This window comes from Plantibacter sp. Leaf314 (assembly GCF_001423185.1).
GTDB lineage: Bacteria > Actinomycetota > Actinomycetes > Actinomycetales > Microbacteriaceae > Plantibacter.
Window position 1 is genome coordinate 2143956 of record NZ_LMOB01000001.1, and the last position, 57671, is coordinate 2201626.

Below are 57671 nucleotides of genomic sequence, written 5' to 3' on the forward strand. Positions count from 1 at the left end.
GGCAGCTCATCCAGTTCATGATCGCCCCGAACGCGGTGTTCAACCCGTTCAAGTACTCCGACCCGAAGGTCGACGAGTACATCAAGCAGATCCAGTACGGCGACGAGGCGACGCAGGGCACGGTCGCGAAGGAGCTCAACGCGTACATCGTCGAGCAGGCCTGGTTCGCACCCTTCTACCGGGTGCAGGGCAGCTTCGCCACCGACGCGAACACGACGGTGAAGATGATCCCGACGAACGCGTACCCGTCGATCTACGACATCCAGCCGAAGTAGTCCGCTGGCTCTGAGCCTGTCGAGGGGTGCCCTTCGACAGGCTCAGGGACCGGGACCTGGTCAGGGACCGGGACCCCGGCCGCACCTCGGCCCCACCATCTCCTCGCTCACCCACTTCCTGGAGTGACCCATGCTCGGATTCATCCTCAGACGCCTGGTTTCCGGTGTCGTCCTCATCTTCGTGATCTCCGTGATCGCGTACTCCCTCCTCTACCTCGGCGGCGGTGACATCGCCCGCCGCATCCTCGGCCAGAGCGCGACCGCCGAGACCGTCGCGAAGAAGTCCGCGGAGCTCGGCCTCGACCGCCCGCTCCCCGTGCAGTACGTCGACTGGCTCACCTCGGCCTTCCAGGGCGACCTCGGACGGTCCTGGTTCACCGGTCAGCTCGTCTCCACCGGTGTCTCCGGTCGCCTCGCGGTGACGCTCTCCATCGTCCTCGGCGCGACCATCATCGCCGCGATCGTCTCGGTCATCCTCGGCGTCCTCGCCGCCCGACGCGGTGGATGGATCGACAACGTCGTCCAGTTCATCTCCGTCATCGGGTTCGCGATCCCCAGCTTCCTCATCGCCCTCGTGCTCGTCATCACCTTCGCGATCAACCTGCGCCTGTTCAAGGCGACCGGGTACATCCCGATCACCACCTCCTTCTCGGGATGGGTGGCCTCCGTGACGCTGCCGATCATCGCGCTCGCCATCGGCGCCATCGCCACCGTGTCGCAGCAGGTGCGCGGCTCGGTCGTCGACGCGATGTCGAAGGACTACGTGCGCACCCTCCGCAGCCGCGGCCTCGGCACCAACCGCGTGATCTACAAGCACGTGCTCCGGAACGCCGGCGGCCCGGCCCTCGCCGTCCTCGCCGTGCAGTTCATCGGCCTCCTCGGCGGCGCCGTCATCATCGAGCAGATCTTCGCCCTCCCCGGCATCGGTCAGCTCGCCGTGCAGGCGACGACCTCCGGCGACATCCCCATCGTGATGGGCGTCGTCATCGCGACGGCGATCATCGTCGTCGTCGTCAACCTGCTCATCGACCTCGCGCAGGCTGCGCTCAACCCGAAGGTGCGACTGTCATGACCGCCATCGAAACCCCGCTGACCGTCCCGACCCCGCAGGTCCGCGTCAACCTCCTGCGCCGGCTCCTCAAGCGCCCGATCGGCGCCGCGTCGCTCGTGTTCCTCGCGATCGTCGGCGTGATCGCGATCTTCGGGCCGCTCATCGCCCCGCAGGACCCGAACCTCGCCTCGCTGCAGCTCGTGCTCGCACCGCCGAGCGCAGACCACCTCCTCGGAGCGGACAGCGCCGGACGCGACGTGCTCTCCCGGCTGCTCGCGGCCACCCAGATCAGCGTCGCCGCGGCGCTCCTCGCCCTCGTCGTCGCGATCGTCATCGGTGTCGTCGCCGGCCTGATCGCCGGGTACTACCAGGGCTGGTTCGACTCGGTGTCGTCCTGGTTCACCGGCCTCATCATGGCGCTGCCCGGCATCGTCGTCCTCCTCGCCGCCCGCGCCGTCCTCGGCCCGTCGGTGTGGATCTCGATGGCGATCTTCGGCATCCTGCTCTCGCCCTCGTACTTCCGGCTCGTGTACGCGGCGGTCACGGCGGTGCGGTCCGAGCTGTACGTCGACGCCGCCCGGGTCTCCGGCCTCAGCGACCCGCGCATCATCGGCAAGCACATCCTGTCGGTCGTACGCGCACCGATCATCATCCAGTCGGCGATCATCGCCGGCATCGCGATCGCCATCCAGTCCGGTCTCGAGTTCCTCGGGCTCGGCGACCTGTCGGTCCCCACCTGGGGTTCGATGCTGAACGACGGGTTCACGAACATCTACAAGGCACCGATCCTCATGGTGTGGCCGTCGCTCGCGATCGCCCTCACCTGCATCGCGCTCACCCTGCTCGCCAACGCGATGCGCGACGAGCTGGAGCGCACCGTGAGCGTCCGTCGCCGCCGGCGCAAGATCGTGACGACCTCGAAGACCGGCTCGAACACGATCGTCACCCAGTCGATCAGCACGTCGGGGATCTCGGAGGACGAGATCGTCGGGGTGCCGCCCATCCGTCACGACGACGACGCCCGCGCCGCCGTCCGTGCCGAGGAGCTCGTCCTCAGCGTCCGCGACCTCCGCGTCGGCTACGACCAGGAGGGCGGCCGGATCACCGAGGTCGTCCACGGCGTCGACCTCGACATCCGACGCGGCGAGGTCCACGGCCTCATCGGCGAGTCCGGCTCGGGCAAGACCCAGACCGCGTGGGGTGTCCTCGGACTCCTGCCCCGCGGCGGCCGGGTCACCGACGGCACGATCCGCTACGAGGGCACGCGCCTCGACACCCTCGGCGAGCGCGAATACACGGCCATCCGCGGCAAGCGCATCGGCTACATCCCGCAGGAGCCGATGTCGAACCTCGACCCGGCGTTCACGATCGGCAGCCAGCTGGTCGAACCGCTCCGGGTCGCCCTCGGCCTGAGCAAGAAGGACGCGACGGACAAGGCCCTCGCCCTCCTCGAGCGGGTCGGCATCCCCAACCCGAAGCGCACCTTCGCCGCGTACCCGCACGAAGTGTCCGGCGGTATGGCCCAGCGCGTCCTCATCGCGGGCGCCGTGTCGACCGACCCGGACATCATCATCGCCGACGAGCCCACTACGGCGCTCGACGTGACGGTGCAGGCCGAGGTGCTCGACCTGCTGCGCGACCTGCAGGCGGAGCGGCACATGGCGATGCTCCTCGTGACGCACAACTTCGGGGTCGTCGCCGACCTCTGCGACCGGGTCTCGGTCATGCAGAACGGCCTCATCGTGGAGACCGGGCCCGTGCGCTCGATCTTCAACGACGCCCAGCACCCGTACACCCAGTCGCTGCTCGGCGCGATCCTCGACGAGGGTCCCGCCCGACCGGCGCTCGCGACGAACCTGACAGGAGAGACCCGATGACGACGTCACTGCTCGAGGTGAAGGACCTCGAAGTCGAATACCCGGGCAAGGGGCTCCGCGCCCAGTCCTTCAAAGCCCTGAAGGGGGTCTCGATCGACATCCGGCCCGGTGAGACCGTCGGCCTCGTCGGCGAGTCCGGCTCGGGCAAGACCACCCTGGGTCGTGCCGTGCTGGGCCTCGCCCCGGTGACGGGTGGCAGCATCCGCTACCGCGACCGCGAGATCGGTCACCTGAAGCGCAAGGAGCGCCGGGCGTTGAGCTCGGAGATCCAGGTGGTGTTCCAGGACCCGTACTCCTCGCTGAACCCTTCGCTGACGATCGAGCAGATCCTCACCGAGCCGCTCACCGTGCGTGGGGTCTCCGGAGCGGACGCCCGCAAGCGCGTCGGCACGCTGCTCGACCAGGTGCAGCTGCCGACCGGCGCCGCGTCGCGCCTGCCGCGGGAGTTCTCCGGTGGGCAGCGGCAGCGCATCGCGATCGCCCGTGCGCTGGCGCTCGACCCGAAGCTCATCGTCTGCGACGAGCCGGTGTCGGCACTCGACCTGTCGACGCAGGCCCGCGTGCTCGACCTGTTCATCGACATCCAGGAGCAGACGGGCGTCGCCTACCTCTTCATCTCGCACGACCTCGCGGTCGTCCGGCACATCAGCCACCGGGTGGCCGTCATGTACCACGGCGAGATCGTGGAGTCCGGCGACGGCGACCAGGTGACCGCGCGTCCCGCCCACCCGTACACGCAGCGCCTGTTCATGGCCGCGCCGATTCCGGACCCCGACCGTCAGGAGGACCGCCGCGTCGAGCGTCGCCGCCTCATCGACGAGCAACGGGCCGCCGAGTCCGCCGCCTGATCCGTCCGGATCACCACGACCGCCCGGTCGGCCGGGGCCAGGAACCTGGCCGGCCGGGCGCACCACCGGTCCCTGAGACCCACCATCCGGTCCCTGAGACCCACATCCGGTCCCTGAGACCCACATCCGGTCCCTGAGACCCACATCCGGTCCCTGAGCTTGTCGAAGGGCCACCCCAGAACGGACCCACATCGCATGACCATCACCACTCCCCGGCACGCCGCCGCCACGAAGCCCGTCGACACCGCGGCGATCGACGCCCTCGTCGCCCGCCTCGACCTCGAGGAGAAGGTCGCGCTCGTCTCCGGTGCCGACTTCTGGACGACGGTGCCGCTCGAGAAGATCGGCCTGCGCGCCATGGTCCTGTCCGACGGGCCCGCCGGCGTCCGTGGGCCGGTCTGGGACGAGCGCTCGCCCTCGATCAACCTCCCGTCGGCCACCGCACTCGCGTCGTCCTGGGATCCGTCGTTCGCCTACCGCTACGGTGCGGTCGCTGCGGCAGAGGCCCGCCGAAAGGGCGTCGACGTCGTCCTCGGCCCGACCATCAACCTCCACCGCTCGCCCCTCGGCGGCCGCCACTTCGAGGCCTTCAGCGAGGACCCGGAGCTCACCGGCTCGCTCGCCGCCGCCTACGTCAGCGGGCTGCAGGACAACGGGGTCGCCGCGACCCCCAAGCACTACGTCGCGAACGACTCCGAGACCGACCGGTTCACGGTCGACGTGCGGGCGAGCGAGCGGGCCCTCCGCGAGCTCTACCTCGCGCCGTTCGAACGCACCGTCACCGAGGCCGGCACCTGGGCGATCATGAGCGCCTACAACTCCGTCGACGGCGTCACGATGAGCGAGAACGAGCTGCTCGAGACGCCGCTCAACTCGGAGTGGGGGTTCGACGGCGTCGTCGTCAGCGACTGGACCGGTGTGCGCAGCCTCGGGTCCGCGCCCGCCTCGCAGGACCTCGCCATGCCCGGCCCAGCCCCCGCCTGGAGCGACGCCCTCGTCGCCGCCGTACGGGACGGTCGGGTCGAGGAGGCCGCCGTCGATCGCAAGGTCGCCCGACTCCTGGCGCTGGCGGTGCGCGTCGGCGCGCTCGGCGAGGAGGCGCTCGCCCCGGCCCCGGTCGACGGCGTCGCCTTCTCCCGCGAGGCCGAGATCGAGGGCGTGGTGCTGCTCACCAACGACGGGACCCTGCCGCTCGAGGCAGCCTCCCTCAGCCGGGTCGCCGTCATCGGGCACAACGCCCGCGACTCCCGAACCCAGGGTGGCGGCAGCGCGACGGTGCTCCCCGAGCACACGGTCAGCCCGCTCGAGGGCCTCACGCTCGCCCTCCCCGACGCGACGATCGACTACGCCGTCGGGGCCATCGTGCAGGAGGGCGTCGCCGAACTGCCGCTCGACCGCCTCACCAACCCGCGCACCGGTCAGCCCGGACTGCTCGCCTCCTTCGTCGACGCGGACGGCTCCGAGCTCTTCGCCGAGGATCGCCGCTCCACCGCGCTCGTCTGGTTCGGCGGCGACGCCCCGATCGGCACGGCGGCGCAGCTCGTCCTCACGACCACGTACACGCCGGAGGCCTCCGAACAGCTCAAGCTCGGCTTCGCCACGGGCCTCCACGGCCGCCTCTTCGTCGACGGCGTCCTCCTCGTCGACGAGCAGCCCGTCATCGTGGGCAACGATCTCGGTGCTGCACTCCTCGCTCCGCCGTCGGCGACCGGTGCCTTCTCCGCGCAGGCCGAGGTGCCGGTCGAGATCCGGGCCGAGTTCGACCTCACCCCGAGTGAGAACGGCCTCGGGGCGATCAGCGTGACCGTCGGTCGCGCCCCCGACGACTCCGACCCCGACGCCCTCATCGCACAGGCCGTCGAGGCGGCCCGGACCGCGGACGTCGCGGTGGTCGTCGTCGGCACCAACGCGAAGGTCGAGTCCGAGGGCTGGGACCGCAGCGACCTCTCCCTGCCTGGCCGCCAGGACGAGCTCGTCCGCGCGGTCGCCGCGGTGAACCCGCGCACGGTCGTGGTCGTGAACTCCGGTGCCCCCGTCCTGCTCCCCTGGAGTGACGACGTCGCCGCCGTCGTCCTCGGGTGGTTCGGCGGCCAGGAGATGGGCAACGCCCTCGCCGACGTCCTCCTCGGTGTCGCGGAACCGGGAGGGCGCCTGAGCACGACCTGGGCCGCGTCGCTCGACGACGTCCCCGTGCTCGACGTCACGCCGGTGGACGGTGTGCTCCGCTACGAGGAGGGCATCCACATCGGATACCGGGCGTGGCTGCGTTCTGGCGCACAGCCCGCGTTCTGGTTCGGTCACGGCCTCGGGTACACGAGCTGGACCATCGACGAAGGCACCGTCTCCGGCGCGGTCGACGCCGGGACCGCCCGCCTCGCCGGCACCGCGACGAACACCGGCGAGCGCGCCGGCAAGCACGTCGTCCAGGTGTACGCGGAGCGCGCCGACTCCGCGGTCGACCGCCCCGTGCGCTGGCTGGTCGGATCCGCCGTGGTCCGCGCGGAGGCCGGCGAGACCGTCTCCTGGGAGGTCCCGTTGCCCGCGCGGGTGTTCGCCCACTGGGCCGACGGCTGGCAGGTCGAAGCCGGGGACGTCACGCTCCGTATCGGCTCCTCGGTGGTCGACCTCGTCCACGAGACGGTCGTCCCGATCGCCACGGGGACCGTCCGATGACGGCCGCGACGACCGGCGCGCGGATCGGGCGGCTGCGGGCGGAGGCCCGCGACGACAGCCCGGCGGTCGCGACGCCGACCCCGCGGCTGAGCTGGACGGTCGAGACGCCGGGCACCGACTGGGTGCAGGCCTGGGCCGAGCTGCGGGACGACACCGGCGCGACCGCCCGGTTGGAGGGTCGCGATTCGGTCCTCGTCGCCTGGCCGTTCGAGGCGCTGTCGCCGGACACGACCCGCACCCTCGAGGTCCGGGCCGGTTCGACGAGCGGGGAGGAGACCCCGTGGAGCGCACCGCTCACCGTCGAGGCCGCGTTCCTCGCGGACGGCGCCTGGGCCGCCGGCTTCATCGGGCTGGCCGCACCGGAACGGGCCGCGCAGCCGATGCGCGTCCGTCGGTCCTTCACCGTCGACCGACCCGTCCGTCGTGCCCGCCTGTACTGGACCGCACTCGGCGCGGCCGAGCCGCAGCTGAACGGCACCCTCGTCTCGGCCGACGTCCTCTCCCCCGGCTGGACCGCCTACGGTGACCGGCTCGTGCACGAGACGGTCGACGTCACCGCGCTCATCGAGCCGGGCGAGAACGTCGTCGCAGCGACCGTCGCGGGCGCCTGGTACACCGAACGGTACGGCTTCTTCCAGTTCGCGAAGCGCATCTACGGGGAGCAGCCGCTCGTCGCCGCCCAGCTGCAGCTCGACTACGCCGACGGCACCTCCGCGACCATCGTCACCGACGACAGCTGGTCCGCCGCGGACGGCGCCGACCTCGTCGACAGTGGGATCTACGCCGGTGAGGCGATCGACACGACGCTCGCCGAGCCCGGCTGGGCCACCACGGGCTTCGACGCGTCCGGGTGGTCCGCCGCCCTGGTCGACGACGCAGCGCACCCCGTGCCGGAGGCCCGCATCGCCGCGCCCGTCCGTCGCATCGAGGAACGCGCGGTGGCCGAGGTGCTCACGGCGCCGTCCGGTGCGACCATCCTCGACTTCGGCCAGAACCTCGTCGGCCGACTCCGCATCACCGTCTCGGGCCCCCGCGGGACGGTCCTGACCCTCCGGCATGCCGAGGTCCTCGACGAGGGCGAGCTCGCCCTCCGACCACTCCGCAACGCCGCGGCCACCGACCACGTCACCCTCCCGGGCGACGGCGAGCAGACCATCGAACCCCGCTTCACCTTCCACGGCTTCCGATACGCGCAGATCGACGGCTGGCCGGGCGACGTCGACCCGTCGGCGGTCACCGCGGTCGTCCTCCACAGCGACCTCACGCGCACCGGCTGGTTCTCCTCGTCGCACGAGCTGCTCGACCGCCTGCACGAGAACGTCGTCTGGGGCATGCGCGGGAACTTCCTCAGCATCCCCACCGACTGCCCGCAGCGCGACGAGCGACTGGGCTGGACGGGCGACCTCCAGGTCTTCGCGCCCACCGCGAGCTTCCTCTACGACAGCTCCGCCTTCCTCGACTCCTGGCTGCGCGACCTCGCGCTCGAGCAGGGGCACGCGGACGGCGTCGTCCCGATGGTCGTGCCGGCGGCGCTCTCCGGGTTCGCCGGCGGCGGTCCGACCGCCGCGTGGGGAGACGCCGCGACCGTCGTCCCGTGGGTGCTCCACGAGCGCTACGGCGACCTCGGCGTGCTCCGCGAGCAGTACGCGTCCATGCGGTCGTGGGTCGAGGCCGTGCTCCGCGTCAGCACCGACGGGCTGTGGTCGAACACGTTCCAGCTCGGTGACTGGCTCGATCCGAGCGCGCCGCCGGACCAGCCCGCGAAGGCCCGGGTCGACTCCGACATCGTCGCGAGCGCGTACCACGCCAGGTCGCTGCGGATCCTGTCCGACACCGCCGCCCTCCTCGGCGAGACGGCGGACGCCGAGCACTACGGCGCCCTGGCCGACCGGAGCCGTGCCGCGTTCGCCGCCGAGTACGTGACGCCGGCCGGCCGGATGATGTCCGACGCGCCGACCGCCTACGCCCTCGCCCTCCGGTTCGACCTCGTGGACGATCCCGGGGTGCGGCGGCGGCTCGCGGACCGACTCGCCGACCTCGTGCGCGCCGACGGCTACCGCATCGGCACGGGGTTCGTCGGGACGCCGCTCATCACCGACGCGCTCACCGACGGCGGTCACCTCCGCGCCGCCGGCCGCCTCATGCTGCAGACCGAGAACCCGTCGTGGCTGTCGCCCGTCACGAAGGGTGCGACCACGGTCTGGGAACGCTGGGACAGCCTGCTGGAGGACGGCTCGGTGAACCCCGGCGAGATGACCTCCTTCAACCACTACGCCCTGGGTGCCGTCGCCGACTGGCTGCACCGCACGGTCGCGGGACTCGCTCCCGCAGCGCCCGGCTACCGGGAGCTGCGCATCGCCCCACAGCCGATCGACGGGCTCGACCACGCCGAAGCTCGACACCTCACCCCGTACGGACCGGCGTCCGTCGCCTGGCGCCGCGAGGGCTCGTCACTCGTGGTCACGGCGGAGGTCCCGCCGAACACGACGGCCACGGTCGCGCTGCCCGGTGCACCGGTGGAGACGGTGGGATCGGGTCGGTACGAGTGGACGGTGCCGGTGGTCGAGACGACCGCTCTCGACGACACCGTCGAACTCGACCTCGAGTCGCCGCTCTCGGAGATCATCGACCGCCCGGCCGCCTACGACGCCCTCCTGGCGGCCGTGGCCCGGCACGATCAGGCCAAGGCCGACGAGATCCGTCGAGGGACGCAGTGGAGCCGCGGTCGGACCGTCCGGCAGCTCCTCATGTTCACGCCCCCGACCATGCTCGACGACGTCGCGGCCGCCCTGGCCGCCGTGTCAGCCGCGGGGGTTGCGCGATAAACGCCACTCGGCTGTTTCACGTGCAACACTCGCACCGCCAGCACCACCCGCATCGACAGCACCACCGTTCGCCCACCGCCGACCCGTTCGGCTGATCACTGGAGATCCATGTTCGACCGCAGCTCAGCTTTCGGAGACGTCCTCACCAGCCCGGCCGGCCGAGCCGTCCTGGAGGTGTTCCTGCCCGGGATCGCGGCGTCGCCGATGGCGAAGCAGTTCACGAGCATCCGCCTCGGCCAGCTCTCCGCGATCGTCCCCGAGCTCGCCGACGACGAGGCGAAGGAACGCCTGTGGGCGGCGTTGGCCGAGGTCGACGACGGCCCGGAGGCCCGCGCGCCCTACGGTCAGGCGATCGAGCCGGACACCGGCTACGAGGGCGAGGAGGTCGGACGCGGCTCGGCGGCCGTGACCGTGCCGGGCACCGTCCCGCAGTACGGCGTCGTCGAGGTCCGTTTCGACGGTCCATCGCACGGCAACCCCTTCGTCGACGTCGAGCTCGGCGCGACGTTCACGAACGGCGCGCGTGAGCTCACCGTCGGCGGCTTCTACGACGGCGACGGCCGGTACCTCGTGCGGCTCCTCGCCGAGGAGCCGGGCGAGTGGACGTTCACCACGACCTCGACCGCACGATCGCTCGACGGGATCACCGGGACGGTGACGGTCGGCGCCGCCGAGCCGGGTCACCACGGTCCGGTCCGGGTGGACGGGTTCCACTTCGCGCACGCCGACGGCACCCGGCACCGCCCGCTTGGCACGACCGCGTACGCCTGGACGCACCAGACGGTGGAGCTCCAGGAGGCGACGCTCGCCGCCCTGGCCGCCGCGCCGTTCACGAAGATCCGCATGTGCGTGTTCCCGAAGTCGTACCTCTACAACGCGAACGAACCCACGTCGTTCCCCTTCGTCGGTTCCCTGGCCGAGGGCTTCGACGTCGAGCGGTTCGACCCGGCGTACTGGGCCAACCTGGAGCACCGCATCGCCCAGCTCGGGGCGCTCGGCATCGAAGCGGACCTCATCCTCTTCCACGCCTACGACCGGTGGGGCTTCGCCGATCTCGGCCCGGCCGTCGACGAGCGGTACCTCCGCTACGCGGTGCGCCGACTCGCCGCCTTCGCGAACGTGTGGTGGTCGATGGCCAACGAGTACGACCTGCTCTGGGCGAAGACGACCGACGACTGGGAGCGCCTGGCCGCGGTGGTCGGCGACGAGGACCCGCACGGGCACCTCAACTCGATCCACAATTGCCAGGGCTTCTACGACTACACGAAGCCGTGGATCACGCACTGCAGCGTGCAGCGGGTGGACGTGTACCGCACCGCCGAGAACACCGACCTCTGGCGGCAGCAGTGGGGCAAGCCGATCGTCATCGACGAGTGCGCGTACGAGGGCGACATCGACCAGGGCTGGGGCAACATCACCGGCGAGGAGATGGTGCGGCGGTTCTGGGAGGGCGCGATCCGCGGCGGCTACGTCGGCCACGGGGAGACGTACCTCAACGAGCGCGAGGAGCTGTTCTGGTCGAAGGGCGGACCGCTCATCGGCTCGAGCCCGGATCGCATCGCCTTCCTCGAGCGCATCTCGGCCGAGTCCCCGACGGGCGTGCTCGACCCGCTCCCCGGCGACTGGGACGTGCCGTGGGGCGGGGTCGCCGGGCGCTACGTCATCGGGTACTTCGGGTTCAACCGTCCGCGGTTCCGGAACGTGTTCCTTCCGGATGGCGAGTTCCACGTCGACGTGCTCGACACCTGGAACATGACCGTGGAGACGCTGCCCGGCACGTTCTCGGGGACCGTCCGTGTCGACCTCCCCGGCCGGCAGTTCATGGCGGTGCGCCTCCGCCGCGTGGAGTGACCTCCGGTCGCTGAGCCGCCCCACCCGGTCGCTGAGCCGCCCTCCCCGCTCGCTGAGCCGCCCCATCCGGTCGCTGAGCCTGTCGAAGTGCCCCCGTTGACAGGTTTGTTCGGACCACTTACAGTTGTCGGGCATTCGCGCAACCTGCGTTGCGGTATGCGCAACCGCTCGACGACTGGAGTGCGACCCATGGACGACGGAACCGGCACCATCCTGCTGCGCAGCGTCCTCCGAGGAACGGCGCTCACGGCGCTGCTGCCGAGCTGGGTGACCGGTGGCGGGGGCGACGCGGTCCTCGACCGCCTGCGTGACGACGCCGTGATCGCCGAGCTCGAGCGGTCCTTCGCCGAACCGCCCGTCGCCGAGCGCATCGACTGGTCGACCGTCCGGATCGCCCAGGTCTCGCACCCCGATCTGCATGAGCTCGTCGGTCGCAGCATCGCCGACCTCGCCGCCGAAGCCGGACAGTCACCGCTCACGGTCGTCTCGGATACGCTGATCGCCGACCGCCTCACCACGCTCGTCGACACCCGCGCCTGAGCACGTCCACCCGAGGAGACCATCGATGCTTCCCCTGCCAACGACCGTCCAGCAGCACGAGGGCGCGTTCACGCTCCGCGACACGACGGGCCTCGGCGGCGACCGTCGCTTCACGGCGGCGAGCCGCTGGTTGCGCGAGGTCCTGCAGGCCTCGACCGGCTACGACCTCGACGCCCGCATCGACCTCCGGACCGACAGCATCGCGTTCATCCACGAGGACGGCCTGCCCGCCGGCGGCTACCGCCTGACCGTGAGCGAGGAGGGCGTGCGCATCGTCGCGTCCGACGCGTCCGGCGCCTTCTCCGGAGCGGTGACCCTCACCCAGCTCCTGCCGCCCGCCGTCAACCGCCGGGCGCTCGTGCCGGGTGTCGACTGGACGGTCCCGGCCACGACGATCGACGACGCACCCCGCTTCGGTTGGCGCGGGGTCATGCTCGACGTCGCCCGACACTTCCTCCCGAAGGCCGACGTCCTCCGCTTCATCGACCTCGCGGCACGGCACAAACTCAACGTCCTCCACTTCCACCTCACCGACGACCAGGGGTGGCGCATCCAGATCGACGCCTTCCCGAAGCTCACCGAGGTGGGCGGCTGGCGCACGGAGAGCCAGCACGGCGCCGCACGACACGCACCGGGTGACGGCCGGCCCCACGGTGGCTTCTACACGAAGGACGATCTCCGCGAGATCGTCGCCTACGCCGCAGCCCGCTCGATCACCGTCGTCCCCGAGGTCGACCTGCCGGGCCACGCGCGAGCCATCATCGCCGCCTACCCGGAACTCGCCGTCCCCGACGTCGCGCAGGATCCCGACGAGCCGTCGGTGTGGACGCGCTGGGGCATCAACGAGGCGATCCTCGACATGGGCGAGCCGACCATCGACTTCTTCCGCACGGTGTTCGACGAGGTGATGGAACTGTTCCCCTCCACCTTCATCGGCGTCGGCGGCGACGAGGCGAAGAAGACCCGCTGGGCCGCGAGCCCGCGCACGCAGGCGCTCATGACCGAGCGCGGGCTCGCCTCCGTCGAGGAACTGCAGGCGTGGTTCATCCGTCAGCTCGAGACGCACCTGTCCGCCGCCGGCCGGCGGCTCTACGGCTGGGACGAGATCCTCGAGGGCGGCGGGCTGCCGAAGGACGCGACCGTCGCCTCGTGGCGCGGCGAGTTCGGTGCGGTCGTGGCCGCGCGCCAGGGCTACGACGTCATCGCGTGCCCGGACGACCGCGTCTACCTCGACTACCGGGAGTCCGACGACCCGCGCGAGCCCATCCCGGTCGGCCCGCCGCTCACCGTCGCCGAGGTCTACACCTTCGAACCCGTGCCCGCGGAGCTGACGGAGGCGGAGGGCGCGCACGTCATCGGCGTGCAGGCGAACATCTGGACCGAGCACATGGACTCGGCCCGGGTCATCGACTACCAGGCGTATCCGCGCCTCTGCGCCCTCGCCGAGGTGGCGTGGGTCGGTCGGGAACGCGACCTCGCGGGCTTCGAGGAACGTCTCGGGCAGCACCTGGCCCGGCTCGACGCGCTCGGCGTCGAGTACCGGCGGGCCACGGGTCCGCTGCCGTGGCAGGAACGTCCGGACGCCGAGGGCCGGCCCTCCACGCGCGAGCAGCGTGCCGCCCTCGTCGAGGAGCTCACGAAGGACATCCGCGCCTAGCGCGCCGGTCCCCGAGCCTGTCGAAGGGCCCCGGTCCCTGAGCCTGTCGAAGGGCCTCGGTCCCTGAGCCTGTCGAAGGGCCTCGGTCCCTGAGCCTGTCGAAGGGCCCCGGTCCCTGAGCCTGTCGAAGGGCGCCCGCACGCCCACTGTCCACCCAGCGCAACCCCCAGGTGTCGCGGAGGGTCGGCTGGAACACTGGCGACATGACCACCATCACGCTGACCAAGGGCGTCACCGCCTACCGTGCCGACCCGCCGAAGGGCGTCGAACTCCGCGGCGGGCTCGTCCTCATCCACGAGATCTGGGGGCTCGTCCCGCACATCATCGACGTCGCCGACCGCTTCGCCGCGGAGGGCTACATCGTCGTCGCGCCCGACATCCTGAGCGGCGCCGGCGTCACCCCGGAGATCGGCACGGAGCTGCAGGAGCTCGTCTTCAGTGGCGACGAGGCGACCCGCACGGCCGCGCAGCCGCGGTTCCGCGAGGCGCTGTCGGTGTCGAAGTCGCCGGAGTACGCCGAGGAGGCGCTCGGGTACCTCGGCAAGGCCGTCGACGTCCTGTTCGACGAGGACGGTGTCGACGGACGCGTCGCCGTGGTCGGGTTCTGCTTCGGTGGCGGGTACAGCTTCGCGCTCGCGGCCGCCGACCGCCGCATCCGTGCCGCCGTCCCGTTCTACGGGTACCCGCCGGAGCCCGAGGCCGTCACGTCGATCGCCTGCCCTGTGCTCGCGTTCTACGGCGACCAGGACGAGGACCTCATGAAGAGCCTCCCCGACCTCACGACCACGATGGAGGACGCCCGCGTGGAGTTCACGGCGACGGTCTACCCGGAGGCCGGACACGCGTTCTTCAACGACACGAACACGATCACCTACCGCGAGGACGCGGCCGCCGACGCCTGGGTGAAGACCCTCGCGTTCCTCGACACCTCGCTCGGCAACGCCTGACCCGGGCGATCCGCTTCCGTTCGCCCATTCTTGGGCGAAGCAACGCCCGCTCGCCCAAACATGGGCGAGCGGGCGTTCGTGTGGAGCGGTGGAGGCCTACGCGCCCTTGAGGCGCGTGGCGAGGTAGGCGTACAGCTCGTCGATCGCGACGCGCTCCTGCTGCATGCTGTCGCGGTCGCGGACCGTCACCGCGTTGTCCTCGAGGGAGTCGAAGTCGACCGTGACGCAGAACGGGGTGCCGATCTCGTCCTGACGGCGGTAGCGGCGACCGATGGCCCCCGAGTCGTCGAAGTCGATGTTCCAGGAGCCGCGCAGCTCGTCGCCGATCTGGCGGGCGAGCGGCGAGAGCGCCTCGTTGCGGGACAGAGGCAGCACGGCGACCTTCACGGGCGCGAGGCGCGGGTCGAGGTGCAGCACGGTGCGCTTCTCGATCTTGCCCTTGGCGTTCGGCGGCAGCTCCTGCTCCTCGTAGGCGTCGACGAGGAAGGCCATGAGCGCACGGGTCAGGCCGAACGACGGCTCGATGACGTACGGAATGTACCGCTCGTTCTTCGCCTGGTCGAAGTAGCTGAGGTCCTTGCCGGAGCTCTCGGCGTGCACCTTGAGGTCGTAGTCGGTGCGGTTCGCGACGCCCATGAGCTCGCCCCACTCGCTGCCGGCGAAGCCGAACTTGTACTCGATGTCGACGGTGCGCTTCGAGTAGTGTGCGAGCTTCTCCTGCGGGTGCTCGAACCAACGGATGTTGTCGGGCGTCATGCCGAGGTCGATGAACCACGCCCAGCAGAGGTCCATCCACGTCTGCTGCCACTCGTCGTCCGTGCCGGGCTCGACGAAGAACTCGATCTCCATCTGCTCGAACTCACGCGTCCGGAAGATGAAGTTGCCGGGGGTGATCTCGTTGCGGAACGCCTTGCCGATCTGGCCGATGCCGAACGGCGGCTTCTTGCGCGCCGTCTGCAGCACGTTCGAGAAGTTGGTGAAGATGCCCTGCGCGGTCTCCGGGCGCAGGTAGTGCAGGCCCGACTCGTCGTCGACGACACCGAGGAACGTCTTCAGCAGGCCGGACATCTGACGGATCTCGGTCCACTGGCCGATCTTCGACGGGTGCTCCGGGTCCGGGATGTCGGCGAGGCCGTTCTCCGGCGGGTGGCCGTGCTCGGCCTCGTACGCCTCGAAGAGGTGGTCGGCCCGGTAGCGCTTGTGGGTGATGAGCGACTCGGTCAGCGGGTCGCTGAAGACCTTGACGTGGCCGGACGCCTCCCAGACGGCGGTGGGGAGGATGACGGCGGAGTCGAGACCGACCATGTCGCCGCGGCCGCGCACGAAGGCGTTCCACCACTGCTTCTTGATGTTCTCCTTGAGCTCCACGCCGAGGGGCCCGTAGTCCCACGCCGACCGGGTTCCGCCGTAGATGTCGCCGGAGGGGAAGACGAACCCTCGGTGCTGCGCCAGGGTGACGACGGAATCGAGTCGGGACTGCTCTGCCATGTGGGCCTCTCCATGCCGCGGATCGCGGCGGTGTCTGCGGTGCTGACGCCTGGCTGGCGCCCGCTCCCGGAACCCTCCAATCCTACGGGCGCGTCGCTGAGCACCACCAAACCGAGGCACGGGCGGCGGGCACACCCCGTGGCCCATCGGCGCGCGCCTCCGCCGTGAAGCCGCCCGGCGGACTCGCCAAGTCCGCTCCCCGCAGGCCATGATCGTGAGGAGTGGCACGCCGGACAGCACGGCGGAAGGGACATCATGAGCTCGAGCGAGACACCGGGGACGGGCACACCTCCCACAGCGACGGGCACGACATCGACGGAGTCGCGGCGATCACGCACCGCAGCACGGCTCGCGGGCTTCCAGACGTCGGCCGTCCGGTTCGTCCGCGGGACACCCGTGAGCTTCGGGCTCGCGGCGATCATCCTCGTCCTCGCGGTCCTGACCGGTACGGCGACCGGCCCCGCTTCCACGGCGGTCCAGGAGCAGTGGGCCGCCGGGTTCGCGACGACCGTCGAGGCCGGGCACTGGTGGACGCCGCTCAGCGCCCTCGTGATCGCCTGGGACCCGTTCCAACTCGTGTTCGCGGTCCTCGGCGCCGTCGGACTGCTCGGGGTCGCCGAACGCCTCATGGGTTCGCGGCGCACCCTCTGGACCTTCCTCGTCCTCGGGGTCGCCGGCACCCTCGTGGGTATCGGCCTGCAGGCGATCGGGGCCGCGATCGGCGAGCTCTGGGCGATCACCGTCGAGCTGGATCTGACCCTCGACCCCTTCGTCGGCATCGTCGGCGCCCTCCTCGCGGCGAGCGCCTTCGCCCTCCCCCTCTGGCGGCGGCGCATCCGGGTGATCACGATCGGGTTCATCCTCATGTTCGTGCTCTACAACGGCGACACGACCGACGTGTACCGACTGATCGCCGCCATGCTCGGGCTCGTGCTCGGGCGGGTGCTCGCGCGGGCCCTGGGCCGGCAGCGCACCCGCTGGAACCGCAGCTCGCACCAGGAGACGAGGACCCTGCTGGCGGCGACGATCTCGGTGTCGGCGATCGGGCCGCTCATCTCGATCATCTCCCCCAACGCGATCGGCCTGCTCTCCTATCTCGGGAACGTGTTCAGCGACACCGTCCCGGACTACGACGAGGTCATGGGCCGGTGCGCCGCGAGCTTCACCGACGAGTGCAACCGTGAGATCGCGATCGCCAGCCAGGCCGGGACGGGGTCCCTCGTCCTGACCTTCGTGCCGCTCGTGCTCCTCGTCGTCGCGGCGATCGGCCTGCGCAACGGCCGGCGGTTCGCGCTCATCCTGACGATCGTCGTGAAGTTCGCCCTCGCCGTCATCGGCGCGTTCGCGTTCGTGTACGCGCTCCGCTTCGACCAGAACGGGACGGACCTGTGGGAGATCCTGCTCTGGGGTGCCGCCGCGCTCGTCGTCCCGTTGGCGCTCGCCCTCCTGCTCATCGCCCAGCGCCGGCACTTCCAGGTGCGGGCGCCCCGTGACGCCCGTCGCGAGTTCGTGTTCACCGTCTTCTTCGCGTTCGTCGTGCTACTCATCGGCGAGCTGCTCATCGGGTGGATCAACCGCGCCACGTTCCTCCCGGAGCCGGCCGGCCTCGCCACCCTCCTGTCCGACGTGCCGCGCCGGTTCCTGCCCGGGGTGTTCCTCGGCTCGCTCGGAAGCCCCACCTTCCCCACGGACGGGCTCACCGTGTTCGCATTCGAGTGGGTCGGCCCCATCTTCTGGGCCGTGTTCCTGCTCGCCATGCTCCGGCTGTTCGCTGCGACCGGGCCGACGACGCACCAGGGTGACGGCGCCCGCATCCGGCAGCTCCTCAAGCAGGGCGGCGGCGGCACCATGGGGTTCATGGCGACCTGGCCGGGCAACGACTACTGGTTCGCCGAGGACGGCCGCAGCGCCGTCGCCTACCGGGTGATCAACGGGATCGCGATCACGATGTCCGATCCGATCGCACCGGGTTCCGACGGCCGCTCCACGATCCGCGGGTTCGCCGAGTTCTGCGACGCGAACAGCTGGATCCCGGTGTTCTACAGCGTGCACGAGCAGTACCTGCCGGTGTTCGCGGAGCTCGACTGGCAGGTCATGTCGGTCGGCGAGGAGACCCTCATGCACCCGCCGACCTTCGAACTCACGGGCAAGCCGTGGCAGAAGGTGCGGCAGGCGCTCAACCGCGGCATCAAGGAGGGGCTGACGACGCTCTGGACCACCTGGGACGAGCTGCCGTTGGCGATGGTCAACGAGATCACGTCGATCTCCGAGCAGTGGGTGGCGGAGAAGGAGCTCCCGGAGATGGGCTTCACGCTCGGTGCGATGGAGGAGCTGAAGGACCCGGAGGTCGCCCTCATGCTCGCGATCGGGCCCGACGGACGGCTGCAGGCGATCACGAGCTGGTTGCCGTCGTACCGCGACGGCCGCGTGGTCGGGTGGACGATCGACTTCATGCGCCGCGCCGACGGCAGTTTGAACGGGGTCATGGAGTTCCTCATCGCCTCGGCCGCGCTGCACATGCGCGAGACCGGGGTCGAGGTACTGTCGCTCTCCGGCGCACCGCTGGCCACGAAACCGCTCCGGCCGGGTGAGACGCCACCGCCGGCGACCGCGATGACGCGCCTGATGGACTTCCTCGCGAAGACCCTCGAGCCCGCTTACGGGTTCTCCTCGCTGTTCCGGTTCAAGGCGAAGTTCAACCCGACGTACGAGACCATCTACATGACCTACTCGGACCCGCTCGCGCTCCCGATCATCGGCACGGCCGTCGGCAAGGCCTACCTCCCCGACGTCTCCCCGAAGGAGGCCATCGCGCTCGTCCGCACCCTCAGCCGCTGAGCCGAGCTTGCCCCGCCACCGGCGGTGGGGCGAGTGACTCGCCCTCGAGGAAGGGACCCTTCACGAGTTCGTGACGGAGCTCGCCGAGCGTGCCGTCGAGGCGGCCGACGAGCGTCTCCACCCCCATGCGTCCGAGTTCCGTGGCGGGGAGCAGGGTGACGGCGAGCGCCGGATCGGCCGCCTCCGACACCTCGCGCGTCGAGCCGATGAGGACGACGGACAGCTCATCCGGGATCGAGACGCCGAGCTTGCCCAGTTCGCTCACGAGCCCGAGGGCCGCCCGGTCGTTGAGGACGAGGATCGCCGTGACCTCGGGAGCCTCGGCCACGAGGGTCGCCGCGAGCGCGCGACCGCCGGCGGGGTCCGGGGCGCACCGGAGGGTCCGGCCGCGGAGGCCGCGCTCGTCGCAGACGGCGTGGAACGTCTCCTGCACGCGCACGACCGGCCCGTAACCGTCGAGCCCCTCGCGTTCCACCTCCTCGACGAGGACGAACTCCCGATGCCCGAGCTCTTGGAGCCGGTCGATCGACTGCTCCACCATGCCCTCGAAGTCGACGTCGACGTAGTCGAGCCCGGAGGGGTCGCGGGTGCGGCCGATGAGCGTCAGCGGGGTCCGCGCCGCCAGCAATCGGTCGACCCGGTGGTCGTAGAGGCGCACCTCCATGAGGATCACGCCGTCGATGAGGCCGTCGGAGGTGAGTCCACGGAGGGCCTCGGGGTCGCTCGGTTCCGGCCAGAGGACCACGGTGTACCCGAGCTCGGAGGCCGCCTCGGCGGCACCGGTGAAGAAGCGGGCCGCGGTGTCCGACAGGCGGTGCTGCAGGACGGGGAAGAGCAGCGCGATCATGCGGGTACGGCGGCTCGCGAGCGCCCTGGCGACCGCGTTCCGTCGGAAGTCCAGCTCGACCATGGCCGACTCGACCCGGAGGCGGGTGGCCGGGGACACGGGCTTCGAGTCGTTGACGACGAACGAGACGGTGGCGACGGAGACTCCGGCGAGCCGCGCGACGTCACGCATCGTTGCCATGGGTCCCCGCTCACGTGCTCTGGTGTCCGGCAAGTCTCTCACGGATCACGATTCGGTAAACCGGTTAAATTCATCCTTGACGGCGGGCGGAGACGCAGGCATGCTGGTTCCCGAAGCGCGCAGTAAACCGGTTAACTTCCGGCCGTGCGCGATCCGACCTCGACCGGCGAAGGAGCCGCGAAGATGCCTGCAGCCACCACCGTCGACGACCGTCCGGCGCAGCCGCTCCGCGTCGCGATCGTCGGATACAGCTTCATGGGATCGATCCACGCCCAGGCCTGGACCACCGCCCCGCGGTTCTTCGACCTCGGCCCCGGCGTCGAACTCGTCGCCGTCAGCGGTCGGGACGCCGGAGCCGCCCATGCCTTCGCCGACCGATTCGGCATCGCCGACGTCGAGACCGACTGGCGCACCCTTCTCACCCGGGGCGACGTCGACGTCATCGACATCTGCACGCCGGGCCACCTCCACGCCGAGATCGCGATCGCCGCGCTCGACGCCGGCATCCACGTCCTCTGCGAGAAGCCGCTCGCCAACACACTCGAGGAGGCGGAGCGGATGGTCGCGGCCGCCGAACGCGCCGCGACCCAGGGCGTGCAGGCGATGGTCGGCTTCAGCTACCGCCGCACCCCGGCACTCGCCTACGCGCAGCGCCTCGTCGCCGACGGCCGGCTCGGCACCATCCGCCATATCCGCGCGCAGTACCTGCAGGACTGGATCGTCGACCCCGACTTCCCCCTCGTCTGGCGGTTGGACGCCGAGCAGGCCGGCTCCGGAGCGCTCGGCGACCTGGGTGCCCACATCATCGACCTCGTGGGCTTCGTGACGGGGCAGGAGCTCACCGGGGTCAGCGCGCTCAGCTCGACCTTCGTCACCGAACGTCCGCTCCCCGACGCGTCGAGCGGCCTCAGCGCCACCGCGACCGCCGCCACCCCGCGCACCGGCACGGTCACTGTCGACGACGCGGTCGTGTTCATCGGCCGGACGGACGGCGGGGCGCTCGCGACGTTCGAAGCCACCCGCTTCGCCACCGGCCGGAAGAACGCGATGCGCCTCGAGGTGGACGGCTCCGACGGCTCGATCACGTTCGACTTCGAGCGCATGAACGAACTCGAGTTCCACGACCACACCCTCCCGGCGGAGGAGGCCGGCTTCCGGCGCATCCTCGTCACCGAGCCCGGCCACCCCTACGCGGGCGCCTGGTGGCCGGCCGGGCACGGCCTCGGCTACGAGCACACCTTCGTCCACGAGGTCGCCGACCTCGCCCGCGACCTCGCCGCCGGCCGGCGACCCGAGCCGGGCTTCGCCGACGGCCTCCGCGTGCAGCGCATCCTCACCGCCGTCGCCGAGAGCGCCGCGGCGAACGCCGGCTGGGTCACGCTCGACCACTGACCACCACCGACCGATCCGACGACCATCCACCGCACCACGATCAGCACCGCACCACGATCACCACTCACCAGGCAAAGGAGCCATGACATGCGATCCACGACCACCCGCGACACGAAGCAGCGCCTCATCCGGCGGCCGCACGTGCTCGGTTCGCTCGCGATCCTCGCGATCACCCCGTTCGCCCTCACCGCGTGCAGCGGCGGCGGTGGCGCTGCGGCCGGCGGCGACGCCGACACCCTGACGATCCTCGACTACTACAACAACGAGCCCGACAAGACCCTCGTCGGCGAAGCCCTCGACCGCTGCGCCACGGAGCTCGACGTGAAGATCAAGCGCGAGAACGTCCCCGGCAAGGACCTCATCCAGAAGGTCCTGCAGCAGTCGTCGTCCAAGACGCTGCCGGACGTGCTCATGCTCGACAACCCGGACGTGCAGGAGATCGCGGCGACCGGCGGTCTCTCGCCGCTCAGCGACTACGACGTCGACACCTCCGGCTTCGCGAAGGGCATCCTCGACGCCGCGAGCTACGAGGGCGAGGTCTACGGCCTCGCACCGACGGTCAACACCCTTGGCCTCTTCTACAACGAGGACCTCCTCGCCGCGAAGGGCATCACCCCGCCCACCACGTGGGACGAGCTGAAGACGGCGGCGGCCGCACTCACCGAGGGCGACACCTACGGGCTCGCGTTCAGCTCCATCGCCACCTACGAGGGCAGCTGGCAGTTCCTGCCGTTCATGTGGACCAACGGGGGCGACGAGACCGACCTCACCACGCCGGCGGTCGCCGAGGCCCTGCAGCTGCAGGTCGACCTCGTGGACTCCGGCTCCGCGTCGAAGAGCGTCATCAACTGGTCGCAGGCCGACGTCAACGACCAGTTCATGGCCGGCAAGGCCGCGATGATGATCAACGGCCCGTGGCAGATCCCGGCACTCAGCGCCGACACGGACCTCAAGTACGGCAGCGTCCAGGTGCCGGTGAACAAGGCCGGTCAGACACCCGTCGCCCCGCTCGGTGGCGAGGTCTGGACCGTCCCGGTGACCGGGAACAAGGACAAGCAGGCGAAGGCCGCGAAGTTCGTCGAGTGCATCTCGAGCGACGAGAACCAGCTCGCCCTCGCCGAGGCACGCTTCACCGTCCCGACGAAGACGGCCCTGGCCGAGCAGTACGTCGCCAAGGTGCCCGAGATGGCCGCGTTCACCGAGCAGGTCGCCAACGCCCGCTCGCGCACCGGTGAACTCGGTGAGGAATGGCCCGAGGCCGCGACCGAGATCTACACCGCCATCCAGCTCGCCCTGACCGGGCAGGCGACGCCTGAAGAGGCGTTCAAGCAGGCGGCCGCGGGCTGATCCCGATGAGCAGCGGCATCGCCGGAGCCTCGCTCCAGGACCGGAAGACCGACCGACGTCCCGACGGCACCGACGGGGGTGCGCCCCTGAAGCGCACCCCTGCCGGGGCCGCCCGCCGGCGCCGACGCGTCCGTCGGGAAGACCTCGTCAAGCTCGGCTTCGTCGCCCCGGCAGCGCTCTACATCGTGCTGTTCTTCGGCTACCCGGTCGTCAAGAACGTGACGATGAGCTTCCAGGAGTACACGACGAAGACCTTCTTCACGGGCGAGGCACCGTGGGTCGGGTTCGCGAACTACGTGACCGTGTTCAGCTCCCAGCTGTTCACCCCGGCGCTCCTCAACACGGCGCTGTTCACGGTCGGCTCCATCGCCGGTCAGTTCGTGATCGGGCTCGCCCTCGCGGTGTTCTTCAAGCGACGCTTCCCCCTGAGCTCGTTCCTCCGGGCGATGCTGCTGCTCCCCTGGCTCCTCCCCCTGATCGTGTCGAGCGCCACCTGGCGGTCGATCCTCGATCAGGACAGCGGTGTCCTGAACACCGCCCTCGGCACCATCGGCCTCGGCGGAGTCCCGTGGTTGACCAGTCCTTCGGTCGCCCTGTTCGCGGTCGTCCTCGTGAACATCTGGATCGGCATCCCGTTCAACGTCACGATCCTCTACGGAGGCCTGCAGGACATCCCCGACGAACTGTACGAGGCGGGCGCGCTCGACGGCGCGACGGGGTGGAAGGCCTTCCGCCACATCACGTGGCCGAACCTCCGCCCGGTGGTGAGTGTGGTGCTCGTGCTCGGCGTCGTCTACACGATCAAGGTGCTGGACATCATCCTCGGCCTGACGAACGGCGGCCCGGCGAACGCCACCCAGACCCTGTCCGTGCGCTCGTACCAGGAGTCGTTCGTGAACTTCGAGTTCGGCGTCGGCGCCGCGTTCAGCAACATCCTGATCGTCATCTCGCTCCTCTTCGCGATCGTCTACCTCCGCGTCAACCGACGCGCGGTCGACGAGTAAGGACACCGACCCCTCATGACCACGACCAGCATCGTGACCGGCGGCCGACAGACCCGTCGCTTCGCCCCGGTCGGCCCGTCGCGTCGCCGCGGCGACCGACGACGCCTCGGCTCCACCGTCCTCGGCGTCCTCATCCTCGCGATCATGCTCTTCCCCGTCTACTGGATGGTGAACGCGTCGCTCCAGCCGTCGGGCAACACCCTCACCGGCGACTTCTTCCCCGTGAACCCGAGCTTCGCCGGGTACGAGAAGGCGATCGCCGACCAGGGCGGGCACCTCGTGACGAGCCTCGTCATCTCGCTCGGGACCGTCGTGCTGACCCTCGCGATCGCCGCACCCGCGGCCTACGCGCTCGCCCAGTTCCGGTTCCGGTGGATCAGCATCGCCCTGCTCGTGATCCTCATCGCGCAGATGATCCCCGGCATCGTGATCGCCAACGCCCTCTACTCCGCCTACAACGACCTCGGCCTGCTCAACTCGATCCCCGGGCTGATCCTCGCCGACGCGTCGCACGCCATCCCGTTCGCGATCCTCATCCTGCGGGCGTCGATGCAGACCATCCCGCCCTCGATCGTCGAGGCGGCACGGGTCGACGGCGCCGGGCTCGTGCGGGCGTTCGTCTCGATCGTCCTGCCCGTGAGCCGCAACGTGCTCATCACCGCCGGACTGTTCGCGTTCCTGTTCTCCTGGAGCGACTTCCTGTTCGCGCTGACCCTGACGACGACCGAGGACGTGCGCCCCGTGACCCTCGGGATCTACCAGTACCTCGGCTCGCAGGTGTCGAACTGGAGCGCCGTCATGGCGACCGCGGTCCTCTCGTCCCTGCCCGCCATCATCCTGCTCGTCATCGCCCAGCGCTTCATCGCCGCCGGGGCGACGGGCGGCGCCGTCAAATGACCGACCAGCACGCAGACACCCTCTCCGACCACGCAACGCATCCTCGAAGGAGCACCACCATGTCCGACAGCACCACCCCCGTCCGCGTCCTCGTCTGGGGCGAGAACCGTCACGAACAGATCGAGGAGAAGGTCCGCGCGATCTACCCCGACGGCATGCACACCACCATCAAGGAGGGCATCGAGGAGCACCTCGGCGCCGACGCGGTCGTCACCACCACGACGCTCGACGAGCCGGAGCACGGCCTGACCGAGGAGGTGCTCGCCGCGACCGACGTGCTCGTGTGGTGGGGTCACGCCGCGCACGACGAGGTCGCCGACGAGGTCGTCGAACGGGTCCACCAGCACGTCCTCGCCGGCATGGGCCTGCTCGTGCTGCACTCGGGCCACTGGTCGAAGATCTTCGGCAAGCTCATGGGCACCACCTGCACGCTGCGGTGGCGGTCTGAGGAGGACCGGGAGATCGTGTGGACGGTCGATCCGACCCACCCCATCGCCCAGGGTGTCCCCCACCCGTTCATCATCCCCGCGCAGGAGATGTACGGCGAGTTCTTCGACGTCCCGGCGCCGGACGAGCTGATCTTCCTCTCGACGTTCACGGGCGGCGAGGTGTTCCGCTCCGGCATGACCTACAAGCGCGGCTTCGGCAAGATCTTCTTCTTCTCCCCCGGCGACCAGGACTACCCCGTCTACCACCACGAGCACGTCCGACGCGTCCTCGCGAACGGCGTCCGGTGGGCGCACACGCTGCGGCCTGAGCGCGCGGTGCCGGTCCTCCTGCGGTACGAGACCGAGGACTTCTACAACGGTCGCGGCTACGAGGGAGCGCTCGAACGATGAGTGCGCCTGTCGACGGTGGCTTCGCGGTGCTCGCCGACGCGGCGGCCCCGGTGCGGCTCGTCCTCGTGGGCGCGGGCGGCATGGGCCGGGCCTGGCTCCGGACGATCCTCGCGAACCCCGACACGGAGCTCGTCGGCGTCGTCGACCTCGACACGGCCCTCGCCGAGTCGGCCGTCGCCGAGGCCGGGCTGCAGGTGGGTCCTGACGGTGTCGTCGTCGGGACCAGCGTGTCGGTCGTCGCCGAGGCCACCGGGGCGCACGCGGTCGTGAACGTGACCGTGCCCGCCGCGCACCATCCGGTGAACACCGAGGCGCTCTTCGCCGGGCTGCCCGTGCTGTGCGAGAAGCCGATCGCGCCCACGGTGGCGCAGGCCCTCTCCCTGGCCGCCACGGCGGAGGCGAGCGGACAGCTGCTGATGACGAGTCAGTCGCGCCGCTACTACGCGTCGATCGCCGCGTTCCGGGAGCAGGTCGCCTCGCTCGGCCGCCTGGGCTCGGCGACCACCGAGTTCTTCAAGGCGCCGCACTTCGGCGGGTTCCGCGAGGAGATGCCGCACGTGCTGCTCGTCGACATGGCCATCCATGCCTTCGACGCCGCCCGCTACGTCCTCGGAAGCGACCCGATCGCCGTGTACTGCGAGGAGTTCAACCCCGCCTGGAGCTGGTTCTCGGCCGATGCCGCCGCCACCGCGGTCTTCGAGTTCGCAGACGGTGTCCGATACACCTACAGCGGCAGCTGGTGCGCCGACGGCGTGGAGACGTCGTGGAACGGCAGCTGGCGCGTCAACGGTGAACACGGCACCGCGGTCTGGGACGGCGACTCCGCGCCCCGGCGGCAGCTCGCGCCGACGGACGGGGTGGCCGCCGAGGTCGAGACCGCGACGCTCGAGGCCGACGTGCCGGAGGAGATCGCCGGTTCGCTCGTCGAGTTCGTCGATGCGATCCGGACGGGACGGGTCCCCTCGGGCGAGGTCCACGCGAACGTCCTGAGCCTCGCGATGGTCGAGGCCGCCGTACGGTCCGCGGAGACCGGCGCGCGGGTGTCCATCGCGGACGTGCTCGCCCAGGCGCACGCGCAGGCGCTCGAGGCCGAACCGCGCGACGACGTCCGAGCGGCGCTCGTCCCCACCAGCTGAGCTGGGGCGGATCGTCGTCGTCGCGTGCTGCGGACGACGATCCGCCTCAGCTCACCACGTACCGTCGTCGAGGTTGCGGGTCACGCTCAGGCTGAAGGCCCGCCAGAGGCCGGAGTGACCCGGCGTCCGCGCGGCCCTGCTCGGCCACCCCGCGAAGCGCGCGACCCGGACGAAGCCGGCCTCGTGCCACACCGGGTCGGTCTTGCGGAAGCGATTCGGCTGCCAGACGACCGGGCGCTCCGGCAGGTTGCCCGAGGCCGGCGCACGCTTCGCCCGGAGCCCGGACAGGATCTCCGGCTCGGGCACGTGCTCGCCCACCCAGTCGAGCACGTCGAGCTCTGGCGAGTCGCCGTACCGGGACCGGTGGATGCCGACCACCCGGAACAGCGCCGTCCGTCCGTTCGGTGCGGTGAACGCGAGGACGTCGCCCGGTGTCAGGTCGTCCTCCACATGGCGCCACGATCGGCGGAGGCGTTTCGGCGCGGGCTGCGGGCCGAGGAGCTGCTCGCGCAGGCGCTGGAGCGCGGCGGTGCGGCGGGTGAGTTCGGTCCGGCCCGCCTCCGCCCACAGCTCCAGGTCGGCGCCACGATCGATCGCCGCGATCGCCCGCGCCCGCACCTCGGGATCGAGTCGCCCCACCTCGCTCTGCGCCGCCGCGAGCGGGATCCACAGCTCGCCGTCGTCGCGCTCCACCAGATGGGCGAAGGAGGCGATGGTCCGTCGCGTCGCCTCGTCGTCGGGCACCCGGTCCTGCACGAACTCGCGGTACTCCGTGCGGATGTCCGACGCCGTGTCGTTCGAGAAGATCGCCGTACCCCATGCGCCCATCCCGGCATCCTCGCAGACCACGCCCATCCGCGGCCAGGTCGGGCCCATACGATGGACGGAGCCCGACTCCGAGACGAAGGACGCTGCATGCCATCCCGCCCCACCAAGTTGATCCCGCCGACCTTCTCCCGCACGCCGTCGCTCGACGCCGAGACGGTCGAGTTGGAGGTGGCGATCGACTTCCCCGAGGGCGTCGAAGCCATCGGTCTCGCCGTCGCCCCCGCGCTCGACGGCGTACACGACGAGATCCCCGCGGCCCTCGGCCTCGACCGGGCGGCCCTGACCCGCGCCGGCTTCACCGGCGAGCTCGGCCAGACGCTCGTGATCCCCAGCCAGGACGCACCGACGTTCATCGCGGTCGGTGTCGGCGCCCCCGCGAAGCGCACCGCCGCCGCACTCCGCGACGTCGCCGCCGCCTTCGCCCGCGCCGCCTCCTCCTTCGCGACCATCGGCCTCGACGTCGCGCACGCGTTCAACCTCGACGCCGCATCGGCCGGACAGCTCGTCGTGGAGGGCGCCCTGCTCGCCCGCTACCGCTACACCGAGCTCAAGCGCGAGGCGAAGCGCACGCCGCTCGTCGCTCTCCACCTCGTCGCGGCCGGCGACGACCTCGCGGACACCGCGACCGGCGCCCACCGCGGCGAGGTCCTCGCCCGCTCGGCGAACCTGGCCCGCGATCTCGCGAACACCCCGCCCGGTCACCTCACGGCGACGGACCTCGCCGAGGTCGCGCAGCTCCTCGGCGCCGCCAACGGCTTCGACGTGGAAGTCTTCGACAAGGACGCGCTCATCGAGCTCGGCCTCGGTGGTCTGCTCGGCGTCAACGCCGGCAGCCTCGAAGAGCCCCGCTTGATCAAGCTGCGGTACACGCCGAAGGACGCCGACGGGTCGCCCGTCGAACCGGCCGGGCACCTCGCGCTCGTCGGCAAGGGCATCATGTACGACTCGGGCGGCATCTCGCTCAAGCCCTCCGACCCGTCGCACGCCGCGATGAAGATGGACATGGCGGGTGCCGGCGCGATCCTCTCCGCCATGACCGCGCTGGACGAGTTGCACTGCGCGAGCAGCGTCACGGCGTTCCTCATGTGCACGGACAACATGCCCTCCGGCTCGGCGACGATGCTCGGCGACGTGCTGACGTTCCGCAACGGCACGACCGTCGAGATCAAGAACACGGACGCCGAGGGTCGCCTCGTCCTCGCCGACGGCCTGAGCCTGGCGGTCGAGGAGGGCCCCGACGCGATCGTCGACATCGCGACGCTGACGGGCGCCGCGATCATGGCGCTCGGCACGAAGACCGCCGCGGTGCACGGGACCGAGCAGGGCATCGTCGACCGGACGCTCGCTTCGGCGAAGGCCACTGACGAGCAGCTGTGGCAGCTGCCCCTCGAGCGCAGCTATCGGAAGCAGCTCGACTCCGACGTCGCCGACCTCGCCAACATCGGTGGTCGCTACGCCGGTTCGACGCTCGCCGCGCTGTTCCTCGCCGAGTTCGTCGGCGATGTGCCGTGGGCGCACCTCGACATCGCCGGAACCATGCTCGTGGAGTCCGACGAGTCGTGGCGTTCGAAGGGCGCGACCGGCTACGGCACGCGTCTCCTCGTCGACCTGGCGCTGAACTTCAGCGCCTGAGCCGAGGCCGGCCGGTCGGTCCCTGAGCTCGTCGAGGGCTCAGGGACCCGCCGACCCCACCTGCAACGCGGTCCCTGACCGCTTCCACCCCGGTCCCTGAGCTTCCACCCCGGTCCCTGAGCTTGTCGAAGGGCCCGCGTTGCCGTTCCGGCAAGAAACCACCGCCTGACGCCCGGCGCAGGGCAGGCTGGGCGGATGACCTCCGAGCACGAGCCCACCCTCACCGATCCCGCCGAGTTCTGGGAGGACCGTTACCGCAGCCGTGGTCAGGTGTGGAGCGGCCGGCCGAACGCCGCCCTCGAGCGCGAGGTGGGCGACCTCCGCCCCGGCACCGCGCTCGAGCTCGGGAGCGGCGAGGGAGCCGACGCGGTCTGGCTCGCGCAGCAGGGCTGGTCCGTCACGGCGGTCGACATCTCCCCGACCGCGCTGGCCCTCGGCCGCTCCACCGCGGAGGCCGCCGGGGTCGCCGACCGCATCACCTGGATCGAGGCCGACCTCGCCACGTGGGAACCCTCCGGCCGCTTCGACCTCGTCGCCGCGACGTTCCTGCACTCCCCGGTCGCGTTCCCGCGTGAGGAGGTCCTCCGTCGCGCCGCCTCGGCTGTGGCTCCCGGCGGCACGCTCCTCGTCGTCGGGCACGGCGGTCCGCCGCCCTGGAGCACCGGGCACCTCGGGCACGCCCACTTCCCCACGCCGGAGGAGGTGCATGCCTCGCTCGAGCTCGACGCCGCCGAGTGGGAGGTCCGCACCTCGGCGCTCGTCCCCCGTGCCGCGATCGGCCCGTCGGGCGAGCCCGCCGAGCTCGACGACAGCGTCCTCCACCTCCGCCGCCGTCCCTAACTCAGGATCCCCTCGGAGCGTCGCGCCGCCCCACCCGCGTGTCGCACCCGACACGCCGCGACACTCCTGAGTTCGGGACAGCACCACACCTGCCGGGCACCCGGACCGACACCCGTTCTCAGCGTCCCTCACTCAGGAGCGTCCCGGCGCGTCGCGCCGCCCGACCGGCGCGTCGCACCCGACACGCCGCAGCACTCCTGAGCTCGGGACAGAACGGCAGCGTTCAGCGTCGCGGCGGCGCGCCCACCGATCCGCGCTCGATGAGCGTCTGGGCGAGCACGAACTCCTCGGTCTCCGAGCCCGTCCCACCGATCCGGGCGATCAGCCGACGCGCGGACTCCGCACCGAGCTCGTAGATCGGCTGGGAGACGACGGTGATCGGGGGCGTCGTGAGGCTCGTCCAGTCGGCGTCGTCGAACGCGATGAGCGACACGTCGCCCGGGATCGCCAGGCCGAGTTCCCGGATGGTCCGGAACACGGCTGAGCCGACGAGGCTGTCGGAGGCGACGATCGCCGTGACGGCATCGGGACCGTCGAGGACCCGCCGCGTGATGACGTCGATCCCGTCCGCGCGGGCGTTGAGGTGGACGAAGGAGGCGGGATCCTCGACCCCGGCTTCGCCGAGCGCCGCCGTGAACCCGTCGATGCGGTCGCCCACCGAGGAGGACCCGACGACGTCGCCGGAGACGTAGGGGTGCTCATGGGCGAGCGTCGACACGAAGGCGATGCGCCGGTGACCGGCTTCGAGGAGGTGCCGGGTCGCCGCAGCCGCTCCCGAGGCGTTGTCGGCGACGACCGTGTCCGCCTCCATGCCGGCCGCTCGGCGGTCGAGGAGTACCACGGGCCGACCTTCCGCGAGCGCCGTTTGTAAACTTCTCGTTTCGATCGAGGAGGCCGGGGTCACGATGAACCCGTCCACGCGCTTGTCGAGGAGCAGCTCGATCGCGGCCGTCTCGGCGTCGATCTCCTCGTCGGAATTGGCGAGGATGAGGTCGAATCCGGCGGCTTGCGCGACGTCGGAGATCCCTCGGGTGGCTCGGGCGAAGAAGGGGTTCTCGATGTCACCGATGACCACTCCGATGGTGTTCGACTTCCCCGTGTTCATGCTCTTCGCGAGGGCGTTGGGGCGGTAGCCGAGGCGTTCGGCAGCAGCCTGCACGCGGTCCCTGACGTCCTCGCTCACGGCCCCGTAGTCGCCGAGCGCTCGGGCCGCCGTGGCCTTGGAGACCTTGGCGGCTTTCGCGACGTCGGACACCGTCGTCTCGCGTCGTCCGGTAGCCGGATCCGTTGCCATGTGCCCTCCGATGGGGTTCTGCTTCGTCGTTGACGTCGTTCCGGAACCAGGGTACTGTCCTGGACAACCTGTTGAGACCGGTCTCAAGCTACTCGATTGAGACCGGTCTCACCAGCAGAACGACAGCAACGGAGCTGACGGCGTCCACAAGACACGAGCCGACGGTTCCCTCCACGCACCACGAACTCCTCCCCATGATTGGACTCGCCGTGACGAATCGCTCCACCCTCCGCAGGACGGCCCTCCTGGCCGTCGCTGCGGCGACCGCCCTCATCCTCTCCGCGTGCTCCGGTGGTGCCGGCGCCGCGAGCAGCACCGAGGACAACCCCTACGGGCTCATCACCCCCGGACAGATCCGCGTCGCCAGCCTCGGCGACTCGAAGCCGTACACCTTCACGGATGCCGACGGGACGTTCACCGGATTCGACGTCGAACTCTTCACCGACGTCGCCAAGCGGATCGGGATCGACGACGTCGTCTTCACCGGCCAGGACTTCTCCGGCCTGCTCTCCGCCGTCGCGAACGGCCAGTTCGACGTCGGCGTCGCCGCCATCGGCATCACCAAGGAACGCGAGCAGACCGTCGACTTCTCCGACGGCTACCTCGCCGGATACCTCACGGTCATGGCGTCGAAGGACTCCGGCATCACCGATGCGGACAGCCTCGCGGGCAAGCGCCTCGGCGTCGTCCAGGGCACGCTCCAGGAGGCGTACGCGGTCAAGAACTTCACCAAGACCGAACTCGTCCGCTTCCCCGACAACAACTCGGCGATCTCCGCGGTTAACAGCGGCAGCATCGACGCCCACTTCCTCGACTACGAAGCGGCGAAAGAGTACGCGGCCCAGTACGGCCTCGTGAACGCCATCGACATCCCGTCCTTCGACGCACCGGCCGGCTTCGCCATCGCGAAGGACAAGCCCGAGTTCAAGAAGGCCCTGGACAAGGCCCTCGCCGAGGCGATGGAGGACGGCACCTGGAAGAAGCTCTACCAGAAGTGGTTCCCGGGCTCCCCGATGCCCGAGCAGTACCTCCCGAAGGCGGAGCAGACGTCCAGCCCCAGCCCGAGCGCGTCCGAGTAGCCCCCAGCCCCGTCTCGTGGTGCGGGTCGCACACCGGCCCGCACCACACCATCCCACCCCTCAGGAGCAGACAGCATGGACTGGCTCGACAGCATCATCAAGACCTTCTTCGACTTCGACGCGATGTGGCAGGTGTTCCCGCAGCTGCTCGGCGTGGGACTCGTCAACACCCTCGTCATCTCGATCGCCGCCACGGTCATCGGCGTCGTCCTCGGCATGATCATCGCGATCATGGGCATCTCGCCCTCGCGCTGGCTCCGGGTGCCCGCGCGGATCTACACCGACGTGTTCCGCGGCCTCCCGGCGATCCTCACCATCCTCCTCATCGGCCAGGGCTTCGCCCGCTTCAGCCAGCAGCTGTTCGGCCCCTCCCCCTACCCCCTGGGCATCCTCGCCCTCAGCCTCATCGCCTCCGCCTACATCGGCGAGATCTTCCGCGCCGGCATCCAGAGCGTCGACCGCGGCCAGCTGGAGGCCTGCCGGGCGCTCGGCATGAGCTACGGCAAGGCCATGCGACTCGTGGTGGTGCCGCAGGGCATCCGCCGGGTGCTGCCGGCACTCGTCAACCAGTTCATCGCCATCGTGAAGGACTCGAGCCTCGTCTACTTCCTCGGGCTCCTCGTCAGCGAGCGCGAGCTGTTCCGGGTCGGTCAGGACGCCGCCGTCCTCACCGGCAACCTCTCGCCGCTCGTCATGGCGGGTCTGTTCTACCTCGTCATCACCGTGCCCCTCACCCACCTCGTCAACTTCTTCGACAACCGCTTCCGCACCGGGCGCCGCAAGGCCACCCCGCCGAAGAGCGGCCTCGACGAGCTCGACGAGGTGCAGCCACCCCTGCCAGCCACCACCGGGAGCAACACATGACCTACACCTCTCCCCTGCCCGTCACCGACGGACACTTCTACCGCGGCTCCAGCCTGGAGCTCCGCGACGTCTCGATGGCGTACGGCGACATCCACGTCATCCGCGAGGTGAGCATCGACGTGGAGCCGGGCACCACGACGTGCATCATCGGGCCGTCCGGCTCCGGGAAGTCGACGCTGCTCCGCGGGGTGAACCGGCTGCACGAGCCCACCTCCGGAGACGTGCTCCTCGCCGGTGAGAGCGCCCTGAAGATGAAGCCGGAACGGCTCCGGACGCGGGTCGGGCTCGTGTTCCAGCACTTCAACCTGTTCCCCGACCACACCGCACTGGAGAACGTCGCCCTCGCGCTGCGGAACGTGAAGGGGATGTCGAAGAGCGAGTCGCTCCGGGTCGCCGCGGCACGGCTGGACGACGTCGGGCTGGGCGAACGGTCCGACCACCGGCCGCGCGACCTCTCGGGCGGCCAGCAGCAGCGGGTCGCGATCGCCAGGGCCCTCGCGATGGAACCCGAGGTCATGCTGTTCGACGAGGCCACGAGCGCGCTCGATCCTGAGCTCGTGAAGGGCGTCCTCAACCTCATGGCCGGGCTCGCGCAGCGCGGCATGACGATGCTCGTCGTCACCCACGAGATGGGCTTCGCGCGCAAGGTCGCCGACCAGGTCGTGTTCATGGACGAGGGTCGCGTCGTCGAGGCGGGCACGCCATCACAGCTGTTCGACGCACCGCAGAGCCCGCGCCTGCAGCGCTTCCTCTCCGAGGTCCTCTGATGGCGGCGCGCGTCACCGGCGCGATCCGGACGGGTGTCATCGGCTTCGGCACCTCCGGCGCGGTGTTCCATGCGCCGTTCCTCGCGGCGGATCCGGCCTACTCGCTCGACCTCGTCGTGACCTCCGACCCGGATCGGCGGGCCGAGGCACTCGGCCGATACCCGGGCGTCCAAGTGGTGTCGACGGCCGAGGAGCTCTTCGCCCGGGCCGACGAGCTCGACCTCGTCGTCATCGGCTCGCCATCCGGCACGCACGCCGCGCTCGCGACAGCCGCCCTGGAAGCAGGCCTGCACGTCGTGGTCGACAAGCCGTTCGCCGTCACCGCGGCCGAGGGCCGGGCCGTCGTCGACCGCGCGGCGGCGGTCGATCGACTCGTCACCGTCTTCCAGAACCGCCGATGGGACGGCGACTTCCTGACCGTGCGGCAGCTGCTCGACGAGGGCGCGCTCGGGCGTGTCCACCGCTACGAGTCGCGCTTCGAGTGGTGGAAGCCGGACCCGCCCGCAACGTGGAAGACGGTCGCCACCGCGGCGGACGGTGGCGGCATCCTCTACGACCTCGGTACGCACGTGATCGACCAGGCGATCCAGCTGTTCGGGGAGGTCGAGGACGTCCACGCCGAGCTCGGGGTCGTCCGGCCGGGGGCGGTCGCCGACGACGACGCCTTCGTGGCCCTCCGGCATCGATCCGGCGTGCGCTCGCACCTGTGGATGGGGTCGCTCGTCGCCCAGGCGGGCCCCCGGTTCCGCATCCTGGGGTCCTCCGGCGCCTACACCTCGTGGGGACTCGACGGCCAGGAGCCCGCGCTCAAAGCCGGCGCCGATCCCCGCGACGAGGGGTTCGGGCGGCGCGACACATCGGGCTGGGGCTCGATCGGCGTCGACGGCGCGACGGAGCCCGTCCCGATGGCCGACGGCGACTACGCCGCCTTCACGCGCCTCCTCGCGACCGCGCTCCACGACGGCGGTCCGCCACCGGTCGATCCGGCCGACGCGATCGCCGTCCTCGAGATCATCGAGGCCGTCCACACGGCCGCAGCAGCTTCAGCACGCAGTACTCCAGAACAGAAAGAGCAGACAGCATGAGCACCAGCACCCAGACCAGCCGTCGCGTCGTCGTCATCGGCGGGGGCATCCTCGGAACGTCCAGCGCCGTCGCCATCGCCCGCCGTGGCGCCGAGGTGACCCTCGTGACCGACCGGTCCCTCGCCAGCGGCGCCTCCGGGCGGTCGCTCGCCTGGCTGAACTCCGCGGCCCGCCGCTCGAGCGAGTACCACGCGCTCCGCGTCCTCGGGATCGACCGCTGGCGGACCTTCGCCGCGCAGGTGCCGAGCGCGGACTTCCTCCGCTTCGACGGCGGGCTCATGTGGGCGCCGGAGGGCGAGTCCTACGCCGACACCTTCGCGTACGAACGCGGCATCGGCTACGACGCCCGGTGGTTGGCGCCGGAGGACATCGCTTCGGTCACACCCGGTGTCGACCCGGCCGCCGTGGCCGCCGAGGGCGCGATCTTCAACCCGGGCGAGGGGTGGGTCGAACTGCCGTCCGTCATCGAGATCCTGTCCCGCGAGTTCGTCGCCCGCGGTGGACGGATCGTGACGGACGCCGGAGCCGAGATCGCCTCCGCCGGTGGCCGCGCGGTGGGTGCGGTCCTCGCGAACGGCGACCGCATCGACGCCGACGCGGTCCTGCTGGCCACGGGTCCGGACGTCCCGGCCCAGCTCGCCGCGCTCGGCATCACGATCGGTGACCAGAGCCCGGCCGCGTTCGTCGCGTTCACGAAGCCGGCCGCCTCGGAGCTCGTCGCCGTGCTCAACACGCCGAAGGTCGCCGTCCGCCGCACGAGGGACGGCGGCTTCGCCCTGGACTCCGCGTGGTCGGAGGAGGAGATCGAGGTCCGGGACGACGGCTCGCTACACATCGCCGACTCGACGGTGGAGCGGCTGCTGGCCGAGGGCTCGCGGGTGCTCGCCGGCAACCCGAGCCTCGAGCTCGACCACATCGGCGCGGGGTACAAGCCGATCCCGGGCGATGGCGAGCCGGTCTTCGGCGCGGTCCCGCAGCTGCCGGGCCTGTTCACGGCGTTCAGCCACAGCGGAGCGACGCTCGGGCTCATCGCCGGCGAACTCCTCGCCGACGAGATCGTCGACGGCGAACCCTCGCCGCTCCTCGCGACGTTCCGCCCCGAGCGGTACGCCGACTCGCCCGTCCCCGCGTAGGTCCGGTCGGTTCACGACTCAGGACGACCCCGGCGGGTCACGCCGGCCGCCCCGGTGTGTCCGGCGGACGCGCCGCACCGGTCCTGAGTTGTGAACCCCGCGCCGTCCCGCTGTCCCCATCGCCCTAACTCAGGAGACCTCCGGTGTGTCACCGTCGCTCCAGCCCGACACGCCGCAGGACTCCTGAGATAGGGACGGGAGGGACCACGACAGAACGCCCGCCGCACTCCAGGAGTGCGGCGGGCGTTTCGCGGTACGGGGTGCGACTAGTCGGTGCCGGAGTCGAACGCAGCGCCTTCGGACGCGAGGTCCGTCGCGCGCTCGAGGGCGTCGGCCGTCGGGTCGAGGAGTTCGCCGCCGAGGATCTCCTGCGCCTCACCCTGCTCGAGCTTGCCGACGAGCTCTGCCGTCGCGCCACCGACGATGCCGGCGGCCGCATACTGCTCGAGCCGCGAACGCGAGTCGGCGATGTCGAGGTTCCGCATGGTGAGCTGCCCGATGCGGTCGTCAGGACCGAACGCGGCGTCGCCGACGCGCTCCATCGAGAGCTTGTCGGGGTGGTAGCTGAGGCCGGGGCCCGAGGTGTCGAGGATCGTGTAGTCGTCGCCGCGGCGCAGACGGATCGAGACCTCGCCGGAGACGGCGGAACCGACCCAACGCTGGATCGACTCGCGCAGCATGAGCGACTGCGGGTCGAGCCAACGGCCCTCGTACATGAGGCGGCCGAGACGGCGACCCTCGTTGTGGTAGTTCGCGACCGTGTCCTCGTTGTGGATCGCGTTGAGCAGACGCTCGTACGCGATGTGCAGGAGGGCCATGCCGGGAGCCTCGTAGATGCCGCGGCTCTTCGCCTCGATGATGCGGTTCTCGATCTGGTCGCTCATGCCGAGGCCGTGACGTCCACCGATGGCGTTGGCCTCGAGGACGAGCGCGACCGCGTCGTCGTACTCCACGCCGTTGAGCGCGACCGGGCGGCCGGCCTCGAACGTGACGGTGACGACCTCGGAGGCGATCGCGACGTCTTCACGCCAGAACGGCACGCCCATGATCGGCTCGACGAGTTCCATGCCGGAGCTGAGCTCCTCGAGACGCTTGGCCTCGTGGGTGGCGCCCCAGATGTTCGCGTCGGTGCTGTACGCCTTCTCCGTGGAGTCGCGGTACGGGAAGTCGCGGGCGACGAGCCACTCGCTCATCTCCTTGCGGCCACCGAGCTCGTTGACGAAGTCGACGTCGAGCCACGGCTTGTAGATGCGCAGACGCGGGTTCGCGAGCAGCCCGTAACGGTAGAACCGCTCGATGTCGTTGCCCTTGTAGGTGGAGCCGTCGCCCCAGATGTCGACGCCGTCCTCCTTCATGGCGCGGACGAGCATGGTGCCCGTCACCGCACGGCCGAGCGGCGTGGTGTTGAAGTACGTCTTGCCGGCGTTGCGGATGTGGAACGCACCGCACTGCAGTGCGACGAGCCCCTCTTCCACGAGCGCGGACTTCGCGTCGACGAGTCGGGCGATCTCCGCGCCGTACTCCTTCGCGCGATCGGGGACGGCACCGATGTTCGGTTCATCCGCCTGGCCGATGTCGGCGGTGTAGGTGCACGGGACGGCACCCTTCTCGCGCATCCAGGCGACGGCGACGGAGGTGTCGAGACCTCCGGAGAAGGCGATGCCGACGCGCTCGCCGACGGGGAGGCTGCTCAAGACTTTAGACACGCCTGCGATTCTACGGGTTCGTGGGGTGCGGAGCACGTCACCGCCGGTACCGCCGAACGCCCGCCGGGGGACGGCGGGCGTTCAGGCGGCATCGACGGTGACGCTGCTGTGAACCGGACGGATCGGACCAGGTCCACCCAGGCGCTGTTCGGGTCTCGCGCCGCGGGCTTCACGGGTGCATCGGGATGACGATTCGTCGACTCCAGAGCGATTCTGACAGCGACCGACGCCCCTCCACAGGTCCCAATAGTGGGGACATCGGGGAGGGGCGACAGACGTGGACGGCCCGTCGACAGGCACCGGGGCCGGGAACGGGTGCTACCAGATGGTGACGCGCTCCTCAGGGGCGAGCCAGGCAGCGTCGGACTCCGTCACGCCGAACGTCTCGTAGAAGGCGTCGATGTTGCGGACGATCTGGTTGCAACGGAACTCGTTCGGCGAGTGCGGGTCGATCGACAGGAGGCGGATGACCTCGGCGTCGCGGCCCTTCTGCTGCCAGGCCTGTGCCCAGGAGAGGAAGAACCGCTCCGCACCCGTGAGGCCGTCGACGACCGGCGGCTCCGCGCCCTCGAGCGACAGCAGGTAGGCCTTCCAGGCGATGCCGAGCCCGCCGAGGTCGCCGATGTTCTCACCGATGGTGAGCGCACCGTTGACGTGGTGGTCGGGCACCTGGGCGGGAGCGAGGGCGTTGTACTGCTCGATGAGCGACGCCGTGCGCTCCTCGAAGGCGGCGCGGTCGGCCTCGGTCCACCAGTCGGTGAGTCGGCCGTCGCCGTCGAACTTGGAGCCCTGGTCGTCGAAGCCGTGGCCGATCTCGTGCCCGATGACCGCCCCGATGGCCCCGTAGTTGGCGGCGGCGTCGCGGCCGGCGTCGAAGAACGGGTACTGGAGGATGGCGGCGGGGAAGACGATCTCGTTGAAGCCGGGGTTGTAGTAGGCGTTGATCGTCTGCGGCGTCATGAACCACTCGTCGCGGTCGAGCGGCTTGCCGATCTTCCCGAGCTCCCGGTCCATCTCGAAGCGGCTGGCGCGACGGACGTTGCCGAGCAGGTCATCGGCGTCGAGCTCGAGCGCCGAGTAGTCGCGCCACTTCACGGGGAAGCCGATCTTCGGCGTGAACTTGTCGAGCTTCTCGAGCGCACGGGTGCGGGTCTCGGGACTCATCCACTCGAGGTGCTCGATGCTGTCGCGGTACGCCTCGACGAGGAACCCGACGAGGACGTCCATCTCGTCCTTGGCCGAGGTGCCGAAGTGGCGGTCGACGTAGATGCGTCCGACGGCCTCACCGAGCATGCCCTCGACGAGCGAGACGCCGCGCTTCCAGCGCTCGCGCTGCTGGGGCGTACCCGTGAGCGTCTTGCCGTAGAAGTCGAAGTTGGCCCGGCCGAACTCCTCGGAGAGGTACGGGGCGGCACCGTGGACGACCTTCCAGGCCAGCCAGTCCTTCCACGACTCGAGCTGCTCGCCGACGAGGAGCTCGCCGAGGCCCTCGAGGAAGCTCGGCTCGCGGACGACGAGTTCGGCGAACACCTCGTCGGCGGCGCCGATCGCGTCGCGCCAGACGGCGAGGTTCGGGCCGTCGAGGTCGGCGCCGGCCGCGAGGGCCGCCGCTTCGTCCCAGCCGTACAGGTTGTAGGTCTTCTCGCTGTCGCGGGTGGCGACGTTGTCCCAGTGCTTGGACGCGATCGCGGTCTCGAGCGCGAAGACGCGGTCGGCGCGCCCTGCGGCATTGTCGAGGCCGGCGAGTTCGAACATCGTCTGGAGGTGGGCGCGGTAGGCGTCACGGATCTCGGCGAAGGTGTCCTCGCGGAAGTAGGACTCGTCGGGGAGGGTGATGCCGCCCTGCTCCGCGAACACGAGGTAGCGCTCGGGGTTGCCCGGGTCGTTGTCGACGAAGAGCTGGAGGAAGCCGCCGACGCCCTCGGCCTCGAACTCGCCCGACAGGCGCAGGAACGCCTCGATGGAGTCGACGGCGGCGACGCGGGCGAGCTGGTCGGCGAGCGGTGCGGCACCGAGCGCGTTGGCGCGGTCGACGTCCATGAAGCTGGCGTACAGGGCGCCGATCTTCACGCCCTCCGGGCCGTCGGGGTTCGACTGCGACTCCTCGATGATGGCGCGGACCGCGTTCTCCGCGTCCTCCGCGAGCTGGTGGAACGACCCCCAGCGGGCCTTGTCGTCGGGGATCTCGGTCCGGTCGATCCACTTGCCGTTCACATGCCGGAAGAGGTCGTCCTGCGGCCGGACGGCCGGGTCGAGTTCGGAGCGGTCGATGCCGGAGGCGAGCTGCGCGTCAGTCATGCGGCTCAGCCTAGCGACGGCTCCTGACGACGGGTCGGGTGTTCTCTCAGAGCTGGCAGACGGTCCGGGTCCGGCACCGGTGGAGCGGTGTCGGACGTGGCTCGACGGGTGAGGGACTACCTTGGACGCACCGGTCGGAAGGAGCGCGCGTGGACTGGTTGTCCGAGTTCCCGCCCGGAGTCCTCCTGCTGGTCGTCTTCCTGGTCGTCGCGGTCGAAAGCCTCGGCGTCCCCCTGCCGGGCGAGACCGTGCTGATCGGCGCGACGCTCCTCGCGGCGTCGAGCGGACTCAACCCCGTGTTCGTCGCAGCGGCCGCCGCGGGCGGGGCGATCCTCGGAGACTCGATCGGGTACTGGGTCGGCAAGCGCTACGGGCGGCGACTCCTCTCGGTGCTCAACCGTCGGTTCCCGAAGCAGGTGGGGCCGAAACGACTCGGTGCCGCGGTGCACCTCATGCGTCGCTGGGGGCCGTGGGCGGTGTTCGTCGGACGCTTCATCGCCGTCCTCCGTATCTTCTCCGGACCGCTGGCGGGCATGTTCCGGATGACCTACCCGCACTTCCTGCTCGCCAACGCCGCCGGCGGCATCGCCTGGGCATCGCTCGTCGTGACCGTGGTCACGCTGCTCGGGAGTGCCGCGACCGAGTTCCTGCACCGCTTCTCCTGGGCGGCCCTCGCCCTCGCGGGTGCGGCGGCGGTCGTGATCGCCGTCGTCCTCGTCTTCCGCGCGCGTCGGCGCGCCGCCCGACCGGTCGAGGAGCGCACCGCGGTCTCGCTGACCGAGGCGGAACTCGACGAGCTGCTGTCGCCGTCCGGCTCGGCGGCCCTGGCGTCAGCGGCGCCGCAGACCACGCCGACCGCTCCGACGCCGAGCGCCGCTCCCGTCCGGACAGACCTGCGCGCAGCGATCGCCGCGGTCTTCACCCCGCTCCGCTGGGCGCTCAGGACGACGCCGGCGACCACCGCCTTCGTGACCGTCTTCGTCGCGTTGGGGGTCGTCACCGGCGGGCTGTGGCGACCGATCGACCAGGCCGCCTGGTACCCGTCGTTCGCCTACGGCGTGCCGAGTCTCGAGGCCGGTCGTTGGTGGACGGTGCTCACGGGCATGTTCATCACCGCCGACCCGCTCACCTACCTCATCGCGATCCTCGGCGCCGCGGTGTTCGGCGGATGGGTCGAGGCGCGCTTCGGCACCCTGCGGGCGTCGGCGATCTTCCTGTCCGGGCACCTCGTCGGCATCCTCGGAGCCCTCGGGGCGGCGACCGCGCTCGCGCAGCTCGACTGGCCGTGGGCGCAGTCACTCGCGACGACCCTCGACGTCGGCCCGAGTTGCGGCATCCTGGCCTGCGTGGCCACGGCCACCGCGTTCATGCGGTCCCCGTACCGGCTGCGCTGGCGGCTCCTCCTGCTGTCGTGGGTGTCGATCGCCCTCCTCTACGTCGGGAAGATCGACGACCTCGAGCACTGGATCGCGACGGTCGTGTTCGTCGTCGTCGCCCGACTCCTCATCGGGGAACACCGTTCGACGCCGCGACCGACGATGCGGGACTGGCGGCTCTTCGCGGTCGCCGGGCTGCTCGTCATCGGCGCGGTGCAGCTGCTCGTCACGCTCGTGCCGCTCGACGGGCCGCTCGGCTCGACCACCCTGACGCAGGGCTCCATCCTCGACGTGGGGCTCGACACGGTGGCGATCCTACTGATCGCGAACTGGCTCCGGCGCGGACATCGCTGGGCGTGGTGGGCGGCGATGGTCCTGACCGTCGGCAACCTGCTCACGACCCTCGCGCTCGTCGCGTTCACCTGGTTTGCGATGGTGCCACTCGTGGCGTCGACGATCTGGATCTCGGCGAGCGTGCTCTGGGTGGGGCAGGCGGTGGTGCTCGTGCTCTCGCGGCACGCGTTCCGGGTGGCGGCGAACCAGACCAGACGGCGACTGCCCGGCGCGGTCGGGCCCGGAGCGCGGCGGGCGCGGGCGCGGGCCGCCGAGCTGCTCCGCGAGGACGGCGGCGGGCCACTGTCGGCGTCGGCGCTCCGACCCGAGAACCGGATCTTCGTCACGGCGGACGGCGGCCACGCCGTGTTCTACCAGCAGCACGCGGGCGTCGCGCTGGCGCTCGGTGAACCGATCGGCGCGCGCGATGGTGCCCCGGACGCGGTGCTGGCGTTCACGGCGGCGGCCGAGCAGGCGGGGCTGACCCCGGCCGCGTTCGCGGTGCGGGAGCCGAGCATCGTGCCCGAAGGCTGGCGTGTGTCGCCGCTCGGGCGGGACCTCGTGCTCGAGCTCCCTGCGGCGAACGCCCGCGACGGCGGTGCCGGCGATCCGGCCGACAACGGTCCCGCCACGGAGCCCGAGTGGTCGTCGATCCTGCTGCCGTCGGACGAGCTGCCCTGGGAGCTGCGCAGCCAGATCCGCGCGCTGACCTCGGTGTGGGTCTCCGACCGGCGGGTGCCCGAGCTGGGACTGACCGTGGGCGCGAGTGTCGAGACTGCCGGAGCAACAGGGCAGGCCCGGTCGGCCGCGCGGAGTTCAGTCGTGACCGACGCCCGCGGCACGGTGCTGGCGGCAGTGACCTGGCTGCCGATCCCCGGCCCAGGCGGCACCGTCGGCGGCTGGGCCCTCGACACGGTCCTGCGCGCGGTGGCGACCGACGCCACCGGCGAAGCGGAGACGCCGTCCTCCGCGGACGTCAACCGAGCCGTCGAGCGGGCACTGACCGATGCCTGCCGTCGGTTCGCCGCCGCGGGGGCGTCGACGGTCTCCTTCTCGGCGTCGGGCCTGGCGCGTGACGGCTCGGAGCCAGACGGTGTCGCCGTGCGCACGGTGGCCGGCATCGCCCACCGCGTCGATCCGCTCCACGGCTTCGCCGAGATCGCCGCCGTCGCAGAACGGCTCGGCGCCACGTCCGTGCCACTGTTCCTCGCCTGCCGTGAGGACGCCGACCAGCCGCGGGTCGCCTACGCCGCTGCCGCAGGCTTCCTCACCGGCATCCGCCTCCGCGACCTCCCCGCCCTCAGCGGCTCGCTGCTCGTGCGGGAGCAGGACGGGCAGTCCGGACCGCTGCCCGACGACCCGAGCAACCGGGTCGGTGGCCACGACTAGGCTCGGCGGGTGACCACGGGACAGGACAGGCGACGACTCCGACCGGTCGATCGCGACATCCTCCGGCTCGCGGTCCCGGCGCTCGGAGCGCTCATGGCGGAGCCGCTGTTCCTCCTCGCCGACTCGGCGATGATCGGCCACCTCGGGGTCGTGCCGCTCGCCGGCCTCGGCGTCGCGAGCGCGGTGCTGCAGACCATCATCGGGCTCATGGTGTTCCTGGCCTACGCGACGACCCCCGCCGTCGCCCGCCGACTCGGCCACGGCGACGAACGCGGCGCGGTCTCGCTCGGCGTCGACGGACTCTGGCTGTCCCTCGGCCTCGGCGTCGTGATCGGTGCGGCCGGCTGGTTCCTCTCCCCCACCCTCGTCGGATTGTTCGGCGCGACCGACGCCGTCGCCCAGCAGGCCGACACCTACCTCGGCATCTCGATGATCGGCATCCCCGCGATGCTGCTCGTCTTCGGCGCGACCGGTCTGCTGCGTGGCCTCCAGGACACCACCACGCCCCTCGTCGTCGCCGGCGCCGGGTTCGCCGCGAACATCGGCCTCAACTTCCTCTTCATCTACGGTCTCGGCCTCGGGATCGCCGGCTCGGCCCTCGGCACCGTCATCGCCCAGTGGGGCATGGTCGTCGCCTACCTCGTCGTCGTCCTGCGCCACGCGCGACGGACCGGCGCGAGCCTGCGCCCGCATCGCGCCGGGCTCGGCGGGGCGGCCCGCTCCGGTGGCTGGCTGTTCCTCCGCACCGTCAGCCTCCGCGCGGCGATGCTCATCGCCGTGTTCGTCGCGACCGACCTCGGCACGGACGAGCTCGCCGGCTTCCAGCTCGTCATGACCCTCTTCGCCACCCTCGCCTTCGCACTCGACGCCCTCGCGATCGCCGCCCAGGCGCTCGTCGGCAAGGGGCTCGGCGCCGGCGACGTGGGCGGAGTCCGCGCCGTCCTCGTCCGATGCCTGCAGTGGGGCGTCGGGTCGGGGATCGTCCTCGGCCTCGTCGTCGCGCTCGCGAGCCCGGTCATCGGCCTCGTGTTCACGAGCGACCCGAAGCTCGCAGCCCTGATCGTCCCCGCGCTCATCGTGCTCGCGGTCACCACACCACTCGGCGGGATCGTGTTCGTCCTCGACGGCGTCCTCATCGGCGCCGGCGACGCGAAGTACCTCGCGATCACCGGCCTGCTCAACACGGTCGTGTTCCTCCCGTTCGCCCTCGCCGTCCTCGCCTGGGCCCCCGGCGGACCCACCGGGCTCACGTGGCTGGCCCTCGCCTTCTTCGTCGGATACCTCGGCGCCCGAGCGACCACACTCGGACTCCGCGCCCGCACGAGCGGGTGGATGCGCACCGGGATCTGACCGACGATTGGGGAGTCCTCCCCATTGAATCGGCGGCCTCCGTCCACGATCCTGGCCTGTGAGCATCCATCCACGCTCACGATTCCAGGGGGAACCACCATGACCATCGCCACCGCCAGCCACCGTCTCCGCGTCTCGACCGTGACCGCCGTCGCTATCCTGGGCCTGTTCGGGCTGTCCGCCTGCAGCAGCGGATCGGCGCCGGCCGACTCCGAGCCCACGTCGAGCGCCACCTCGGAGGCGGAGGCCACCCAGGACACCACCGAGGAGGCACCGGCGTCCGGCGCGACCAAGTGCACCGAGGAGCAGGTCAACACGCTCAGCGCGGCCAGCGGTGTCGCGGTCCCGGCCGCAGGCGTCGCCGCCGCGAAGGCCTCGTTCGCGCCCGCCGCCGTCATCGAGGGCCTGACGACCGTGTGCGTGCTGAGCTTCGAGGCCGGCGCCGTGTCCGGCAGCTACGCCGTCCTCTCCGGTGGTGCGGCGAGCCTCACCGCCGCCGCCGCGAACGCCACCAACGCGGGAGGCCAGATCACCGAGGCCGCCGGCACGTTCACCGGATCCCTCGAGGACCTGACGATCGTCGGCGTCCCGTTCACCCAGCTCACCAAGGAGACCGCCGGCTTCGAGAACGTCGAGGACCTCGTGGTCGTCGCCTCGACGGCGGCGCTCGGCTAGCACCGGGTCCCGCACCAGCTCGCCCCACCCGCGCCCATCCGCCCCTCACCGGGCGGGTGGGCGCTCGTGCGCCGCCGGCGGCAGCATCGCCGGCAGCGTCGCCGGCATCAACCGATCGGTGGATGCCAGGATCAACCGCTCCACCGCTACCGGCCGTCGACGACCCGGACGAGCATGGACACCATGAGCACACGACCGATCATCGAGGTCCGCGAACTGCGCAAGCAGTACGGCGACTTCACCGCCGTCGACGGCATCAGCTTCGACATCCACGAGGGCGAGACGTTTGCACTCCTCGGCCCGAACGGCGCCGGGAAGAGCACCACCATCGAGATCCTCGAGGGCTACCGGCACCGCACGGGCGGCTCGGCGAGCGTCCTCGGCGTCGACCCCGCACACGGCGGCCTGGACTGGAAGGCCCGCCTCGGGATCGTCCTGCAGTCGAGCGCCGAAGCCTCGAACGTCACCGTGCGGGAACAGCTCACCCAGTTCTCCCGGTACTACCCCGAGCCACGGGACGTCGACGAGGTCATCGACGCCGTCGGCCTCACCGCGGCGGCCGGCACACGCATCGGCAAGCTCTCGGGCGGTCAACGCCGGCGGGTCGACGTGGCGCTCGGCGTGATCGGTCGCCCCGCGCTCCTCTTCCTGGACGAGCCGACCACGGGCTTCGACCCCGAGGCGCGGCGGCAGTTCTGGGACCTCATCCGCTCCCTCAAGCGGGACGGCACCACCGTCCTCCTCACGACGCACTACCTCGACGAGGCCGCGCAGCTCGCCGACCGGGTCGCCGTCATCGCCGGCGGACGACTCGTCGAGATCGGCGCGGTCGACGAGATCGGCGGTGCAGCGGCACGGATCCCGGTGGTCCGGTGGCGGGACGGCGACGGGCTCCACGAGGAGCGCACCCAGACGCCGGCGGCACGGGTCGCCGAACTCACCGCCTCGACCGGAGGGGAACCACGCGACCTCGAGGTCATCCGCCCGAGCCTCGAGGACATCTACCTCGGCCTCGTCCATGCGGCGAGCGCCGGTGTTCCCACGGCGACCGCCGACACCGCCGATCCGCGCGTCACCCTCCAGACGGGAGCAGGAGCATGAGCCTGACCACGAACACCAACACGTCCACGACATCCACCGATCGCGCTGTCTCCCCGTTCGTCCCGCCGCTGCCCCGTGGCCGGACGCTCCGCCTGGGACTGAGCCGGATCGGGTACGAGACGCGCATCTACTTCCGTTCCGGCGACCAGGTGTTCTTCACCTTCCTGTTCCCCGTCGTGATGTTGGCGATCTTCTCCGCGGCGTTCAGCGCGATGGGGAACGTCGGCGAGGCACCCGACGGGACGGGCGGAGTCACCCAGGCCGCGTACACGCTCCCCGGCATGATCGCCGCCGGCATCCTCCTCTCCGGCGTCCAGAACCTCGCGACGGACATCGCGACGGAGAAGAGCGACGGCACGCTGAAGCGTCTCGGGGGCAGCCCGCTTCCCGTGGTCAGCTACTTCCTCGGGAAGATGGGGCAGGTCCTCGTGACCTCGATGCTCCAGCTCGCCCTGCTCCTGCTCGTGGCGCATCTCGTCTTCGGCGTCGCCCTGCCGACGGAACCCGAGCGGTGGGTCACCTTCGCCTGGATCTACCTCCTCGGGATCGCGACGTCGGCCGTCCTCGGGATCGCGCTGTCGGCGGTGCCGCGGAGCGGGAAGAGCGCGACGGCCGTCATCATCCCCATCGTGCTCGTGCTGCAGTTCATCTCCGGCGTGTACCTGTCGTTCGCGATGCTCCCGGACTGGCTGCAGAACGTCGCGAGCGTGTTCCCGGTGAAGTGGATCGCACAGGGCATGCGGTCCGTGTTCCTCCCGGACTCCTTCGCTGCGCAGGAGCAGTCGGGCGGCTGGGACCTGTCGACGGTCGCGCTCGTCCTCGTCGTCTGGGCGGTCGTCGGACTCGTCCTGACGCGCTTCTCCTTCCGCTGGGTCCGTCGCTCCTGACGACGGTTCGCGGGCGGAAGTGGGAGGGTAAGGACATGGACGGACGACGGTGGTGGGATGTCGCGTTCGGCGCGGGATGCGTGATCGTGGGGGCGCTCGTGAGCGTCAGCGCGGCCGGGGCGCCGGAGCGGGTGATCGGTGTCTGGGTGGTGCTGGCGGTGCTCTGCCTCGTCTACTACACGGCCGGGCGACGGACCCTCGAGCGTCCACAGGGCGGGCTCTGGTTCGCGATCACCCTCATCGCGCTCACCGCCGTCGGCACGGCGTTGTCGCCGAACGTCCTGACCCTGCAGTGCCTCGTGTTCCCGCTGCTGTGGGTGCTGACCCCGGAGACGCGGAACGCGATCGTCCTCAACATCGTGAGCGCCGCGACGCTCGCCATCGGCTTCATCGTCGGTCGGGGCGCCACACCGGACGCGATCGTGCAGGGACTCGCGATCCAGAGCGTCTCGCTCGTCTTCGCCCTGTCGCTCGGCCTGTGGATCACCCGGATCGCCGAACTCGGCGATGAGAAGGCACGACTCCTCGTGAGTCTGCAGGCGGCTCAGGCCGAGTCGGAACGGGCGAGCCGGGAGGCCGGCGCGGCTGCCGAACGCGAGCGCCTGGCACGCGACATCCACGACACGATCGCCCAGAGTCTCACGAGCGTGGTGCTGCTCGCGCAACGAGCCCGATCCGAGGTCGGCATGACCGTCGCGGACACCCCGGACGCCGCCCCGCTGGACGGTCGCCCGATCGCCGCCCTCGAGAGCATCGACCTCATCGAGTCCACCGCGCGCGACGCGCTCGGCGAGGCGCGGGCGCTCGTGGCGACGATGGCGGCCATGCCGACGGCGGACACCACCCTCGGCGACAGTCTCCGTCGCCTCGGCACCCGCTTCGAACGGGAGACGGGCGTCCAGGTGCGCGTGGACACGGCGGCGGAGCACCTGCCCCGGGTGGCGGAAGTGGTGCTGCTGCGGTGCGCGCAGGAGGGGTTGGCGAACATCCGGAAGCACGCTAGCGCGTCGCATGCGACCATCGAGCTGTCGGTCGCGGACGGCTCGGCGCTGCTGCGACTCTCGGACGACGGTGTCGGGATCCCCGACGCCGCCGGCGCCCTCCTCGGCACGGCACCCGGCGCGGGCTTCGGCCTCCACGGCCTGCACGACCGCGTCGCCCTGCTGGGCGGTACGGTCGAGATCGTGAGCGGACACGGGGCTGGGACGACGCTGGTGGTGCGGGTGCCGGTGGCCGTGGCAGAACCGATCGGTGTCGGGCCGTCCGCCGGCGTCGGGGACGAGGTCGGCGGATGACGCGGATCAGGATCGTCGTCGCCGACGACCACCCCATCGTCCGATCGGGGATCGTCGCGTTGCTCGGGCGGGCGGAGGACCTCGAGGTCGTGGCCGAGGTCGCCGACGGTGCCGCCGCGGTCGAAGCGGCCGAAGCGCACCACCCCGACCTCGTCCTCATGGACCTCCGCATGCCGGTCCTCGGCGGCGTGGAGGCGACCGCCCGCATCGTGCAGCGCCTGCCCGGGGTGAGGGTACTCGTGCTGACCACCTACGAGACCGACGACGACATCCTCGGCGCCATCGAGGCCGGTGCCAGCGGGTACCTGTTGAAGGCGGCTCCCGAGCAGGAGATCCTCGCCGGCATCCGTTCGGTCGTGTCCGGCCAGACCGTCCTCGCGCCCACCATCGCGGCGACCCTCGTCGGCCGTGTCCAGGGCGGTTCGTCACCACGCCCGCAGCTGAGCGCCCGCGAGCTGGAGGTCCTCGCGCTCGTCGCCGCCGGCAACAGCAACCGGGCGATCGCGGCCGGACTCTTCATCTCGGAGTCGACGGTGAAGACCCATCTGCTCCACGTGTTCGAGAAGCTCGAGGTCGCCGACCGCACCCGAGCCGTCACCCGGGCGCAGGAGCTCCGGCTGCTCTGAGCGCTGAGCTCCGAGCTGAGCTCCGAGTTCGGTGCGTGGGCCTCGGTGGCCGGCTCAGGCTCCGCGCGGGACGGGACGCCTGATGTGGGTGCGCAGACCCACGACGTCGAGGACGAACTCGCAGAACATCGCGTTGGCCCAGGAGAACCACGGGCGGGTGAAGGTGGCCGGGTCGTCCTTGTGGAAGGACTCGTGCATGACCCCGGTGCCGGCGTCGGTGCGCAGGAGGGTGTCGAGGAGGCGCGCGCGCTCCGCGTCGTCCGTCGAGGTGAGCCCCTCCATGGCGAGGGCGATCGGCCAGATGTGATCGTGCGGGGTGTGCGGGCTGCCGATCCCGCGGGCGGAGGATCCGACGAAGAAACTCGGGTCGTCCTCGCTCAGCAGGAACCGCCGGGTGGCGAGGTACCGGGCGTCGTCCGGTGCACACCAGCCGAGGAACGGCAGCGAGAGGAGGCTCGGCACGTTCGCGTCGTCCATGAGCAGGGCGTTGCCGAAGCCATCGACCTCGTAGGCGTAGACATCGCCGTACCGGTCGGTCGACACGACTCCGTGGGCGTCGATCGCCGCCTCGAGCTCGCGTCGGAGCGAGCGGGCGTCCGCGGCGAGCGCCTCGTCGTCGAGCACGTCCACCGCGATCGCCTCGACCCCGGCGAGCGTCACCGCGGCGAAGAGGTTGCCCGGCACGTTGTAGCCGTACCGCGCCGCGTCGTCACTCGGCCGGAACCCCGACCACGAGAGGCCCGTGAACGTGGTCTCCGGGCCGAGTCCGTCGCGGACGAGGGTGTCGGAGAGCGGCGCGTCGAACCGTTGGAACCGGTACGGCGAGCGCTCCTCATGGTGCTGCTCGGTGCGCCAGACACCCACCGCGGCGGTGACGGCGGCGCGGAACCGCTCGTCGAGGTGGTCGGAACGGCCCGTCGCCAGCCAGAGGTCGTGTGCGAGCTGGAGCGGGTAGCCGAGCGAGTCGATCTCGTACTTGCGTTCCCACACCCAGGGCGAGGCGTCGGTGCGGTCGTCGTGGTGGCCGTGACCGTTCGGTTCGGCGTTGAAGGCGTTGGCGTAGGGATCGAGGGCGATCGCGTCGAGCTGGCGACGGTTGACGGCGACGAGGAGGTCGGCCAGCTCTGGCCGCTCGGCAGCGAAGTGGAGGTACGGCGCGAGCTGCGCGCTCGAGTCTCGCAACCACATCGCGGGGATGTCGCCGGTGAGCATGAACACGGTGCCGTCCGGCATGGGCGTCATCGTGCTGTGCAGGGTGTCGGCGAAGCAGCGTTCGAACCGCTCCGCCACCCGCTGGTCGCTGCGCTCGCGCACGGCCGCGGTCGCCTCGGCGATGAGCTCGTCGATCCACGCGGTCATGGTGATCCCTCCTCGGTGACGGCCGGCCGGCCGGCGATCAGACGCCGCCGCGGGGCTTGGGCGCGTCGGGCTGGGCCGCCGCGTAGGCCGACTGCCCCGTCGCCCCGGGCTCACCCTCGGGGATCGGGACGAGGTACGCGGCGGTGCCGTAGGCGGTCAGCTGCGTCCAGGCACCACCGATGTCGGTCGTCTCGAGGCGCATGGCCAACACCGCGTTGGCACCGCGCTGCTCTGCGTCCGCGACGAGGCGCCGCATGACCTCCTGGCGGGACTCGAACAGCAGCTGCGTCATGCCGGGGACCTCGCCGCCGCCGAGTGCCGAGAACCCGATGGACATCGAGGAGCCCCAGTCGCGGGCCCGCACCGTGAGGCCGACGACCTCACCGAGGACGGCGTCGATGCGGTGGCCGGCCACCGTGTCGGTCGTGACGACGATCATGCGCCGGCCTCCGTTCCGCTCAGGCGGGACAGCGCGGCGAGCGAGAGCGCCGCGATGCCGGTGTCGAGGGTGGGGTGGATGAGCGGCGCGAACTTCGCCGAGTGGTTACCGGGGAGGTCCTGCTCCATGCGCCCGGACGCGTAGGCCGCGGCGAAGGCCTGTGGATCGGCACCGCCGAGGATCCAGTAGACGATCGGTGCGTCGGCGGCCGTCGCCAGCATCCCGACGTCTTCGCTGCCCGTGACGAGCCCCGGATCGACGACGCGGTTGGCACCGAACGCCTCACCGAAGACCGCCGTCACCTCCGCGGTGGCGGCCGGGTCGTTCACGAGCACCGGGAACGCCTCCGTGTGCTCGATCACCGGTTCGCGCTCGGCGCCGGACGCCGCCGCTTCGGCGCGGATGATGCGTTCCATGGACCCGACGACGCGGTTGCGCACGTGTGGTTCGTAGCTGCGGATGTTGACCCCGATCTGCGCCGTGTCGGGGATGATGTTGTTCTTCGTCCCGGCGTGCATGGTGCCGACCGTGAGCACCGCGGTGTCGGTGCCGGCGACCTCGCGCGACACGATCGACTGGAGCCGGACGACCGCCGACGCCGCCATCACGATCGGGTCGATGGTGGACTGAGGGCGGGAGCCGTGCCCGCCTCGGCCGTGGAAGGTGACGCGGTAGGCATCCGTCGCGGCGAACGACGGGCCGGCGTGCGTGCCGACCACACCGGCGGGAAGTGGGCCGACGTGCTGACCGAACACGACGTCGGGCTTCGGCACCCGGGTGTACAGCTCGTCGTCGATCATCGCCTGCGCGCCTCCCCCGGCCTCCTCGGCCGGCTGGAAGAGCACCACGAGCGTGCCCGACCAGGTTGACCGCCGGGCGGCGAGCAGTTCGGCGGCGCCCAGCAGGCAGGTGACGTGGACGTCGTGACCGCAGGCGTGCATGACGGGGACGTCGTTGCCCTCCGGGTCGACCCCGCGCACGACGCTCGCGTAGTCGAGGCCCGTCTCCTCCAACACGGGCAGACCGTCCATGTCGGCACGGAGGAGCACCGTCGGCCCAGCACCGTTCTCCAGAACGCCGACGACGCCCGTGCCGCCGATCCCGGTCGCGACGGCGTACCCGAGGCCCGTGATGCGATCGGCCACGAGCGCTGCGGTGCGATGCTCCGCGAAGGAGAGCTCCGGGTGGGCGTGGAGGTCTTGATACACGGGGGCGAGGGCGACGGCCAGCGATGCCGCCTCCTGCTGGACGAGTGCTGCGGTGGCGATGGGCTGGTCGGTCATGGGTCTCCTTCGAGCGTCGCCTTCAACCCTACGGGCCTGGTCCGTCGCGCGGCAGGGGCCCGGGAAACCTCAGGTCGACCTCAGCCCTGTGGAGCGGGGACCGGCGCCGTCGTCGCGCCACGGTGGAAGCGCACCGCGAACTGCTCGGAGTCCGGTTCACGGCCGTCCAGCATCGCGACGATCGCCCGGCCGGCCGCCGAGCCCTTCTCCCGGGAGGGCTGCCAGACCGTCGTGAGGTCGTAGTCGAGTCCCTCTACCCGGATGCCGTCGAACCCGACGACACTGAGCTCACGGGGAACCTCGATGCCGAGTTCCTCGGCCGCACGGATCACCCCGGCAGCGAGGAGGTCGCTCTGCGCGGCGACGGCCGTCGGGCGCTCACCCACCGGGACGTCGAGGATGGCGTGGCCGGCGATGCGCCCCTCCTCCAGCGAGGATCCGGTGGAGACGAACCCGCTGGCGCCGGGGAAGACGTCGCGGAGGCCCTGCAGGCGCTCGATCGCGGGGACGGTCGTCGCGCCGCCCTCCCACTCGGGCGTCAGCGGACCGCGGCGTTCCGTCGGATCCAGGTTGAGGGTGACGACGGCGACCCGCTCGTGCCCGAGGTCGGCGAGGTGCTGCGCCTCCTGACGCACGCCACCGCGGTTGTCGACCGCAATGTCCGGGACCCCGAGTGCCGCGAGTCCCTCGATCGAGACGATGGGCATCCCCCGGCGACTGAGCACCGCGACCGAGCTGTCGAGGTTCGGGCTGCAGCCGATGAGCACGACCCCGTCCATCGGTGCGTTGCTCAGCTGGAGGGTGCCCTCCTGGGCGTCGTTCAGGAGGAGGAGACCCGCGCCGACCGCGCCCAGTTCGTCGGCGAGCCCGTCGAGCGTCTGCACCATGACCGGGTCGCGGAAGGAGTGCCCGATCCGACCGGCGACGACCGCTCCGACGATGCCGCTCCTACCCTGACGGAGGGAGCGGGCACGGGGGTCCGGACCGCCGTAGTCGAGGTCGGCCGCGGCTTGCAGCACGCGCCGCTTCGTCGCCTCGGAGACCGGCCCGGCCCCGCTGAACGCGAGGGAGGCGGTCGACGGCGACACCCCGGCGCGCTCGGCGACATCGGCGAGCGTCGGTCGTGAGGGGCGTGATTCCTGGTCCACGATCTGCTAGCTTAGTCGACGGAATCGAATCGATTCGACTCTGCACGGATCCACGCCGATCCGCCGACGTTCCACCCGTTCCACGCAGCGCTCCGGCGCCCGAAGCACCGATCCCGAGGACCCCGTGTCAGAGCCGACCACCCCGCAGACCGCACCCGTCGCCGTGCGTCCCCGCCGCGAACTCCTCGCCTGGCGCAACGCGATCTTCGTGATCTTCGCCCTCAGCGGGCTCAGCATCGCCACCTGGGTCGCACGGTTGCCGGCGATCCGCGACAACCTCGACCTCACCACCGGGACGGTCGGCCTCCTCATCCTCGGCATGTCGATCGGGTCGATCCTCGGCCTCGTCGCCTCGCAGCACCTGCTCGCCCGGCTCGGCCCGCGGAACGGGATGCGATTGACGCTCGGCCTCGTCGCCGCCGGCCTGCTGCTCATCGGCGTCGGTGCGAGCCTCGTGCCGCTCGAAGGGATCGTCCTCGTCGGGCTCATCATCTTCGGCTTCGGCAACGGCGCCCTGGACGTCATGATGAACGTCGAGGGAGCCGCGGCGGAGCAGGAACTCGGCAAGACGGTCATGCCGCTCATGCACGCGTGCTTCAGCTTCGGGACCGTGGCGGGCGCCGGGCTCGGCGCCCTCGCGTCGGCCGCCGGTGTCGAGGTCTTCTGGCACGCACTGATCCTGGCGGTCGTCATCGCCGTCGCCGCCGTCATCGCCGTCCGCTTCGTCCCGGCCGAGCAGGCGGTCGTCGACCTCGACGACGCCCCGAAGACGCCCTGGCGCGAACGACTGCGCGAGAGCCTGTCCGTCTGGGCGGACGGCCGACTCATCCTCATCGGCGTCATCATGCTCGGCATGGCGTTCGCCGAGGGCAGCGCCAACGACTGGCTCGCCCTCGCCGTGGTCGACGGCCACGAGCAGAGCAACACGACGGGCGCGCTCGTCTACGGCGTGTTCGTCACCGCGATGACCGTCGGTCGGATCGTCGGCGGGCCGCTCATCGACCGCTTCGGCCGTGTGCCCGTGCTGCAGGTGTCGGCGGGAGCCGCGATCGCCGGGCTCGTGCTGTTCATCCTGACGCCGGTGACGGGCCTCATGGTCCTCGGCACCGTGCTGTGGGGGCTCGGCGCCTCGCTCGGCTTCCCGGTCGGGATGTCCGCAGCGGCCGACGACTCCAAGCGGGCCGCGGCACGGGTGAGCGCCGTCGCGATGATCGGATACTGCGCGTTCCTCGTCGGGCCGCCGCTCATCGGCATCCTCGGCGACAGCATCGGACTCCTCAACGCCCTGTTCGTCGTCCTCGTCCTCATCGTGCTCGCCGGCCTGGCATCACCTGCGGCTCGCGAGAGCAGCCGCCGGAAGCGCTGACACCGACTCGAACCCCGTTCCCCACCCTCGACGCACCCGCTTCCGCGGCTCGCCTCCTAGACTCGTCTGGTGCGTCTCGTCATAGCCCGCTGTTCCGTCGATTACGCCGGACGCCTCAGTGCCCATCTGCCCCTCGCCACCCGGCTCCTCATGGTGAAGAACGACGGCAGCCTCCTCGTCCACTCCGACGGCGGTTCCTACAAGCCGCTCAACTGGATGAGCCCGCCCTGCACGCTCACGACCGTCGAACCCGACGAGACGCAGGCAGCCGCCGGCATCACCGAACTGTGGAAGGTCACCCACAAGAAGACGGGTGACGCGCTCATCGTCTCGATCCACGAGGTCCAGCACGACAGCGCTCACGAGCTGGGCGTCGACCCCGGCCTCCAGAAGGACGGCGTCGAGGCGCACCTGCAGAAGCTCCTCGCCGAACAGATCGAGCTCCTCGGCGACGGCTACCGGCTCATCCGTCGCGAGTACATGACCGCCATCGGCCCGGTCGACATCCTCGCCACCGACGCGAGTGGCGCCTCCGTCGCGGTCGAGCTGAAGCGGCGCGGCGACATCGACGGTGTCGAGCAACTCACGCGGTACCTCGAACTCATGAACCGCGACCCGCTCCTCGCCCCCGTGCAGGGCGTGTTCGCTGCACAGGAGATCAAGCCGCAGGCGCGCACCCTCGCGCAGGACCGCGGGATCCGCTGCGTCGTCCTCGACTACGACGCGATGCGCGGCCTCGACGACAGCGACTCCCGCCTCTTCTGAGCGTCCACCGAGCGACCGTTCTCAGGAGTCCTCCGGCGCGCCGGCCTCGCCAGACAGCGACACGCCCGGACACTCCTGAGAACGGGTCAGCGCGCGGAACCTAGACGAACAGCCAGATCAGGGCGACCATCCCGAAGCCGACGACCGACAGGATCGTCTCGAGGACGGTCCAGGTCGCGAGCGTCTGCTTGACCGACATGTTGAAGTACTTCGCGATGATCCAGAAGCCGCCGTCGTTGACGTGCGAGAGCGTGATCGATCCGGCCGCGATCGCGATGCCGATGAGCGCCAACTGCGGCTGCGAGTAGTCACCCGCGAGGACGACCGGCTGCAGGATGCCCGCGGTGATGACGATCGCCGCCGTCGCCGATCCCTGCGCGATGCGGAGTCCGGAGCTGATGAGGTACGCCGACACGATGATCGGCAGGCCGAGCGAACCGAGCACCTCGGCCAGAGCCGCCCCGACGCCGGTCGCCGAGATGACGGCACCGAAGAACGCACCGGCGCCGACCACGAGCAGGATCATGCCGATGGGACGCAACGACTGCCCGGAGAGCTCACCCAGCTCGGCGAGCGTCATGCCGCGCCGCACCCCGAGGACGTAGTAGGCGAGGCACACGGCGATCGTCAGCGCGACCGCGGGGTTCCCGATGAGCGTCAGCGCCTCGAGCAGCGGGCCGCTCGGCAGGGCCAGGGCGCCGAAGGTCGCGGCGAGGATGAGCAGGATCGGCGTGATGATGATGAGTCCGACCGCCCACAGCGAGATGTCCTTGCGCTCCGGGGCGTCGTCCTCGGGCTCGAGCACGTACTCCTCGGGCACGGACACCATGACGCGCTTGCCGATCCACAGCGGCCAGGCGATACCGGACGCGATGAACGCGGGGATACCGCAGAGGAAGCCCATGAGGATGAGCCAGCCGAGCCCGACCTCGAAGGTGCCGGCGAGCGCCGTCGGTCCCGGGTGCGGGGGCAGGAACGCGTGCGTCATCGAGAGGCCGGCGAGCATCGGGAGCGCGTAGAGCACGAGCGACTTCCCGCCGCGGCGTGCGGTGATGTAGACGAGGGGCGCGAGGACGAAGATGCCGACGTCGAAGAACACGGGGATGCCGAAGATGAGCCCGGTGAGCCCCATCGCGACCGGCGCGCCACGTTCACCGAAGCGGCCGAGGAGCTTGCGGATGAGGACGTCGGCGCCACCCGAGCGTTCCAGGATCGCGCCGAGCACGGTGCCGAGGCCGATGATGATGGTGATGTGCCCGAGGATGCCGCCGAAGCCGGTCTCGAGGAGTGACGCACCGGGTTTGATCTGCTCGTCGTCGAACGGGTCCGGGACGGCGACGCCGACGATCTTGTAGATGCTCGTGCCCGTCGCCAGCGCCAGGCCGATGCCCACGATGAACAGCGAGATGAAGGGCTCGAGCTTGACCCGGATGATGAGGAACAGCAGCACCGCGATGGCGACGGCACACAGGATGAGCAGGCCGGGGGTGGTCTGCTGCAACCAGCCGATGGGGTCGCTCGGGGCAGGTGCGGCGGCTGCGACGCGGCTCGCGAGGGCGTGGATGGGCATGGGAGGACCTTCTGTGTCGGCGGGGAGGAGGGACGGGTCAGGATGGGCGTCGCCGGAGCGAGCGACCGGGGACGGCGTCGGTGCGACGACCGTCGGCGATGACGGCTGCGCCGTTCACGAAGACCCACGGGATGCCGGCGGCCTGCTGCCGCGGTTCGGCGAAGGTCGCGCGGTCGGCGATCGTCTCGGGGTCGAAGAGGACGACGTCGGCGACGGCACCGACGCGGAGGACGCCGCGGTCGGTGAGTCCGAGTCGGGCGGCCGGACGGGAGGTGAGGTGGGCGACGGCGTCCTCGAGTCCGAGCACACCGGCTTCACGGACGTAGTGCCCGAGGTAGCGAGGGAAGGTGCCCCAGGCGCGCGGGTGGGGTTTCGCACCGATGAGGATGCCGTCGCTTCCGCCCGTGTGGGCCGGGTGCACCATCATCGTGCGCACGTTGGCCTCGTCGCCGACGTGCTGGAGGATGCCGGTCGCGAGGCGGTCGGCCTCGAGGAGCTCAAAGAACAGGGCGGTGGGGTCGCCGGACCAGGCGTGGCCGGTGTCCTCGGCGGCGATGGCGGAGACGGTCCGCCCCACGTAGCCCGCGAGCTCGGGGTTCGCGACACCGGAGATCTCGATCGTCGCCCAGTCGGTGACGACGCCGTGGCAGCCGTCGGTGCCGAGCACTTCG

General features: G+C 70.8%; 45 protein-coding genes (2 of these 45 cut by a window edge). 33 read left to right on the forward strand and 12 right to left on the reverse strand.

All coding sequences use genetic code 11. The features are described 5' to 3' along the window. The 10 genes from ASF68_RS10150 to ASF68_RS10195 form a co-directional block, all read left to right on the forward strand. Positions 1-275: the final stretch of an ABC transporter substrate-binding protein gene (locus tag ASF68_RS10150; RefSeq protein ID WP_056009858.1), read on the forward strand. It extends 1246 nt beyond the left edge of the window; the window shows 275 of its 1521 coding nt (coding positions 1247-1521); its start codon lies off the left edge, out of view; its stop codon occupies positions 273-275. A gap of 130 nt (positions 276-405) precedes the next feature. After that, positions 406-1347: an ABC transporter permease gene (locus ASF68_RS10155; protein WP_056009860.1), complete on the forward strand. Its 942-nt coding sequence runs from the start codon at positions 406-408 to the stop codon at positions 1345-1347. After that, positions 1344-3203 carry a dipeptide/oligopeptide/nickel ABC transporter permease/ATP-binding protein gene (locus ASF68_RS10160; RefSeq protein ID WP_056009862.1) on the forward strand — a complete coding sequence of 620 codons (1860 nt, stop codon included), beginning with the start codon at positions 1344-1346 and terminating at the stop codon, positions 3201-3203. The genes ASF68_RS10155 and ASF68_RS10160 overlap by 4 nt, the downstream gene beginning before the upstream one ends. Then, on the forward strand, positions 3200-4051 hold the full coding sequence (locus ASF68_RS10165) for an ATP-binding cassette domain-containing protein (RefSeq protein WP_056009863.1): 852 nt from the start codon (positions 3200-3202) through the stop codon (positions 4049-4051). Before ASF68_RS10160 ends, ASF68_RS10165 begins: the two co-directional genes overlap by 4 nt. Before the next feature lie 195 nt (positions 4052-4246). Beyond that, entirely contained in the window at positions 4247-6724 is a 2478-nt protein-coding gene (locus ASF68_RS10170; protein WP_056009865.1) for a beta-glucosidase, read from the forward strand. After that, a complete protein-coding gene (locus ASF68_RS10175; protein WP_056009867.1) occupies positions 6721-9549 on the forward strand; it encodes a family 78 glycoside hydrolase catalytic domain in 2829 nt (942 codons plus the stop codon). The genes ASF68_RS10170 and ASF68_RS10175 overlap by 4 nt, the downstream gene beginning before the upstream one ends. Positions 9550-9657: 108 nt before the next feature. Beyond that, positions 9658-11400, forward strand: a complete 1743-nt coding sequence (locus tag ASF68_RS10180; protein WP_056009869.1) for a DUF5605 domain-containing protein — start codon at positions 9658-9660, stop codon at positions 11398-11400. Positions 11401-11589: 189 nt separating this feature from the next. Next, positions 11590-11940, forward strand: coding sequence for a hypothetical protein (locus tag ASF68_RS10185; protein WP_056009871.1), 351 nt, complete (start codon positions 11590-11592; stop codon positions 11938-11940). A 25-nt stretch (positions 11941-11965) separates the two neighbouring features. Then, on the forward strand, positions 11966-13597 hold the full coding sequence (locus ASF68_RS10190) for a beta-N-acetylhexosaminidase (RefSeq protein ID WP_056009873.1): 1632 nt from the start codon (positions 11966-11968) through the stop codon (positions 13595-13597). A gap of 203 nt (positions 13598-13800) precedes the next feature. Further along, complete coding sequence (locus ASF68_RS10195) at positions 13801-14544, forward strand: dienelactone hydrolase family protein (protein WP_056009875.1); 744 nt, start codon at positions 13801-13803, stop codon at positions 14542-14544. A 96-nt stretch (positions 14545-14640) separates the two neighbouring features. On the opposite strand, the gene ASF68_RS10200 is transcribed toward ASF68_RS10195, so the two are convergent. Continuing rightward, positions 14641-16032 carry a glycine--tRNA ligase gene (locus ASF68_RS10200; protein WP_056009877.1) on the reverse strand — a complete coding sequence of 464 codons (1392 nt, stop codon included), beginning with the start codon at positions 16030-16032 and terminating at the stop codon, positions 14641-14643. A 255-nt stretch (positions 16033-16287) separates the two neighbouring features. Here ASF68_RS10200 and ASF68_RS10205 point away from each other — a divergent pair, with 255 nt between their 5' ends. After that, the gene (locus tag ASF68_RS10205) at positions 16288-18870 is read left to right on the forward strand and encodes a bifunctional lysylphosphatidylglycerol flippase/synthetase MprF (protein ID WP_056009879.1); all 2583 of its coding nucleotides are present in this window, start codon (positions 16288-16290) and stop codon (positions 18868-18870) included. Here the strand turns inward: ASF68_RS10205 and ASF68_RS10210 are convergent. Next, positions 18860-19897: a LacI family DNA-binding transcriptional regulator gene (locus ASF68_RS10210; RefSeq protein ID WP_235526782.1), complete on the reverse strand. Its 1038-nt coding sequence runs from the start codon at positions 19895-19897 to the stop codon at positions 18860-18862. The two genes, ASF68_RS10205 and ASF68_RS10210, sit on opposite strands and share 11 nt — an antisense overlap. Positions 19898-20080: 183 nt before the next feature. Here ASF68_RS10210 and ASF68_RS10215 point away from each other — a divergent pair, with 183 nt between their 5' ends. The 6 genes from ASF68_RS10215 (at position 20081) to ASF68_RS10240 (ending at position 26512) form a co-directional block, all read left to right on the forward strand. Further along, positions 20081-21289: a Gfo/Idh/MocA family protein gene (locus ASF68_RS10215; protein ID WP_056011750.1), complete on the forward strand. Its 1209-nt coding sequence runs from the start codon at positions 20081-20083 to the stop codon at positions 21287-21289. Positions 21290-21376: 87 nt separating this feature from the next. Further along, on the forward strand, positions 21377-22636 hold the full coding sequence (locus tag ASF68_RS10220) for an ABC transporter substrate-binding protein (RefSeq protein ID WP_082455986.1): 1260 nt from the start codon (positions 21377-21379) through the stop codon (positions 22634-22636). 5 nt (positions 22637-22641) lie between these two features. Continuing rightward, positions 22642-23640, forward strand: a complete 999-nt coding sequence (locus ASF68_RS10225; RefSeq protein WP_056009881.1) for a carbohydrate ABC transporter permease — start codon at positions 22642-22644, stop codon at positions 23638-23640. Between the two features lie 15 nt (positions 23641-23655). Then, positions 23656-24537: a carbohydrate ABC transporter permease gene (locus tag ASF68_RS10230; protein ID WP_056009883.1), complete on the forward strand. Its 882-nt coding sequence runs from the start codon at positions 23656-23658 to the stop codon at positions 24535-24537. 59 nt (positions 24538-24596) lie between these two features. After that, positions 24597-25376 (forward strand): ThuA domain-containing protein, encoded by a 780-nt coding sequence (locus tag ASF68_RS10235; RefSeq protein WP_056009885.1) that lies wholly within the window; start codon positions 24597-24599, stop codon positions 25374-25376. Beyond that, positions 25373-26512: a Gfo/Idh/MocA family protein gene (locus ASF68_RS10240; protein WP_082498568.1), complete on the forward strand. Its 1140-nt coding sequence runs from the start codon at positions 25373-25375 to the stop codon at positions 26510-26512. The genes ASF68_RS10235 and ASF68_RS10240 overlap by 4 nt, the downstream gene beginning before the upstream one ends. Positions 26513-26563: 51 nt before the next feature. Here ASF68_RS10240 and ASF68_RS10245 read toward each other — a convergent pair whose 3' ends face one another. Then, complete coding sequence (locus ASF68_RS10245) at positions 26564-27340, reverse strand: hypothetical protein (protein WP_056009887.1); 777 nt, start codon at positions 27338-27340, stop codon at positions 26564-26566. 87 nt (positions 27341-27427) lie between these two features. On the opposite strand from ASF68_RS10245, the gene ASF68_RS10250 reads away from it, so the two are divergent. Next, the gene (locus ASF68_RS10250) at positions 27428-28972 is read left to right on the forward strand and encodes a leucyl aminopeptidase (protein ID WP_056009889.1); all 1545 of its coding nucleotides are present in this window, start codon (positions 27428-27430) and stop codon (positions 28970-28972) included. Between the two features lie 195 nt (positions 28973-29167). Beyond that, positions 29168-29812: a cyclopropane-fatty-acyl-phospholipid synthase family protein gene (locus ASF68_RS10255; RefSeq protein ID WP_056009891.1), complete on the forward strand. Its 645-nt coding sequence runs from the start codon at positions 29168-29170 to the stop codon at positions 29810-29812. 223 nt (positions 29813-30035) lie between these two features. On the opposite strand, the gene ASF68_RS10260 is transcribed toward ASF68_RS10255, so the two are convergent. Beyond that, positions 30036-31106, reverse strand: coding sequence for a LacI family DNA-binding transcriptional regulator (locus ASF68_RS10260; RefSeq protein ID WP_056009893.1), 1071 nt, complete (start codon positions 31104-31106; stop codon positions 30036-30038). 209 nt (positions 31107-31315) lie between these two features. Between ASF68_RS10260 and ASF68_RS10265 the strand changes: the two genes are divergently transcribed. The 5 genes from ASF68_RS10265 to ASF68_RS10285 all read left to right on the forward strand — a co-directional run bounded on the left by ASF68_RS10265 (position 31316) and on the right by ASF68_RS10285 (position 36034). Continuing rightward, the gene (locus tag ASF68_RS10265) at positions 31316-32185 is read left to right on the forward strand and encodes an ABC transporter substrate-binding protein (RefSeq protein ID WP_235526783.1); all 870 of its coding nucleotides are present in this window, start codon (positions 31316-31318) and stop codon (positions 32183-32185) included. A 75-nt stretch (positions 32186-32260) separates the two neighbouring features. Next, the gene (locus ASF68_RS10270; RefSeq protein WP_056009897.1) at positions 32261-33049 is read left to right on the forward strand and encodes an amino acid ABC transporter permease; all 789 of its coding nucleotides are present in this window, start codon (positions 32261-32263) and stop codon (positions 33047-33049) included. Beyond that, a complete protein-coding gene (locus ASF68_RS10275; RefSeq protein ID WP_056009899.1) occupies positions 33046-33816 on the forward strand; it encodes an amino acid ABC transporter ATP-binding protein in 771 nt (256 codons plus the stop codon). Before ASF68_RS10270 ends, ASF68_RS10275 begins: the two co-directional genes overlap by 4 nt. Further along, positions 33816-34901, forward strand: a complete 1086-nt coding sequence (locus tag ASF68_RS10280) for a Gfo/Idh/MocA family oxidoreductase (protein ID WP_056009900.1) — start codon at positions 33816-33818, stop codon at positions 34899-34901. Before ASF68_RS10275 ends, ASF68_RS10280 begins: the two co-directional genes overlap by 1 nt. Continuing rightward, positions 34898-36034 (forward strand): FAD-binding oxidoreductase, encoded by a 1137-nt coding sequence (locus ASF68_RS10285; RefSeq protein ID WP_056009901.1) that lies wholly within the window; start codon positions 34898-34900, stop codon positions 36032-36034. The genes ASF68_RS10280 and ASF68_RS10285 overlap by 4 nt, the downstream gene beginning before the upstream one ends. Before the next feature lie 266 nt (positions 36035-36300). Here the strand turns inward: ASF68_RS10285 and argG are convergent, their stop codons facing one another. Further along, on the reverse strand, positions 36301-37740 hold the full coding sequence (gene argG / locus ASF68_RS10290; protein ID WP_056009903.1) for an argininosuccinate synthase: 1440 nt from the start codon (positions 37738-37740) through the stop codon (positions 36301-36303). A 318-nt stretch (positions 37741-38058) separates the two neighbouring features. Continuing rightward, positions 38059-40038: a M13 family metallopeptidase gene (locus tag ASF68_RS10295; protein ID WP_056009905.1), complete on the reverse strand. Its 1980-nt coding sequence runs from the start codon at positions 40036-40038 to the stop codon at positions 38059-38061. 149 nt (positions 40039-40187) lie between these two features. On the opposite strand from ASF68_RS10295, the gene ASF68_RS10300 reads away from it, so the two are divergent. The 7 genes from ASF68_RS10300 (at position 40188) to ASF68_RS10330 (ending at position 49070) form a co-directional block, all read left to right on the forward strand. Beyond that, entirely contained in the window at positions 40188-43136 is a 2949-nt protein-coding gene (locus ASF68_RS10300) for a VTT domain-containing protein (RefSeq protein WP_056009907.1), read from the forward strand. 9 nt (positions 43137-43145) lie between these two features. Further along, positions 43146-44486, forward strand: a complete 1341-nt coding sequence (locus ASF68_RS10305; RefSeq protein WP_056009909.1) for an MATE family efflux transporter — start codon at positions 43146-43148, stop codon at positions 44484-44486. 99 nt (positions 44487-44585) lie between these two features. After that, positions 44586-45161 (forward strand): hypothetical protein, encoded by a 576-nt coding sequence (locus ASF68_RS10310; protein ID WP_056009911.1) that lies wholly within the window; start codon positions 44586-44588, stop codon positions 45159-45161. A 174-nt stretch (positions 45162-45335) separates the two neighbouring features. Next, entirely contained in the window at positions 45336-46262 is a 927-nt protein-coding gene (locus ASF68_RS10315) for an ABC transporter ATP-binding protein (protein ID WP_369796444.1), read from the forward strand. Then, entirely contained in the window at positions 46259-47149 is an 891-nt protein-coding gene (locus tag ASF68_RS10320) for an ABC transporter permease (protein ID WP_082498569.1), read from the forward strand. Before ASF68_RS10315 ends, ASF68_RS10320 begins: the two co-directional genes overlap by 4 nt. 35 nt (positions 47150-47184) lie before the next feature. Next, complete coding sequence (locus ASF68_RS10325) at positions 47185-48444, forward strand: sensor histidine kinase (RefSeq protein ID WP_056009913.1); 1260 nt, start codon at positions 47185-47187, stop codon at positions 48442-48444. Continuing rightward, positions 48441-49070 carry a response regulator transcription factor gene (locus tag ASF68_RS10330; RefSeq protein ID WP_056009915.1) on the forward strand — a complete coding sequence of 210 codons (630 nt, stop codon included), beginning with the start codon at positions 48441-48443 and terminating at the stop codon, positions 49068-49070. The genes ASF68_RS10325 and ASF68_RS10330 overlap by 4 nt, the downstream gene beginning before the upstream one ends. Before the next feature lie 54 nt (positions 49071-49124). Here ASF68_RS10330 and ASF68_RS10335 read toward each other — a convergent pair whose 3' ends face one another. The 4 genes from ASF68_RS10335 to ASF68_RS10350 all read right to left on the reverse strand — a co-directional run bounded on the left by ASF68_RS10335 (position 49125) and on the right by ASF68_RS10350 (position 53299). Then, the gene (locus ASF68_RS10335) at positions 49125-50429 is read right to left on the reverse strand and encodes a glycoside hydrolase family 125 protein (protein WP_056009917.1); all 1305 of its coding nucleotides are present in this window, start codon (positions 50427-50429) and stop codon (positions 49125-49127) included. 37 nt (positions 50430-50466) lie between these two features. Beyond that, the gene (locus tag ASF68_RS10340) at positions 50467-50868 is read right to left on the reverse strand and encodes a YbjQ family protein (protein WP_056009919.1); all 402 of its coding nucleotides are present in this window, start codon (positions 50866-50868) and stop codon (positions 50467-50469) included. Continuing rightward, positions 50865-52151, reverse strand: a complete 1287-nt coding sequence (locus ASF68_RS10345; protein WP_082498570.1) for an amidohydrolase — start codon at positions 52149-52151, stop codon at positions 50865-50867. The genes ASF68_RS10340 and ASF68_RS10345 overlap by 4 nt, the downstream gene beginning before the upstream one ends. Positions 52152-52231: 80 nt before the next feature. After that, positions 52232-53299: a LacI family DNA-binding transcriptional regulator gene (locus tag ASF68_RS10350; protein WP_235522598.1), complete on the reverse strand. Its 1068-nt coding sequence runs from the start codon at positions 53297-53299 to the stop codon at positions 52232-52234. Positions 53300-53423: 124 nt separating this feature from the next. Between ASF68_RS10350 and ASF68_RS10355 the strand changes: the two genes are divergently transcribed. Further along, positions 53424-54665, forward strand: a complete 1242-nt coding sequence (locus ASF68_RS10355; RefSeq protein ID WP_056009921.1) for an MFS transporter — start codon at positions 53424-53426, stop codon at positions 54663-54665. Between the two features lie 69 nt (positions 54666-54734). Then, the gene (gene nucS, locus ASF68_RS10360) at positions 54735-55430 is read left to right on the forward strand and encodes an endonuclease NucS (RefSeq protein WP_056009922.1); all 696 of its coding nucleotides are present in this window, start codon (positions 54735-54737) and stop codon (positions 55428-55430) included. Positions 55431-55530: 100 nt separating this feature from the next. Here the strand turns inward: nucS and ASF68_RS10365 are convergent, their stop codons facing one another. Then, on the reverse strand, positions 55531-57000 hold the full coding sequence (locus tag ASF68_RS10365) for a GntP family permease (RefSeq protein ID WP_056009924.1): 1470 nt from the start codon (positions 56998-57000) through the stop codon (positions 55531-55533). A gap of 37 nt (positions 57001-57037) precedes the next feature. Beyond that, positions 57038-57671, reverse strand: the final stretch of a protein-coding gene (locus ASF68_RS10370) for an amidohydrolase family protein (protein ID WP_235526784.1). It continues 1007 nt past the right edge of the window; 634 of the gene's 1641 nt are visible here — the last part of the coding sequence; the start codon falls outside the window, past its right edge; its stop codon occupies positions 57038-57040.

Excerpts from the sequence above, each read along its gene's own strand:
- ASF68_RS10155 (WP_056009860.1), top strand. The coding sequence starts at position 406 with ATGCTCGGATTCATCCTCAGACGCCTGGTTTCCGGTGTCGTCCTCATC.
- ASF68_RS10160 (WP_056009862.1), top strand. The coding sequence starts at position 1,344 with ATGACCGCCATCGAAACCCCGCTGACCGTCCCGACCCCGCAGGTCCGC.
- ASF68_RS10165 (WP_056009863.1), top strand. The coding sequence starts at position 3,200 with ATGACGACGTCACTGCTCGAGGTGAAGGACCTCGAAGTCGAATACCCG.
- ASF68_RS10170 (WP_056009865.1), top strand. The coding sequence starts at position 4,247 with ATGACCATCACCACTCCCCGGCACGCCGCCGCCACGAAGCCCGTCGAC.
- ASF68_RS10175 (WP_056009867.1), top strand. The coding sequence starts at position 6,721 with ATGACGGCCGCGACGACCGGCGCGCGGATCGGGCGGCTGCGGGCGGAG.
- ASF68_RS10180 (WP_056009869.1), top strand. The coding sequence starts at position 9,658 with ATGTTCGACCGCAGCTCAGCTTTCGGAGACGTCCTCACCAGCCCGGCC.
- ASF68_RS10185 (WP_056009871.1), top strand. The coding sequence starts at position 11,590 with ATGGACGACGGAACCGGCACCATCCTGCTGCGCAGCGTCCTCCGAGGA.
- ASF68_RS10190 (WP_056009873.1), top strand. The coding sequence starts at position 11,966 with ATGCTTCCCCTGCCAACGACCGTCCAGCAGCACGAGGGCGCGTTCACG.
- ASF68_RS10195 (WP_056009875.1), top strand. The coding sequence starts at position 13,801 with ATGACCACCATCACGCTGACCAAGGGCGTCACCGCCTACCGTGCCGAC.
- ASF68_RS10200 (WP_056009877.1), bottom strand. The coding sequence starts at position 16,032 with ATGGCAGAGCAGTCCCGACTCGATTCCGTCGTCACCCTGGCGCAGCAC.
- ASF68_RS10205 (WP_056009879.1), top strand. The coding sequence starts at position 16,288 with ATGAGCTCGAGCGAGACACCGGGGACGGGCACACCTCCCACAGCGACG.
- ASF68_RS10210 (WP_235526782.1), bottom strand. The coding sequence starts at position 19,897 with ATGGCAACGATGCGTGACGTCGCGCGGCTCGCCGGAGTCTCCGTCGCC.
- ASF68_RS10215 (WP_056011750.1), top strand. The coding sequence starts at position 20,081 with ATGCCTGCAGCCACCACCGTCGACGACCGTCCGGCGCAGCCGCTCCGC.
- ASF68_RS10220 (WP_082455986.1), top strand. The coding sequence starts at position 21,377 with ATGCGATCCACGACCACCCGCGACACGAAGCAGCGCCTCATCCGGCGG.
- ASF68_RS10225 (WP_056009881.1), top strand. The coding sequence starts at position 22,642 with ATGAGCAGCGGCATCGCCGGAGCCTCGCTCCAGGACCGGAAGACCGAC.
- ASF68_RS10230 (WP_056009883.1), top strand. The coding sequence starts at position 23,656 with ATGACCACGACCAGCATCGTGACCGGCGGCCGACAGACCCGTCGCTTC.
- ASF68_RS10235 (WP_056009885.1), top strand. The coding sequence starts at position 24,597 with ATGTCCGACAGCACCACCCCCGTCCGCGTCCTCGTCTGGGGCGAGAAC.
- ASF68_RS10240 (WP_082498568.1), top strand. The coding sequence starts at position 25,373 with ATGAGTGCGCCTGTCGACGGTGGCTTCGCGGTGCTCGCCGACGCGGCG.
- ASF68_RS10245 (WP_056009887.1), bottom strand. The coding sequence starts at position 27,340 with ATGGGCGCATGGGGTACGGCGATCTTCTCGAACGACACGGCGTCGGAC.
- ASF68_RS10250 (WP_056009889.1), top strand. The coding sequence starts at position 27,428 with ATGCCATCCCGCCCCACCAAGTTGATCCCGCCGACCTTCTCCCGCACG.
- ASF68_RS10255 (WP_056009891.1), top strand. The coding sequence starts at position 29,168 with ATGACCTCCGAGCACGAGCCCACCCTCACCGATCCCGCCGAGTTCTGG.
- ASF68_RS10260 (WP_056009893.1), bottom strand. The coding sequence starts at position 31,106 with ATGGCAACGGATCCGGCTACCGGACGACGCGAGACGACGGTGTCCGAC.
- ASF68_RS10270 (WP_056009897.1), top strand. The coding sequence starts at position 32,261 with ATGGACTGGCTCGACAGCATCATCAAGACCTTCTTCGACTTCGACGCG.
- ASF68_RS10275 (WP_056009899.1), top strand. The coding sequence starts at position 33,046 with ATGACCTACACCTCTCCCCTGCCCGTCACCGACGGACACTTCTACCGC.
- ASF68_RS10280 (WP_056009900.1), top strand. The coding sequence starts at position 33,816 with ATGGCGGCGCGCGTCACCGGCGCGATCCGGACGGGTGTCATCGGCTTC.
- ASF68_RS10285 (WP_056009901.1), top strand. The coding sequence starts at position 34,898 with ATGAGCACCAGCACCCAGACCAGCCGTCGCGTCGTCGTCATCGGCGGG.
- ASF68_RS10295 (WP_056009905.1), bottom strand. The coding sequence starts at position 40,038 with ATGACTGACGCGCAGCTCGCCTCCGGCATCGACCGCTCCGAACTCGAC.
- ASF68_RS10310 (WP_056009911.1), top strand. The coding sequence starts at position 44,586 with ATGACCATCGCCACCGCCAGCCACCGTCTCCGCGTCTCGACCGTGACC.
- ASF68_RS10315 (WP_369796444.1), top strand. The coding sequence starts at position 45,336 with ATGGACACCATGAGCACACGACCGATCATCGAGGTCCGCGAACTGCGC.
- ASF68_RS10320 (WP_082498569.1), top strand. The coding sequence starts at position 46,259 with ATGAGCCTGACCACGAACACCAACACGTCCACGACATCCACCGATCGC.
- ASF68_RS10325 (WP_056009913.1), top strand. The coding sequence starts at position 47,185 with ATGGACGGACGACGGTGGTGGGATGTCGCGTTCGGCGCGGGATGCGTG.
- ASF68_RS10330 (WP_056009915.1), top strand. The coding sequence starts at position 48,441 with ATGACGCGGATCAGGATCGTCGTCGCCGACGACCACCCCATCGTCCGA.
- ASF68_RS10335 (WP_056009917.1), bottom strand. The coding sequence starts at position 50,429 with ATGACCGCGTGGATCGACGAGCTCATCGCCGAGGCGACCGCGGCCGTG.
- ASF68_RS10340 (WP_056009919.1), bottom strand. The coding sequence starts at position 50,868 with ATGATCGTCGTCACGACCGACACGGTGGCCGGCCACCGCATCGACGCC.
- ASF68_RS10345 (WP_082498570.1), bottom strand. The coding sequence starts at position 52,151 with ATGACCGACCAGCCCATCGCCACCGCAGCACTCGTCCAGCAGGAGGCG.
- ASF68_RS10365 (WP_056009924.1), bottom strand. The coding sequence starts at position 57,000 with ATGCCCATCCACGCCCTCGCGAGCCGCGTCGCAGCCGCCGCACCTGCC.